This is a genomic window from Bradyrhizobium sp. S3.7.6 (assembly GCF_054061875.1).
This window is the reverse complement of sequence record NZ_JBSSEQ010000001.1, coordinates 618,371-674,360: the sequence shown is the minus strand read 5'-3', so window position 1 is coordinate 674,360 and position 55,990 is coordinate 618,371. Positions and strand designations below refer to the sequence as shown.

Annotated in this window: 52 protein-coding genes, 1 tRNA gene and 3 pseudogenes (2 of these 56 cut by a window edge); 24 read left to right on the top strand and 32 right to left on the bottom strand. The window is 63.8% G+C overall.

The annotated features are described in order from the left end of the window. From ACVJ5M_RS03195 to ACVJ5M_RS03175, 5 genes are all read right to left on the bottom strand, one after another. A protein-coding gene (locus tag ACVJ5M_RS03195; RefSeq protein WP_063980107.1) for an MATE family efflux transporter crosses the window boundary here: on the bottom strand, positions 1-876 show its 5' portion. Its footprint begins 519 nt before the window's first position; only the first 876 of its 1,395 coding nucleotides appear in the window; it begins with the start codon at positions 874-876; its stop codon lies off the left edge, out of view. A 228-nt stretch (positions 877-1,104) separates the two neighbouring features. Continuing rightward, positions 1,105-2,400, bottom strand: coding sequence for a UDP-N-acetylglucosamine 1-carboxyvinyltransferase (gene murA / locus ACVJ5M_RS03190; protein WP_014491005.1), 1,296 nt, complete (start codon positions 2,398-2,400; stop codon positions 1,105-1,107). A gap of 354 nt (positions 2,401-2,754) precedes the next feature. Further along, on the bottom strand, positions 2,755-3,222 hold the full coding sequence (locus ACVJ5M_RS03185) for a hypothetical protein (protein WP_063980106.1): 468 nt from the start codon (positions 3,220-3,222) through the stop codon (positions 2,755-2,757). A 627-nt stretch (positions 3,223-3,849) separates the two neighbouring features. Next, positions 3,850-4,278, bottom strand: a complete 429-nt coding sequence (locus tag ACVJ5M_RS03180) for a hypothetical protein (RefSeq protein WP_199877118.1) — start codon at positions 4,276-4,278, stop codon at positions 3,850-3,852. 161 nt (positions 4,279-4,439) lie between these two features. Next, positions 4,440-4,934 carry a hypothetical protein gene (locus ACVJ5M_RS03175; protein WP_187387846.1) on the bottom strand — a complete coding sequence of 165 codons (495 nt, stop codon included), beginning with the start codon at positions 4,932-4,934 and terminating at the stop codon, positions 4,440-4,442. Positions 4,935-5,456: 522 nt separating this feature from the next. Between ACVJ5M_RS03175 and ACVJ5M_RS03170 the strand changes: the two genes are divergently transcribed. Beyond that, the gene (locus ACVJ5M_RS03170; RefSeq protein ID WP_063980104.1) at positions 5,457-6,071 is read left to right on the top strand and encodes a MarC family protein; all 615 of its coding nucleotides are present in this window, start codon (positions 5,457-5,459) and stop codon (positions 6,069-6,071) included. A 213-nt stretch (positions 6,072-6,284) separates the two neighbouring features. On the opposite strand, the gene gyrB is transcribed toward ACVJ5M_RS03170, so the two are convergent. The 10 genes and pseudogenes from gyrB to rpsT form a co-directional block, all read right to left on the bottom strand. Further along, entirely contained in the window at positions 6,285-8,720 is a 2,436-nt protein-coding gene (gene gyrB / locus ACVJ5M_RS03165) for a DNA topoisomerase (ATP-hydrolyzing) subunit B (RefSeq protein ID WP_354099472.1), read from the bottom strand. A 282-nt stretch (positions 8,721-9,002) separates the two neighbouring features. After that, on the bottom strand, positions 9,003-9,746 hold the full coding sequence (locus tag ACVJ5M_RS03160) for a hypothetical protein (protein ID WP_063980102.1): 744 nt from the start codon (positions 9,744-9,746) through the stop codon (positions 9,003-9,005). Between the two features lie 139 nt (positions 9,747-9,885). Beyond that, positions 9,886-10,071, bottom strand: a pseudogene (locus tag ACVJ5M_RS03155) (hypothetical protein); the annotation flags it as partial. Between the two features lie 164 nt (positions 10,072-10,235). After that, positions 10,236-12,675, bottom strand: a pseudogene (locus ACVJ5M_RS03150) (arylsulfatase). 245 nt (positions 12,676-12,920) lie between these two features. Beyond that, entirely contained in the window at positions 12,921-15,104 is a 2,184-nt protein-coding gene (locus ACVJ5M_RS03145; protein ID WP_063980100.1) for a hypothetical protein, read from the bottom strand. 106 nt (positions 15,105-15,210) lie between these two features. After that, the gene (locus ACVJ5M_RS03140; protein WP_063985953.1) at positions 15,211-15,954 is read right to left on the bottom strand and encodes a hypothetical protein; all 744 of its coding nucleotides are present in this window, start codon (positions 15,952-15,954) and stop codon (positions 15,211-15,213) included. Positions 15,955-16,074: 120 nt separating this feature from the next. Continuing rightward, entirely contained in the window at positions 16,075-17,211 is a 1,137-nt protein-coding gene (gene recF, locus ACVJ5M_RS03135; RefSeq protein WP_063980099.1) for a DNA replication/repair protein RecF, read from the bottom strand. A gap of 109 nt (positions 17,212-17,320) precedes the next feature. After that, on the bottom strand, positions 17,321-18,439 hold the full coding sequence (gene dnaN / locus ACVJ5M_RS03130; RefSeq protein ID WP_014491013.1) for a DNA polymerase III subunit beta: 1,119 nt from the start codon (positions 18,437-18,439) through the stop codon (positions 17,321-17,323). Between the two features lie 280 nt (positions 18,440-18,719). Continuing rightward, complete coding sequence (dnaA, locus tag ACVJ5M_RS03125; RefSeq protein WP_063980098.1) at positions 18,720-20,132, bottom strand: chromosomal replication initiator protein DnaA; 1,413 nt, start codon at positions 20,130-20,132, stop codon at positions 18,720-18,722. Between the two features lie 1,245 nt (positions 20,133-21,377). Next, on the bottom strand, positions 21,378-21,644 hold the full coding sequence (gene rpsT / locus ACVJ5M_RS03120) for a 30S ribosomal protein S20 (protein WP_028151115.1): 267 nt from the start codon (positions 21,642-21,644) through the stop codon (positions 21,378-21,380). 398 nt (positions 21,645-22,042) lie between these two features. Between rpsT and ACVJ5M_RS03115 the strand changes: the two genes are divergently transcribed. The 3 genes from ACVJ5M_RS03115 (at position 22,043) to ACVJ5M_RS03105 (ending at position 24,086) form a co-directional block, all read left to right on the top strand. Further along, the gene (locus ACVJ5M_RS03115) at positions 22,043-22,360 is read left to right on the top strand and encodes a hypothetical protein (RefSeq protein WP_007616084.1); all 318 of its coding nucleotides are present in this window, start codon (positions 22,043-22,045) and stop codon (positions 22,358-22,360) included. Positions 22,361-22,528: 168 nt separating this feature from the next. After that, entirely contained in the window at positions 22,529-23,185 is a 657-nt protein-coding gene (gene msrA, locus ACVJ5M_RS03110) for a peptide-methionine (S)-S-oxide reductase MsrA (protein ID WP_283017881.1), read from the top strand. A gap of 154 nt (positions 23,186-23,339) precedes the next feature. Next, positions 23,340-24,086: a polysaccharide biosynthesis/export family protein gene (locus ACVJ5M_RS03105; RefSeq protein ID WP_028151117.1), complete on the top strand. Its 747-nt coding sequence runs from the start codon at positions 23,340-23,342 to the stop codon at positions 24,084-24,086. A gap of 1 nt (position 24,087) precedes the next feature. On the opposite strand, the gene ACVJ5M_RS03100 is transcribed toward ACVJ5M_RS03105, so the two are convergent. The 4 genes from ACVJ5M_RS03100 to ACVJ5M_RS03085 form a co-directional block, all read right to left on the bottom strand. Beyond that, the gene (locus ACVJ5M_RS03100) at positions 24,088-24,567 is read right to left on the bottom strand and encodes a hypothetical protein (protein ID WP_063980096.1); all 480 of its coding nucleotides are present in this window, start codon (positions 24,565-24,567) and stop codon (positions 24,088-24,090) included. Between the two features lie 246 nt (positions 24,568-24,813). Beyond that, positions 24,814-25,485, bottom strand: coding sequence for a dienelactone hydrolase family protein (locus tag ACVJ5M_RS03095; RefSeq protein ID WP_063980095.1), 672 nt, complete (start codon positions 25,483-25,485; stop codon positions 24,814-24,816). 170 nt (positions 25,486-25,655) lie between these two features. Further along, positions 25,656-25,991, bottom strand: a complete 336-nt coding sequence (locus ACVJ5M_RS03090) for a hypothetical protein (RefSeq protein ID WP_028151120.1) — start codon at positions 25,989-25,991, stop codon at positions 25,656-25,658. A 22-nt stretch (positions 25,992-26,013) separates the two neighbouring features. After that, positions 26,014-26,778, bottom strand: coding sequence for an alpha/beta fold hydrolase (locus ACVJ5M_RS03085; RefSeq protein WP_063980094.1), 765 nt, complete (start codon positions 26,776-26,778; stop codon positions 26,014-26,016). A gap of 488 nt (positions 26,779-27,266) precedes the next feature. On the opposite strand from ACVJ5M_RS03085, the gene ACVJ5M_RS03080 reads away from it, so the two are divergent. The 3 genes from ACVJ5M_RS03080 (at position 27,267) to ACVJ5M_RS03070 (ending at position 31,544) form a co-directional block, all read left to right on the top strand. Then, a complete protein-coding gene (locus tag ACVJ5M_RS03080; protein ID WP_014491023.1) occupies positions 27,267-27,758 on the top strand; it encodes a (2Fe-2S)-binding protein in 492 nt (163 codons plus the stop codon). Next, positions 27,755-30,037 (top strand): xanthine dehydrogenase family protein molybdopterin-binding subunit, encoded by a 2,283-nt coding sequence (locus ACVJ5M_RS03075; RefSeq protein ID WP_063980093.1) that lies wholly within the window; start codon positions 27,755-27,757, stop codon positions 30,035-30,037. Before ACVJ5M_RS03080 ends, ACVJ5M_RS03075 begins: the two co-directional genes overlap by 4 nt. Before the next feature lie 412 nt (positions 30,038-30,449). Next, positions 30,450-31,544, top strand: coding sequence for an HD-GYP domain-containing protein (locus ACVJ5M_RS03070; RefSeq protein ID WP_063980092.1), 1,095 nt, complete (start codon positions 30,450-30,452; stop codon positions 31,542-31,544). Positions 31,545-31,647: 103 nt separating this feature from the next. Here ACVJ5M_RS03070 and ACVJ5M_RS03065 read toward each other — a convergent pair whose 3' ends face one another. Beyond that, the gene (locus ACVJ5M_RS03065) at positions 31,648-33,228 is read right to left on the bottom strand and encodes an AMP-binding protein (protein WP_354099471.1); all 1,581 of its coding nucleotides are present in this window, start codon (positions 33,226-33,228) and stop codon (positions 31,648-31,650) included. Positions 33,229-33,413: 185 nt separating this feature from the next. Next, positions 33,414-33,824 (bottom strand): VOC family protein, encoded by a 411-nt coding sequence (locus ACVJ5M_RS03060; RefSeq protein WP_063980090.1) that lies wholly within the window; start codon positions 33,822-33,824, stop codon positions 33,414-33,416. Positions 33,825-33,951: 127 nt separating this feature from the next. Here ACVJ5M_RS03060 and ACVJ5M_RS03055 point away from each other — a divergent pair, with 127 nt between their 5' ends. The 6 genes and pseudogenes from ACVJ5M_RS03055 to ACVJ5M_RS03030 all read left to right on the top strand — a co-directional run bounded on the left by ACVJ5M_RS03055 (position 33,952) and on the right by ACVJ5M_RS03030 (position 37,456). Continuing rightward, positions 33,952-34,926, top strand: coding sequence for a Bug family tripartite tricarboxylate transporter substrate binding protein (locus tag ACVJ5M_RS03055; protein ID WP_063980089.1), 975 nt, complete (start codon positions 33,952-33,954; stop codon positions 34,924-34,926). Between the two features lie 149 nt (positions 34,927-35,075). Next, complete coding sequence (locus ACVJ5M_RS03050; protein WP_063980088.1) at positions 35,076-35,354, top strand: DUF3551 domain-containing protein; 279 nt, start codon at positions 35,076-35,078, stop codon at positions 35,352-35,354. Between the two features lie 85 nt (positions 35,355-35,439). Continuing rightward, entirely contained in the window at positions 35,440-35,733 is a 294-nt protein-coding gene (locus ACVJ5M_RS03045; protein WP_321576601.1) for a DUF3551 domain-containing protein, read from the top strand. 100 nt (positions 35,734-35,833) lie between these two features. Continuing rightward, positions 35,834-36,310, top strand: coding sequence for an ArsR/SmtB family transcription factor (locus ACVJ5M_RS03040; protein WP_063980086.1), 477 nt, complete (start codon positions 35,834-35,836; stop codon positions 36,308-36,310). 11 nt (positions 36,311-36,321) lie between these two features. Next, positions 36,322-36,654, top strand: a pseudogene (locus ACVJ5M_RS03035) (SRPBCC family protein); the annotation flags it as partial. Between the two features lie 16 nt (positions 36,655-36,670). Continuing rightward, positions 36,671-37,456: a DUF899 domain-containing protein gene (locus ACVJ5M_RS03030; protein WP_456679256.1), complete on the top strand. Its 786-nt coding sequence runs from the start codon at positions 36,671-36,673 to the stop codon at positions 37,454-37,456. Between the two features lie 103 nt (positions 37,457-37,559). Here the strand turns inward: ACVJ5M_RS03030 and ACVJ5M_RS03025 are convergent, their stop codons facing one another. Continuing rightward, entirely contained in the window at positions 37,560-38,804 is a 1,245-nt protein-coding gene (locus tag ACVJ5M_RS03025) for a S1C family serine protease (protein WP_063980083.1), read from the bottom strand. 204 nt (positions 38,805-39,008) lie between these two features. Here ACVJ5M_RS03025 and ACVJ5M_RS03020 point away from each other — a divergent pair, with 204 nt between their 5' ends. From ACVJ5M_RS03020 to ACVJ5M_RS03000, 5 genes are all read left to right on the top strand, one after another. Then, positions 39,009-39,626: a hypothetical protein gene (locus ACVJ5M_RS03020; protein ID WP_028155350.1), complete on the top strand. Its 618-nt coding sequence runs from the start codon at positions 39,009-39,011 to the stop codon at positions 39,624-39,626. After that, positions 39,613-39,987 (top strand): winged helix-turn-helix domain-containing protein, encoded by a 375-nt coding sequence (locus ACVJ5M_RS03015; protein WP_063985952.1) that lies wholly within the window; start codon positions 39,613-39,615, stop codon positions 39,985-39,987. The genes ACVJ5M_RS03020 and ACVJ5M_RS03015 overlap by 14 nt, the downstream gene beginning before the upstream one ends. A 27-nt stretch (positions 39,988-40,014) precedes the next feature. Continuing rightward, positions 40,015-40,755 carry a di-trans,poly-cis-decaprenylcistransferase gene (locus tag ACVJ5M_RS03010; protein WP_063980082.1) on the top strand — a complete coding sequence of 247 codons (741 nt, stop codon included), beginning with the start codon at positions 40,015-40,017 and terminating at the stop codon, positions 40,753-40,755. A gap of 121 nt (positions 40,756-40,876) precedes the next feature. Continuing rightward, entirely contained in the window at positions 40,877-41,413 is a 537-nt protein-coding gene (locus ACVJ5M_RS03005) for a GNAT family N-acetyltransferase (protein ID WP_063980081.1), read from the top strand. A 76-nt stretch (positions 41,414-41,489) separates the two neighbouring features. Beyond that, the gene (locus tag ACVJ5M_RS03000) at positions 41,490-41,978 is read left to right on the top strand and encodes a Crp/Fnr family transcriptional regulator (RefSeq protein ID WP_063980080.1); all 489 of its coding nucleotides are present in this window, start codon (positions 41,490-41,492) and stop codon (positions 41,976-41,978) included. Here ACVJ5M_RS03000 and ACVJ5M_RS02995 read toward each other — a convergent pair. Next, positions 41,917-42,744, bottom strand: coding sequence for a metallophosphoesterase family protein (locus ACVJ5M_RS02995; protein ID WP_063980079.1), 828 nt, complete (start codon positions 42,742-42,744; stop codon positions 41,917-41,919). The two genes, ACVJ5M_RS03000 and ACVJ5M_RS02995, sit on opposite strands and share 62 nt — an antisense overlap. A 213-nt stretch (positions 42,745-42,957) precedes the next feature. On the opposite strand from ACVJ5M_RS02995, the gene ACVJ5M_RS02990 reads away from it, so the two are divergent. The 3 genes from ACVJ5M_RS02990 to ACVJ5M_RS02980 all read left to right on the top strand — a co-directional run bounded on the left by ACVJ5M_RS02990 (position 42,958) and on the right by ACVJ5M_RS02980 (position 44,465). Then, a complete protein-coding gene (locus ACVJ5M_RS02990; protein WP_063980078.1) occupies positions 42,958-43,647 on the top strand; it encodes a DNA-3-methyladenine glycosylase I in 690 nt (229 codons plus the stop codon). A 25-nt stretch (positions 43,648-43,672) separates the two neighbouring features. After that, entirely contained in the window at positions 43,673-43,966 is a 294-nt protein-coding gene (locus tag ACVJ5M_RS02985; RefSeq protein ID WP_028151136.1) for a DUF1330 domain-containing protein, read from the top strand. Positions 43,967-44,171: 205 nt separating this feature from the next. Next, a complete protein-coding gene (locus ACVJ5M_RS02980; RefSeq protein WP_063980077.1) occupies positions 44,172-44,465 on the top strand; it encodes a hypothetical protein in 294 nt (97 codons plus the stop codon). A gap of 123 nt (positions 44,466-44,588) precedes the next feature. Here the strand turns inward: ACVJ5M_RS02980 and dinB are convergent, their stop codons facing one another. Next, on the bottom strand, positions 44,589-45,689 hold the full coding sequence (dinB, locus tag ACVJ5M_RS02975; RefSeq protein WP_063980076.1) for a DNA polymerase IV: 1,101 nt from the start codon (positions 45,687-45,689) through the stop codon (positions 44,589-44,591). Between the two features lie 43 nt (positions 45,690-45,732). On the opposite strand from dinB, the gene ACVJ5M_RS02970 reads away from it, so the two are divergent. Together ACVJ5M_RS02970 and ACVJ5M_RS02965 are read left to right on the top strand one after the other, a co-directional pair. Beyond that, positions 45,733-46,176 (top strand): TspO/MBR family protein, encoded by a 444-nt coding sequence (locus tag ACVJ5M_RS02970; protein ID WP_084794905.1) that lies wholly within the window; start codon positions 45,733-45,735, stop codon positions 46,174-46,176. A gap of 94 nt (positions 46,177-46,270) precedes the next feature. Next, positions 46,271-46,480, top strand: coding sequence for a hypothetical protein (locus tag ACVJ5M_RS02965; RefSeq protein ID WP_014491045.1), 210 nt, complete (start codon positions 46,271-46,273; stop codon positions 46,478-46,480). A gap of 25 nt (positions 46,481-46,505) precedes the next feature. Here the strand turns inward: ACVJ5M_RS02965 and ACVJ5M_RS02960 are convergent, their stop codons facing one another. The 5 genes from ACVJ5M_RS02960 to ACVJ5M_RS02940 all read right to left on the bottom strand — a co-directional run bounded on the left by ACVJ5M_RS02960 (position 46,506) and on the right by ACVJ5M_RS02940 (position 50,867). Continuing rightward, positions 46,506-47,438, bottom strand: coding sequence for a ferritin-like domain-containing protein (locus tag ACVJ5M_RS02960; protein WP_063980075.1), 933 nt, complete (start codon positions 47,436-47,438; stop codon positions 46,506-46,508). A gap of 448 nt (positions 47,439-47,886) precedes the next feature. Further along, positions 47,887-47,963: transfer RNA gene (locus tag ACVJ5M_RS02955), tRNA-Arg, on the bottom strand. A 103-nt stretch (positions 47,964-48,066) separates the two neighbouring features. Then, on the bottom strand, positions 48,067-48,786 hold the full coding sequence (locus tag ACVJ5M_RS02950) for a metallophosphoesterase family protein (RefSeq protein WP_063980074.1): 720 nt from the start codon (positions 48,784-48,786) through the stop codon (positions 48,067-48,069). Positions 48,787-48,811: 25 nt separating this feature from the next. After that, the gene (locus ACVJ5M_RS02945) at positions 48,812-49,723 is read right to left on the bottom strand and encodes a hypothetical protein (RefSeq protein WP_283017878.1); all 912 of its coding nucleotides are present in this window, start codon (positions 49,721-49,723) and stop codon (positions 48,812-48,814) included. 1 nt (position 49,724) lies between these two features. Continuing rightward, a complete protein-coding gene (locus ACVJ5M_RS02940) occupies positions 49,725-50,867 on the bottom strand; it encodes an MBL fold metallo-hydrolase (RefSeq protein WP_231145446.1) in 1,143 nt (380 codons plus the stop codon). On the opposite strand from ACVJ5M_RS02940, the gene ACVJ5M_RS02935 reads away from it, so the two are divergent. Next, positions 50,760-51,209 carry a hypothetical protein gene (locus tag ACVJ5M_RS02935; protein ID WP_231145501.1) on the top strand — a complete coding sequence of 150 codons (450 nt, stop codon included), beginning with the start codon at positions 50,760-50,762 and terminating at the stop codon, positions 51,207-51,209. The two genes, ACVJ5M_RS02940 and ACVJ5M_RS02935, sit on opposite strands and share 108 nt — an antisense overlap. A gap of 35 nt (positions 51,210-51,244) precedes the next feature. On the opposite strand, the gene ACVJ5M_RS02930 is transcribed toward ACVJ5M_RS02935, so the two are convergent. The 3 genes from ACVJ5M_RS02930 to ACVJ5M_RS02920 all read right to left on the bottom strand — a co-directional run. Then, the gene (locus ACVJ5M_RS02930) at positions 51,245-52,306 is read right to left on the bottom strand and encodes a sensor domain-containing diguanylate cyclase (protein ID WP_063980070.1); all 1,062 of its coding nucleotides are present in this window, start codon (positions 52,304-52,306) and stop codon (positions 51,245-51,247) included. 1 nt (position 52,307) lies between these two features. Further along, on the bottom strand, positions 52,308-55,421 hold the full coding sequence (locus ACVJ5M_RS02925; protein ID WP_063980069.1) for a bifunctional diguanylate cyclase/phosphodiesterase: 3,114 nt from the start codon (positions 55,419-55,421) through the stop codon (positions 52,308-52,310). 174 nt (positions 55,422-55,595) lie between these two features. Continuing rightward, a protein-coding gene (locus ACVJ5M_RS02920; protein ID WP_456679255.1) for a branched-chain amino acid ABC transporter permease crosses the window boundary here: on the bottom strand, positions 55,596-55,990 show its final stretch. 691 nt of this gene lie beyond the right edge of the window; only the last 395 of its 1,086 coding nucleotides appear in the window; the start codon falls outside the window, past its right edge; it ends in the stop codon at positions 55,596-55,598.

Sequence of the window (55,990 nt, the reverse complement as noted above, 5' to 3'; positions counted from 1 at the left end):
CGCGATCTGGTGCGCGGCAAGCGCCGTGGTCGAGATCAATCCCATCAGCAGCGCGGCGGACGAGAACAGACCATATTCCAGCAGCAGGGAAAACGAGATCGGCGCACCGACCGCGATGAGCTGGCGCATCAGGGGCCAGTCGATCCGCCACAGATGGGCGAGCGGGCGGTAGTCCGCGAATGGCTTTCGCCATGCGGCGATGGCGAGCACGGCGAGGAAGGTGCCGAGATTGACGAGCGTGGTCGCGAGCCCCGCGCCGAACAGGCCGAGCTCCGGCAGGCCGAACAGGCCGTGGATCAGGCAATAGACCAGCGCCGCGTTGGCGGGGATCGCTGCAACGGTGATCCACAGCGGCGGCTGCGGCCGGTTCACCGCGCTCATCATGCTGCGCAACGCGATGAAGCCGAGCGCCGGCGCGATGCCCCAGGCCAGCCCGTTCAGATAGCGCTGCGCGAGCGCGGCCGATTGCGGCGCCTGTCCGAGCGCCAGCAGGATGCGCTCGCCATAGAGCGGCGAGGCCATCATCGGCAGCGAGATCAGGAGTGCGATCCACAGGCCGGCGCGCAGGGAGCGGCGGATGCGCTTGACGTCGCCGGCGCCGAACGCCTGCGCGGCCAGCGGCGACACCGCGGCCATCAATCCGAGCCCGAAGGTGAAACTGACGAAATAGACGGTGTGCGCCAGCGCGGCGGCCGCGACCGCATCCTCGCCGAGCCGCCCGATCAGCGCGAGATCGGTCGTGATCATCGCGATCTGCCCGAGCTGCGTCAGCATCATCGGCACGGCCAGCCGCAGCGTCTCGACGAACTCTTCGGCGAGATGGTTTTGCGGCACGCCGGCTTGCGGCTGCGGACGAGGCTGGACGGTGTCGAGCATGGCGGTTGCAATAGCACAGCCGCACGTCGAAAACATGGCCCAGCTCTCGTGTCCCGGACGCGCGAAGCGCGAGCCGGGACCCGGGAGCCAAGGGCGCGGCTCTCAGGAACCGTAGGGTGGGCAAAGGCGCGCTTGCGCCGTGCCCACCATCAGTCCAACGCGGCAACAGAAGCGGTGGGCACGCTACGCTTTGCCCACCCTACGATACTGTGGCGCGGAGAGAACTTCTCAGCCCTTCCTTTCAGGCACGCGCCTGATCTTGGCGCCGAGCGCGTTCAGGCGTTCGTCGATGCGCTCGTAGCCGCGCTCGATCTGGTCGGCGTTGTTGATCGTGGAGGTGCCCTCGGCGCAGACCGCGGCGAGCAGCATCGCCATGCCGGCGCGGATGTCGGGCGAGATCATCGATGCGCCACGCAGGCGGCTGGGGCCGGCGATGATGGCGCGATGCGGATCACAGAGAACAATTCGCGCGCCCATGGCGATCAGCTTGTCGACGAAGAACATCCGCGATTCGAACATCTTCTCGAACATCAGGATCACGCCGTCGCATTGCGTGGCAGTGACGATCGCGATCGACATCAGATCGGCCGGGAAGGCCGGCCAGGGCTGATCTTCCAGCTTCGGCACGTGGCCGCCGAAATCGTCCTGGATCTTCAGCGTCTGGTTCGAGGGCACGATGAGATCATCACCCTCGATGCGGCAGACGATGCCGAGCCGCTCGAACCCCATGCGGATCGAGCGCAGATGCTCGACGCCGGCGCGCACGATGCGAAGCGGGGAGCGCGTGACGGCCGCAAGCCCGATCAGCGAGCCGACTTCGATATGGTCGGGCTGGATCCGGTAGGTCGTGGCGCCCAGCGTCGCCGGTCCATGCACGATCATGGTGTTGGTGCCGATGCCCTCGATTCGCGCGCCGAGCGCGACCAGGAAATTGGCGAGGTCCTGCACATGCGGCTCGGAGGCCGCGTTGCGCAAATGGGTGACGCCGTCGGCGGCGACCGCCGCGACCAGCGCGTTTTCGGTTGCGGTGACGCTCGGCTCGTCCAGAAACACGTCAGCACCGGCAAGCTTTGCCGCGCGGAATTCGAGCCGGTCGGTGGCGGTGACCTTGGCGCCCAGTTGTTCGAGCGCGAGCACATGGGTGTCCAGGCGGCGGCGGCCGATGACGTCGCCGCCGGGCGGCGGCAGCATCACTTCGCCGCAGCGGGCGAGCAGGGGGCCTGCGAGCAGGATCGAGGCGCGGATACGGACGCAGAGCTCGGGGTCGAGGTCGGCGGCGCGGATGCTCTTGGCGTGGATGTGCAGCGTATTGCGGGCGGTCCATTCCGCCGCCGCGCCGACCGAGCGGATCAGCTCGACCAGCGTCTCGGTGTCGCGGATCCGCGGCACGTTCTCCAGCGTCACCGGATGCTCGGTGAGCAGGGCGGCGGCGATGATCGGCAGCGCCGAATTCTTGTTGCCGGACGGCTCGATCGAGCCCGAGAGCCGGTGACCGCCCTCGACAATGTACTGGATGGGCGCCACGGGGTTCTCGCTGTCCTGTTGGGTGGGGTGTTTCGGGCGGAAACTACAGAGAATTGAGCGCGGGAGCAATTGTGCTCGCTGCGGTTAGAGCCAGCCTGTTAGCCCCGAAGAGGCTGCTAGCCCCTCATGGTGAGGAGCGCGGAACGCGCGTCTCGAACCATGAAGGCCCGGACATCTCGCTTGCGACCATCCTTCGAGACGCCCGCTTCGCGGGCTCCTCTGTCCCGTGCTGAGGAGCGGGCTTCAATGCCCCAGGATGAGCCGGTCTCCCGTCCGCCACCGCGCGAGCCATTCTATCCCGCCCGGCGACCTTGAAGTTACAAGGATGAGGATCGGAGCTTGCGGCAAGCGGCCCTAGAACAGGCCGATGTTGTTCGCCACCACATAAAGGACGACGATCAGCATCAGGACGCCCATGGCGAGGAACGATATCTCGATGGCGATGGCGCCGCTGCCGAGCGCGGCCGCGACGCCCGCCAGAAGCCTCTCCTCGCGAAACACGAGCGCGAGCACGGAGAACAGGATGGCGAGCAGGCCGAGCGAGATCGCGCCGATCGAGGATGCCTCCCTCAGCTGGCTTCCCGTCGACTTCTCGCGTGGCGGCGCCTGATACTCGACGCCCTTGACCCGCGCGATCATGCGATCCTTCAGGCGGTGGCCGGTGTCGACAATCACTTTGTCGGCCGGCGGCGGCGGGTAGATCGCGGGTATGACCCAATGCGGCAACACGGCCGCGATCAGCGCCAGCACACCGACGATGCTACCGATCACGCCGAGACGGCGAGAGGGGAGGACAGGGCTGGCAGTTGCGGAACTGGTCATGGCCGCGACGTTTCCCGGCCAGAACGGGCCGATGGGTTCACGCCATTTCGTCGTGATGGCCGCTGGTCGGGTTCATCGGCGGTGTTTCCACAGCGTCATGGCCGAGCATAGCCGTCCAAAGGACGGCGTCGCTTCCGCTCGCCTGTCCCGGCCATCCACGCCTTTGCCCCGATGCACGAAGAACGTGCCCTGGGACAATCCCGGGCATGACGCCCCTTCGTGAATGTGTCTCCACACAAATAACTTTGACACAGTCGCCCGAAATTTCGCAATAGAATCAAGGGTCACTCGACGTGCCGTAAAATAATTCTCTGACTCAAATAACTCAACAGCCTGACTCTAGGAACGCGCTCCAACGCCTAACTCTGACTCTACCGCGTCGGGCGCCGCTTCTGGTTGTATCGACGCCTTTGCAAGGCGGCGCACTGGAACGTCCCGCACTCGGCGGACGCGGGAGGGTATACTTAGGTGGCCATCGAAGGCGTCATTGGCCAAGAAGTTAACGGTCTATCGAGAGTTTGAAGGCCTGCAGGTGCGGACGCCATCAGGTGTTGACCGATGATTAAACGTCATGAGCTCGCTCGATCTAAGCGAACCACGTCGAGCTTCATCAGAATGGCAATTGCGTCATGATTTATCGCGAGCGAATACGACATCGAACCTCTGTTTGGCGACCACCTGATCAAAGACGCCGTTCAGCCGGTCGTTGGCCGCGTCATAATTGAGCGTGTAGGTCGAGCCGTTGTAACCGGCGGCGCGCAACTCGAAGAGCAATTTGAGCGCGTTACCGTCCCTGCTCGCGACCGCGACATGAAAAGGCAATGGTCTCGGATTTGCGTAGCTCGCGTCGAGTTTGCCGTCCGCGTCAACAGCTCGGATGGTGATCACGTAACCTCCCTGGAGACGTACCCAGCGGCCGAGTAGCCTGTCAAATGCCGGTTCAGCTGACGACTGCCTTGCGGCCGTCGTTGCGGATGGCTGCTGAGAAGGCTGCTGCGCCAATGCCGGATTCACGATCAGGGAGAGGCAGAGCATCACAAATGGAATGGGATTCATATTGGTTCGATCCGCTTGGTTGCTTCTTCGTCGATCCCGCCCCATGAACCTTGCTTCCTGCCATGAAGCGCTCAGGCCGCTTTATTTGTAAAGCCCCGGCAGTGGCTCAGATCAGTCGCGCTCCGCTACTAAATCGGGTGACATATTGTAAGGTAAACTTATTATTGCTGCAGAGCATTTTCTACAGTCATTGCGATCCATGCAGAACTCGATAGACCCTGCTTGCGTGCGGTGGCATTGAGCGCGTCGACGACATCCGGCGCAAGTGGAACGTTGACAATGACGTCCAGCCCGCTTTCCAAGCTGTAGACCAACTGCGTGATTTGCCCAGCGAAGCGCCGAACCTTTGCAGCTTTTTCTGCATCAGTCTGCGAGCTTTCTTGAGCGACGATCAGGCAGTAAGCGCCGACAAGATGACTTACAATCTGACTCTTTGCCATACCGTCCCGACGTAGAGTATCGATAGTCGAGTTGAGCCGGCCGAGACTTCCCATCGCGTCAGCGTCGGGAAGAAGGGCCTTCATTCTTTCAAGCTTTGAGGGATCGCTGCTGGTAAAATTGAAAGGACAGTTGAGTTTTTCGATAGCGGCGGAGGGCTCTGGCGAGAGCATGATTCCCAATAGCATGAGGCTTCGCGGCAGTGACATCTTAGTCATGGGATGCTCCGTCATTTGTGAGCCAGACGGAGAGACTGCTACGCTGATCAAGTTAGAGCAATATGCCTGAACCGCGGGACACTCTAACGAAAATTGTCAGGGAGACTGACGCTTGGTGTAGGTGATCACGTGCCACGTCGTTCCTCGAGGACGACCACGGCGGACCTGTAGCGGGTGATGGCGCGTCGCAGCGTTGCAGCCCACTGAAACCGCCTTCGCGAGATTTTCGGGTCGTTCGATTTTCAGCTTTGCAATAAGGTCGCCAAATGAGCCGAGCGCCAAATCGCTCGGCTTGCGAATCAATGACGGATAACTGTCGACGGAGATGTTGGAAAAGTTATTGACACTCTGTGACATCGCACCAAGCTAGCCGTCGTTCTCGACCCGAATGCCAAAGCGATGTTTTCGATCCGACATTCAGCCCGTTTACCGATTTCGCACTGCCAGAGGCTAGGACGCGCGTCAGAATAATCACGCACCCGGCGATTGAGCAAATGCCCCTAGAATTTGTGAGTCGATCGCGTGACAGACCTTCACCAAATTCTGCAAGCGATTGTAACCATTTTGGCCGTTATCAATCCCGTAGTGTGCGGTTCGCTCTTTCTGAGCCTGACGCCGAATCTGACCGCGCCGGAACGACGACGCGAGGCGGCCAAGGTCGCCCTCAACATTCTGATCATATTGATGGGCTCTGCGTTGGTCGGACTCAAGGTTTTAAGCATCTTCGGGATTTCGCTTGACGTGTTCAGGGTCGTCGGCGGAATGATCATCGCGTATATGGGATTCGATATGCTGCGTGGCAGCCATACGGTTGCTCAGGCGCCGCCCGACAATAGCGACGCGGACGTTCAGGGCTCACTTGTACCACTTTTAATGTTTGCAGCCGGTCCCGGAACTATTACGGCCGTGGTCACGTTGGCAGCTGTTCATACGCCCGATGGTTTGCCGGTGACGGCAATCATCGCCGCTGTCGCTGGAGCAGGCGTAACATTTGTGGCGTTGACCCTCGCTGTTCGGCTTGGGCCTCGTCTAGGCCGAGGCACGCAAGCGACAGTCACACGCTTCATGGGGCTCATCGTAGCGTCCATGGGAATGCAATTCGTGCTGGTCGGCCTAAAGGCGTTTCTTGAGACTTAGGGTCACAATCATCGCGTAGCGAACAATCGGCCAATGAGGTGGCGCTCGAGGGCATCCTTCCCGCGGAAAGCTTTCGCTTGTTCGAGCCGTTTTACACCACAAAGGAAAATGGTCTCGGTCTCGGGATGTCAATCTGTTCGACGATAATTGAGGCGCATGGAACGTCATGCCCAGGACAAGCCCGGGCATGACGATCACCCAAAGCCACGAGCCTCAGATATCGATCGTCGCGCTCAGCGAATGTTCCTGGATGAAGTCGCGGCGCGGCTCGACCACGTCGCCCATCAGCTTGGTGAAGATGTCGTCGGCCTCGTCGACTTCCTTGACCTTCACCTGCAGCAGCGAGCGCGCATCGATGTCCAGCGTCGTTTCCCAGAGCTGCTCCGGGTTCATCTCGCCCAGACCTTTGTAACGCTGCAGCGTGATGCCCTTGCGGCCGGCGTCGGTGACCGCTTCGAACAGGTCGACCGGGCCGTAGACCATGTGCTCGATGTCCTTGCGCCGCAGCTTGCCAGGGCGGGCATAAACGTCCTGGAGCTTCACGGTGTATTCGTCGAGCTTGCGGGCTTCGACCGAGCCCAGGAAGGCGGCGTCGATGACGGCGGCTTCCTTGACGCCGCGCACGGTGCGTTCGAACTGGAAGCCCTGGCCTTCCACGTACTGGCCGACCCAGCCGCGCTCGACCTCCTCGGCCTGGTTGTCCAGCCGTCCCGCGATGTATTGTGCCGCTGCGGCGGCTTTCTCGGGATCGCCGTAGATCGCCTTGTTGAGCACGCCGGTGATGGCGGCCTGCTCGATCACCTTGCGATTGTAGCGGCTGTGCAGATTGCGCAGGACGCTGCGGACGGTGCGGGCGTCGTCGACCAGCGAGCGCAAATCGCGGCCGGTGCGATCACCGCCGACGCCGGGAATGAAGACGCAGTCGTCGAGGCCTGTGTCGATCAGATAATCCTCGAGCGCCCGCTCGTCCTTCAGATATTGCTCGGACTTGCCGCGGCTGACCTTATAGAGCGGCGGCTGGGCGATATAGAGGTAACCGCCGTCGATGATGTCGCGCATCTGACGGTAGAAGAAGGTCAGCAGCAGCGTGCGGATGTGGGCGCCGTCGACGTCGGCGTCCGTCATCACGATGATCTTGTGATAGCGCAGCTTCTCGATCGAGAATTCGTCGCTGATGCCGGTGCCGAGCGCGGTGATCAGCGTGCCGATCTGCTCGCTTCCCAGCATCTTGTCGGGGCGGACGCGCTCGACGTTGAGGATCTTGCCGCGCAGCGGCAGCACCGCCTGGAATTCGCGGTTGCGGCCCTGCTTGGCGCTGCCGCCTGCCGAGTCGCCCTCGACGATGAAGAGTTCGGACTTGGCCGGATCCTTTTCCTGGCAGTCGGCGAGCTTGCCGGGCAGCGAGGAGACCGAGAGCGGGCTCTTGCGCGTCAGCTCACGCGCTTTTCGCGCGGCTTCACGCGCGGCGGCGGCCTGGATCACCTTGCCGACGATCATCTTGGCTTCGCTAGGGTGCTCCTCGAACCAGGCCTGGAGCGCCTCGTTGAGGACGTTCTCGACCACGGGACGCACTTCCGAGGACACCAGCTTGTCCTTGGTCTGCGACGAGAATTTCGGATCGGGCACCTTCACCGAGAGAACGGCGGTGAGACCTTCACGGCAGTCGTCGCCGGTCAGCGCGATCTTTTCCTTCTTCGCATTGGCCTCGGCATAGCCGTTGACCTGGCGTGTCAGCGCGCCGCGGAAACCGGCCAGATGGGTGCCGCCGTCACGCTGCGGGATGTTGTTGGTGAAGCACAGCACGTTCTCATGGTAGCTGTCGTTCCACCACAGTGCCGCCTCGACGCCGATGCCGTTGGCCTCCGCGCGCACCATGATCGGCGCCGGCACGATCGCCTTCTTGTTGCGGTCGAGATATTTGACGAACTCCTCGACGCCGCCGGAATAGTGCATCTCCTCGCGCTTCTCGACCGCATGGCGCATGTCTGAGAGCGCGATGTTGACGCCGGAATTGAGGAAGGCGAGCTCGCGCAGGCGGTGCTCCAGCGTCGCGAAATCATATTCGATGTTCTTGAAGGTTTCCGTCGAGGCCTGGAACGTCACCTCGGTGCCGCGCTTGCCCGGCGCGTCGCCGACCACCACCAGCGGTGCGACCGCATCGCCATGGGCGAACTCGATGTAGTGCTCCTTGTTGTCGCGCCAGATGCGCAAGCCGAGCTTGCTCGACAGCGCGTTGACGACGGAGACGCCGACGCCGTGCAGGCCGCCGGAGACCTTGTAGGAATTCTGGTCGAACTTTCCACCGGCATGGAGCTGGGTCATGATGACCTCGGCCGCGGAGATGCCTTCGCCCTTGTGGATGTCGACGGGAATGCCGCGGCCGTCGTCGCGCACCGTGACGGAATTGTCGGCATTGAGCACGACGTCGACGCGCGTAGCGTGGCCCGCGAGCGCCTCGTCGATCGCGTTGTCGACGACCTCGTAGACCATGTGGTGCAGGCCCGAGCCGTCGTCGGTGTCGCCGATATACATGCCCGGGCGCTTGCGGACGGCGTCGAGACCCTTGAGCACGCGGATCGATTCCGCCCCGTAATCGCTTAAATTTGAGGGCTCGTTTTCGGCAGGCGTCTGCCGAGCAGGTTCTGTCATGAGAGGCCTTCGAGATGTCGCCCGAATCAGCGGCGCAAAAGGCGCTGATTTGCAGGCTATTTGTGCCATGAAAGACCGCTTGCGCCTAGCGCAAAGTATCTTCCGGCAACCCTTTGACGAAATAGGGATTTTTTGCCGGTTTTCAAGGCTCCTGGAGGCCGATTCTGGGGCTTGCGAAAAGGGCGATTCGAGGCCCTGTTTTTAGCTCTTGAAGGCGTGGATTTTGCGGGGCGGAGAAGCGCGTTCCCAGGCGCCGTGGCGCCCCGGAACAGGCCACCAGGTTCAGTAGATCTGATCCGGCCTCTTGTCGTCGTCGCCCAAGCTGAGGGACCAGGCCTCGCCTGAGGCCACGGTGATGGTATCGGTGCGCACCGGATAGCCCGACACGACCAGCTTGTAGGAATATTTGCCGGGCGGCAGATCCAGCGTTTGTGGGTGATTGACGCCGCCCGCGATCTTGATGGTCTGATCGTTGATCGTGAGCGAAGCCGTGTCCGGCGCGAGATAGCCGAATATCAGCCGCGCTTGTCCTGCTATCGGCAGGAAATTGGCCTTCGCCGCGGCCTCCGTATTCCGCTGCACCAGGCTGACAATGGTCTCGTCCTGCGCGCGGCCAAGCTTCAGGGTGGCCGGCCCCTTGGGTGAGGCGAAGGCGAGCTGCACATGATCGGCGGCAACCACAGTGCTTTCAGGCCTTTCCTCCCAGCCACGCTTTGCGAGCTCCCTGCGGTAGAAGGCGAGCACATCGCTGAGCTGGGCCTGCACATGGGCTTCGAGTCCGACCCGCAGCGGGATTTCGATGCCGGTCATATGGGTGGTGTTGGAGCTGGAGAAGTTGTGTTGCTTCGGCACCGGCATCTCGGCGTTTGGATCCGCCGGTGTGAGTGCGGCCGAAGTTTGCGGTGACGGGTGCGGCAGCCATCCGCCGGCGCCTGCGGCGACCAGGCCGCCCGCGAGAAGAGCGAGGCCGCACGCGAACAGCCGCCATCGTGCCGGGACCTTCGTTCTGCGCCTCACCGTCGTCATGCCACTCTCCAGGGATGTCGCGCGTTGTAGTCTTCGCGCGATGCAGCGGCTGCGACACAGTCGCCGCCGCCTCCGGACGACTAGTCGCCCCACCAACTGGACAGGTTCAACCTGGCCGTTACAGGCACAGGCGGCGGGATCAATACATCTGAAGCGGCAGCACGTCGTCGCTTGGCCCCACCAGGAGGCCCCAGGCGTCGCCGGCGGCAACGGTCAGGGTTTCGTTGCGAGCGGGCTGCCCGGGCAGGCGCAGCGCGTACTGATACTTGCCGGGCGGTAGATCCAACATCGGGCCTTTCGGCGATTGCGGGCCGCCGGCGCCGGCAACGCATCCAGCGCGCCAAATGAAGAATCCACTGCCGGCACTCCCTTCTATACGCGATGATATTTCGCGCGGGCTTTCGAAGCGGATCCCGCCGAACGATTTCTTAGCGAAGAAGGATGAGTCGTGGCGTTGGGGCCGACATGAATCGCCACGACTTGTCGCGCTCAGTCCCTCGCTCTTTCGAGCGCGTGTCGAATGACCTTTTGCTCATCCTCCGTCATCTGCGTCGCGCCAAGCTTGAAGGTCAGCTTGTCGATCTTGCCGGTGAAACGGAAGGGCAGCTTATAGCTGTCGTCCACCGTCGTGCGGGTGTCGCTGCCGATGTCAAACGTTTCGTCGATGGCCATAAGAAACGGAATCGTGTGCGGGATCGTCTTTGCGGCCACCAGCTTGCCATCGGCCGTCAGTACACCGGTGCCACCCTTACCCGGGCCGGGTCCGTTGTACTTGAAGTCGAATACAATGGTGTGCTTGCCCGGCTTGAGCGCATCGGTAAACAAGTCGCGACCGCCAATGCCGCCTTCCCAGCGGTACCGTTCTAGATCGAGCAGGTTATAGACGAAGACAGGCTTGCCTTTGAGCAGGTAGAGGGCGTATCCGCCAAAGCGACCGCCTAGAGTTGCGATCATTCCTTCCGCGCCGCCCTTAGGAACGGTAACCTCGGCCGTGATCGTGTAATCCTTATTGAGAAGGCTCGGAGCGTTAGCGTCAGGGATGCCAGCGTTCTCACCAGAATATGTGAAAACGGTTCGTCCGGCGGTCGCGCTTGGGCGCGGTGTCACAATGCGGGGCAGGACCGAGTTGTCCAGCGGAAAGACCTGGTATTTCGCCGCCTCCGACAGGAACAACGCTTGCAACTCCTTGAGCTTGTCGGGATTCCTGGCTGCGAGGTCATTGGCCTGCGAGTAATCCTCGGCGATGTTGTAAAGCTCCCACTTGTATTCATTGATCCCCGGCAGCTTGGCGGTGCCCAGAAGCCAGGGAGGCGCAGGCGGCGTCGTACATGCATACCAACCATCGTGATAGATGCCGCGGTTCGCGAACATCTCGAAATACTGCGTGTCGCGCTTTGACGGCGCGTTGGCGTTAGCCTGGTCGAACGTATAGGCCATGCTGACGCCCTCGATGGGCCTTTGCTTGATGCCATTGACGGTGTCGGGAGCCTGAATGCCTGTGGCTTCCAGAATCGTCGGCACGATGTCGATCATGTGATGGAATTGGCTGCGGATGCCGCCGACGTCCTTGATGTGGCCGGGCCATGAGATGGCCATGCCTTGCCGGGTGCCGCCGAAGTGCGATGCCACCTGCTTGGTCCACTTGAACGGGGTGTCGAAGGCCCACGACCACGCCACCGACATATGCGGGTAGGTCTTGTCGGAGCCCCAATCCTCGTAGTGCAGCATCAGCTCGGTTTCGGGCAGTTTCAGAATGCCGTTGTAGGCGGTCATCTGGTTCGGCGTGCCCTCGAGGGTTCCTTCGGCGCTGGTGCCATTGTCGCCGCTGATGTAGATGATCAGGGTGTTGTCGAGTTTGCCCATGTCCTCGACCGCCTGGATGACGCGGCCGATTTCGTAGTCGGTATACGCCGCATAGCCGGCAAACACCTCGGCTTCGCGCGCGTACAATTTCTTCTGGATGAACGAGAGCGAGTCCCACTTCGGCAGCGTATCCGGCCAGGCGGTGAGCTGGGTGTTCGCCGGGATCACCCCGAGTTTCTTCTGGTTGGCGAAGATCTGCTCGCGCAGCTTCTCCCAACCCATGTCGAACTTGCCCTTGAACTTCTCGCTCTCATTCCTTCTTCGGCTGATGCGGCGAATGGGTGCCGCCGGGCACGTAGTAGACGAAGAACGGCTTCTCGGGCGCCGCCGCGTTCAGTCCGTTCATGTAGTTGATGGCGTCATCCGCCATGTCGGTGATGAGGTTGTAGCCGGTCTTGCCGACCCATGGAAAAACCTGGCTCGTGTTGCGGAAAAGGTAAGGCGTCCACTGGTCGGTCTCGCCGCCCATGAACCCATAAAAATACTGAAATCCCATGCCGATTGGCCATTGGTCGAACGGCCCGGCTGAGCTGTACAGATAGGTCGGGGTGTTGTGGTTCTTGCCGAACCATGAGGTGGCAAATCCGTTATCCCGCAGAATGGTCCCGATCGTCGCACTTTCCTGGCCAATGACGGAATCGTAGCCCGGATAGCCGGTGGACATTTCACCGATCACGCCAAACCCGACCGAGTGGTGGTTGCGGCCGGTGATCAGCGCTGCCCGCGTCGGCGAGCAGAGCGCTGTCGAGTGAAACTGCGTGTAACGCAGGCCCGCCTTGGCGATGCGATCCATGTTCGGGGTCGGGATCACCCCACCGAAGGTGCCGGTCACGCCATAACCCTGGTCGTCGGTCATGATCAGCAGCACGTTCGGCGCGCCTTTGGGCGGCACAACGGACGGTGGCCAGTATGGCTTGGAGTCCGTGGCATCTTCCTTGATCACGCCTTCGAACTTCGGAGGCTCAGGCGGAAGCTGCTTGCCATCGATGGTTGTCGTGGCGCTCGGCGAACCCGGCGTGCCGGTGGTTTGCTGCGCGAGGCTGGTCGTCTCCAGCGCGCACAGCATAAAAGCGACGGTCAGTGCAGTGCCGCAAAGCAGCAAGTTGCGGTGGTTTAGTAAGCGGCTTTCTGGCTTTGAGCTATCGTCAACGTGACGGGTACGCGTCATTGCAAGCTCCCTCTTGGAGACGTCAGAACCTTGTTGACGCCTATTCGGGAGGCAACGCCGCAACGCTCTGTTGATTTAGATCAACTTTCCGCCCACGGGTCCGAAACGCCGGCTGCGCGTGGGCGCACCTGCTTCGTCGCACCTCAATACATCTGCAGCGGAAGCACGTCGCCGCTTGGCCCCACCAAGAGGCCCCAGGCGTCGCCGGCGGCTACGGTCAGGGTCTCGTTGCGAGTGGGCTGCCCGGGCAGGCGCAGCGCGTACTGGTACTTGCCGGGCGGCAGATCGAGCATCGGGCCTTTCGGCGATTGCGGGCCGCCGGCGCCGGCCGCGATCTTGATGGTCTGCTTGTTGATCGTCAGCGACGCCTCCTTCGGCCCGATATTGCCGAGCATCAGCCTCGCCTGTCCCGCCTTGGGCATGATGTCGGCCTTGGCCGCTGCCTGCGGATTCCGCTGCACCAGGCTGACCGTTGTCTCCTCCCTGGCGCGGCCGAGCTTCAGCATGGCCGGCCCCTCCGGCGAGGTGAACGCCAGCTCCGCCCGCTCGGCGGTAACAGTCGCGCCGTCAGTCTTTTCCTGCCAGCCGCGCTTGGTGAGCTCTGCGCGATAGAAGGCGAGGACATCTGAGAGCTCAGCCGGAATGCTGGCTTCAAGCTCCTTGCGGAACGACTGGTCGCTGCCGGGGAATTTCGTCGAGCTGATCCCGCTCGAGCTGCGCTGCGTCGGCACCGGCAGGGCGGAATCGGGATCGGGCTTCAGCGGCTCGGTCGATTTGGCCTGCATGGCCTTGGATTCTGTCGGTTTGGATTGTGCCGATTTGGTCTCGACCGGCTTCGCCGCGGCCACGACCAGGCCGGAGCCGGTGGCGCTGACATTCACTTTCGGGCCCATCTGCATCACGGTCATCGAGATCGACTTGCCGCCCTTGGAGAACTCCATCACCGCCATGTTGGGCTGGTTGATGACGGAGGGCTGCTCCTTCCAGCCCGCGTTCTTCAGCGATGCGCGGTAGAAGGTGCCGAGCGCCTTCACGCTCGAATTGGAGGAGAATTCGAGCCGACCGTCGCCGCCTTCGAATATCACGCCCTCGGCGGTCTCGGGCAGCGGCACCGGTGTCTTGCTGTCGGCGAGCGCATTGAGCGGCGCATCGGAGAGTCCGGCGGCCTGCACCTTGCGCCGCGCCTCGTCGGCGGCGATCATCTTCTGTGCGGCTGCTGCGGCATCGCTGAAGAACTTGTCGTCGGCCTCCTTCTTCGCCTTGGCGCGGGCGGCAAGCGCGGAGTCCTTCACCTGCACGTTCAGGCTGATCATGGTGAAATCATATTTGCGGCCAAGCCGCAGCACGCCGGTCTCCTCGGCGTTGGAGACTTTGATTGCGACTTCGTCGCCGGGCGCGAGCGGCGCGCTGCCATCTTCCTGCCAGCCGCGCGCGGCGAGCTCGCGGTGATAGAAGGCGAGCACGGCGGGCAGCTCGGCCATCGCGGCGGCCGACATCTCGCGCTTGTTGGAGCTTGCGCTGCCGAGGCCCCTGGCCGTCTTGGTCGGGGTTGGCCGCGGCAGGCCGGCCAGATCGCCATCGGCCTTGAGCTCGCTGGGCAGCGCGAAGGGCGCGACGCGGATATCGATATTGGTGCGGCCGTCGTCGCGGCGTGTCAGCGTCAGCATCACCGGCTTCTGCTGGTAGAAGCCGGTGTCCTTGCTGTCAGGGTGCGCGTAGAAGGCGCGCAGGCCGTTGGGAACGGTTTCATCCAGGCTGGTCGTCCAGCGCGCGGCGGTTTCCGGCGTGAGTTTCTGCCAGCCGATCGCGGCCATCTGGCTGGCGTAGAAATCCGACGTCGCATCGAGCGCGCTGGGCGCGATGCAGCCGAGATAGGGCCGGGTCCCATCGAACATGATGTCGCTCGCGCCGTCCGGAAACGGCACGTTCCCGTAGATCCGGTCGGTCGTGTAGTAGACCACGGATTGATCGGGCCGGCCGAGGGCCTGCGTGAAGTGAACCGAAAGGCCCTGCCGTCCCTTCTTGAAGTTCAGATTGGTGCTCTTCTCCTCCAGCGGCCTCACATAGAGCACCCAGCCGTCGGCGCTGAGGAGTTTCTTCACCGCCGGCGATGTCACGGCTTCCGGCGTCGGCATGCGGTATTCGACGCGGTAGGGATCGGGGCGCGAGGTGTCTTCCACCGCGCCCTCGAGCTGCGGCAGCGCATGGACGTCGACGATGCCTCCGTCGGCGGCGGCCGCGGTCGAGCAGCTCGCCATCAGGACAAGGCCGCAGGCAAGCAGCTGCCATCGTGCCGGGACTGGCGTCCCGCGCGGGATCATCGACATCGTCACGTCTCCAGGATATCGCGCACGGCTCAGGCGTGCGCATTTGCAGGCTGCGACACCGTCGGCGCGGCCTCAGACGAGAAGTCGCGGCAGAAACCCGGGAGGTTCAATACAGCAGGAGCGGCGACCATGCCTCTCCGTCGCGCCCGACCGTAAGCTCCCAGGTATCGCCGGCAGCGAAGTTGAGGATGTTCGTCGTGGCTGGATGGCCCGGCACGCTCACCTCGTAGGAATATCTGCCGGGCTGCAGATCCAGCGAAACCGCGTAGGCGCCGGCGGCGTGCTTGATGGTCCGGTCGTTGATCGTGAGCGAGGCTTCCGTTTCGCTGATATTGGAGAACACCAGCTTCGCCTGGCCGGGCTCGGGCATCACGTTCGCATTGGCCGCGACAGATGCGTTCTTCTGCACGAGATTGACGGCGGTGCTGGCGTCTTTGCGGTCGAGCGCCAGCATGCCAGGTCCGAGCGGGGAGGCGAAGGCGAGCTTGACGTGATCGGCGGAGACCACCGCGCCATCGCGCTGCTCCTGCCAGCCGAGCTTGCTGAGTTCGGTGCGGTAGAAGGCGAGGACGTCGCCGAGCTCGGCGGGCACGGTGGCCTCCAGCCTTGTGCGGAGTGGCGTTTCAATGCCCTTGACGACGGTGGTGTGCGTTCCTCGGTAGCTGTAACGGGTCGGCGCGGGCAGCTTGGCAGCGGGGTCCGGCGTGAGTGCCGACGCGAACAGCGGCGACAGATGCGGCACCCAGGCGCTGGCGCTTGCTGCGAGCATGCAGACCGCAAGCAAGAGGAGGCCGCACGCAAAGGCCAGCCATTGAGCCGGGACTCGCGCCCCGGTCCTTACCGTCCGCATCTCATTCTCCAGGGTTTTCGCGCGTGACGTCATTTGCGCGCTGGCGACGGCCGTGACAGGCATCGCCACGGCCTCAAAAGGCTAGTCGCGATTGCAAACGGCCGGGTTCAACGGCGCGGTCTAGCGCCGGGCGGAGACACGTCCGCTCTCGACGTCAAAGACGTCGCCGCCTGCGCCAATGTCGGCAAAGGCGGCGGGGTCGGCGCCGGTCAGCCACACCTGCGCGCCGAGCTTGCGCAGCTCCTCGAACAGCGCCGCGCGCCGGTTCGGATCGAGATGCGCGACGACCTCGTCGAGCAACAGCAGCGGCACGATGGCGGTCATCTCAGCGACCAGGCTCGCATGCGCCAGCACGAGGCCAATCAGCAGCGCCTTCTGCTCGCCGGTCGAGGCATCGCGCGCCGGCATGCTTTTCGGCGCATAGATCACCTGGAGATCGGTGAGGTGCGGGCCGTCGGTGGTGCGGCCGGCGATGGCGTCGCGCGGGCGGTTGTCGCGCAGGATCTGGCGGTAGCGGTCCTCGACCGACGTCGCGGTCTCCGTGAGCAGCGCATTCTCCATCCAGCCGTCCAGCGCGATTTGCGCGGACGGAAAGGCGGATTCCTGCGCGCGGGCGTTGAGCATGCCGGTGAGGCGCGCTGCGGTCTGGCCGCGCGTTGCGGCGACCGCGACCGCAAGCTCCGCGGTCTCGCGCTCGATCGCATCACACCAATGGTCGTCGTAATTGCGCGTCTCGAGCAGGCGGTTGCGCGAGCGCAGGGAGCGTTCGAGCGCGGAGATGCGGCTGGAATGCTCGCTGTCGATCGCCAGCACCAGGCGGTCGAAGAAGCGCCGCCGCTCGGAGGCCGCGCCCATGAACAGCCCGTCCATCGCCGGCGTCAGCCACACCATGCGGATATGGTCGCCGAAGGCGGTGGCCGAATTGACCGGCTCGCGGTCAATGCGGCAGCGCCGGCTGACTGTGGCGTCCGCGCGCGGCGCGTCGATGCCGGTGCCGAGCGTGGCGAGCCCCAGCGCGCCCTCGACCTGCGCCGACACCGCCCAGGAGCCGTCGCCCTGGTTGTCGGCAACATCTTCCAGCGTGGCGCGCCGCAAGCCGCGGCCCGGCGACAGGAACGAGATCGCCTCGATGCAATTGGTCTTGCCGGCCCCGTTCGGCCCGACCAGCGCCACCATGTCAGCCGCCGTCTCGAGCCCCGCCGCCCGATAATTGCGAAAATGCGTCAGCGTCAGGCGTTGAATGCGGGAGGGGGTCATATCACTCTGTCATTGCCGGGCACCCACGTTCTCAGGCTCCCAAGACGTGGATGGCCGGGACAAGCCCGGCCATGACGTATGTAGGCAATGCGAAGGAGGCCGGTAGGCCTCACACCCGCATCGGCATCAGCACGTAGAGCGCGCTCTTGTCGTCCTTGTCCTGCACCAGGGTCGGCGAGCCGGGGTCGGCGAGCTTCAGCGTGGCGACGTCGCCTTCGATCTGGGCGGCGATGTCGAGGAGGTAGCGCGAGTTGAAGCCGATATCGAGGGCGTCGGAGGCGTATTCGACTTCGAGCTCTTCGGTCGCGCTGCCGGAATCAGGGTTGGTGACCGATAGCACCAGCTTGCCCGGCGACAGCGAGAGCTTCACGGCCCGGCCGCGCTCGCTGGAGATGGTGGAGACGCGGTCGACCGCGTTCTCGAAATCCTTCTTGTCGACGACGAGTTCCTTGTCGTTGCCCTGCGGGATCACGCGGCCATAGTCGGGGAAGGTGCCGTCGATCAGCTTCGAGGTCAGCACCACATTGCCGATCGTGAAGCGGATCTTGGCCTGCGACAGCTCGATCGTGACTTCGGCCTCGTTGTCCTCGATCAGGCGCTGCACCTCGCCGACGGTTTTCCGCGGCACGATCACGCCGGGCATGCCGTCGGCGCCCTTGGGCTGGACCAGGTCGAGCTGGGCGAGCCGGTGGCCGTCGGTGGCAACGCCGCGCAGGGTGGCGGCCGTGGCCGTGCCCGCGGCGTGCAGATAGATGCCGTTGAGATAATAGCGCGTCTCTTCGGTCGAGATCGCGAACTGGGTGCGGTCGATCAGCCGCTTGACGTCCTTGGCGGCGAGCGAGAACGAGTGCGACATGTCGCCGGCGGCGAGATCCGGGAAATCATTCTCCGGCAGGGTCTGCAGCGTGAAGCGCGAGCGGCCGGCGCGGATCGCCAGCACGGCGCGGTCGCCGTCGGCCTCCAGCACGATCTGCGAGCCATCGGGCAGCTTGCGCACGATGTCGTAGAACATGTGCGCCGGCACGGTGGTGGAGCCCGCGGTCGCGGTTTCGGCCGGGAGCGTCTCGGTCACCTCGAGGTCGAGGTCGGTCGCCTTCAGCGACAATTTCGCGTTCTCGGCGCGGACCAGCACGTTGCCGAGGATCGGAATGGTGTTGCGGCGCTCGACCACGCGGTGGACATGACCCAGCGATTTCAGGAGTTGCGCGCGTTCGACCGTAACCTTCATTGCACTACTCGCCCGATCCCCAAGGAAACACAACGTTGGAAAAGCCGGGCGGCGGGACGCGCGCCACGGCATCGAAGACCCCGAAAAGCCGGATCATCCAGCCGATATGACCAAAGCCGTCAGGGTCGCGCAAGGTGGCGCGGAAAGCCATCCGTTTCAAGGGATTGCGGGGTGGTTCCCCACGATTTACAGCCCAAAAGGAGGGCGGCCGTCCCGGCAAACGAACACCGCCGCCCAGGCATGGCCGGGGCGGCGGGAGAATGGCAGGAGCCTTAGGCGTTTATTCCTGAAGCTGGCGCTTCAGCGACTCGACTTCCTCGGACAGCGCCGTGTCCTTGTTGACCAGCGCCTCGATCTTGCGCACGGCGTGCAGCACCGTGGTGTGGTCGCGCCCGCCGAAGCGGCGGCCGATCTCGGGCAGCGAGCGCAGGGTCAGCGTCTTGGCGAGATACATCGCCACCTGGCGCGGACGGACCACGTTGGCGGTGCGGCGCGAGGACAGGAGGTCGGAACGGCTGACATTATACTGCCGCGCCACCACGCGCTGGATGTCCTCGATCTTGATCCGCTTCGGCTCCTGCGGCCGGACCAGATCGCGCACCTCGCGCTCGGCCATCTCCAGCGTCACCGGCTGGTTGTTCAGCTTCGAATGCGCGAGAAGCCGGTTGATCGCGCCTTCGAGGTCGCGGCCGTTATGGGTGATGGTGCGCGCCAGATAGAGCAGCACCTCCTCCGGCACGTCGAAGGTGGCGTGATGGGCGCGGGCCGCCGCGACGCGCGACTTCAAGATGCCATGCCGCAGTTCTTCGCCGAGCGAGCCCATCTCGACCACGAGGCCGCCGGCGAGGCGCGAGCGCACGCGATCGTCGAGGCTTTCGAGGTCGGACGGCGGACGGTCGGCCGCGATCACGACCTGGCGGCCGGCATCGATCAGCGCGTTCAGCGTGTGACAGAACTCGGCCTGGGTCGACTTGCCCTGCAGGAACTGGAGGTCGTCGATTACGAGCACGTCGATGCCGCGCAGCGCTTCCTTGAAGGCGAGCGCCGTCTGCGTCTTCAGCGCGGCGACGAAGCCGTACATGAATTTTTCGGCCGTGAGATACAGCACCTTGCGCTCGTTGCCGGAATTGCCGGCCCAGGTCACGGCCTGGAGCAGATGCGTCTTGCCGAGGCCAACGCCGGCATGGATGTAGAGCGGATTGAACATGACGGGATCGCCGCGACGCCCTTCGGCGACCTGACGAGCCGCCGCATGCGCCAGCGTGTTGGAGCGGCCGACGACGAAGCTTGCAAAGGTCAGGCGCGGATCGAGCGGCGAGCCGCCGAGCGCGTCGTGGTTTGCGGAGACCGGCGCAGTCGCCGTCGAGCGCAGTTCCGGCGCGGGCGCGCGGCGTGTTTCGACCGGCGCAGGCGTCTCCTTCTGCTGCACGACCGGGCGCACCGCGGAGCGAACGGTGAGATCGATGCGATGAACTTCCGGCGCCTCGGCCTGCCAGCACGACAGTACGCGCTCGGCATAATGCGCCTGAATCCAGCTCTTCAGGAAGCGCGTCGGCACCGAGAGCCGCACGCTCTCCTCCTGCACGCCTTCCAGATCCATACGGGCGAACCAGCTCGTATAGACGTCTTCGCCTACGTTCGAGCGCAGCCGGCTCTTCACGCGTGACCAGCGATCCTGTTCCGATGTGTTCATCGTCAAAAAACTTCTATTGAGAGATAAAGTTGCGTTGTGAGTGCCATGAAGGGGTCCCGCCAGGATCCTTCAAAGGGCACGACCTCGAGCGATTCCATCGTCGGACACAGCTCCGCCGTTCGGCGCGAACGCCGCGGGTCGGACTAGCGATGTCAGAGATGGAGGGGTCGCGAGGTCAGCGCGTACTCGGCGCTCCGTCACACGCGGGAGGCTGGAGGTTGGGCTGATCTAAACCGGCATCGTTGGAGTAGGTGGCTTGTTTCAATACCGCGTTGAGTCCGTAAGACATGATACCCTCCCCGTCCTGCCGTGACTGCTCACGGCAAGGTCCTGCGTGTCCTGAAGACAACTGCGACTGAAGTCGCCGATGTCCCGCCCGTCTGCACTGTTCGTCCGCTCGGCTACGCCATCACGTGTGTCGCGGTAGTTTCATGACATCTCTCGTTTGCGTCTGGCGCGAGCGGGATCGAAGATCCCACTTGGAGACATTCAGACAAAGAGCTACCGTTCCCATATTGCTATGGGTTTTGAACCGACAATCGCTTGTTGAAGCGTCGCCTACGTGCACACCGCCGCCGATTTGCACGCTCGCCCCGTTTCTAAAACCGCGCTGGTCTTGAGATCGTGGGCGCTGCGGACGACTTAAGGAATACACTATGCGGAAAGACTCGCAACGAAATTGATTCACACTTGAGGCGACTAAAAACTTGACCAGCGTTAACGGCGCGCGGGAGTTGTGCACAGGCTTGCGAGCAAGAGTTTGAATCCGTGCACAGATTCGAAGGCGCCGCGCGTCATGTGACAAATCTCCGCCACCGCCAAAAATTTTTTACAAAAGCGTCACGCGCACGCCTTGCGGGCAATTTTTCCAAATGCTTGTCGGCGCTATGTCGATAAGTGATTATTGAGACACCGCTTTTTGAGTCTCGTTTCGCAGGGTAACTCCATCGCGAGCCGGTTCCGGGAAAACTACGGTGTGCAGAACTCTCGCGCGCGCGGATTCAACTTAAGCCCGCCCCGCAGGGGTTTTTCGCAGCGCAGTGAAAGTTTCCGCTGTTGCAAAAACATCCGCCAGTGAAATTACGGGCGCAGCGCAGCGAAGACGACACGAGTCTTCCAACGGAAGAGTGGTCGCCCAACGACCGCAAGCGTGAATTGTGACAGGCAACAAAAAGCCCGGCGCGAGCCGGGCTGATTGACGAGCGCGATGTCGATCCGATCAGTCGATCGGATGACTCGACGAGCTTACTTCGCGAGCTTGGCGATCTGCGCGGTGAGCCGGGAGACTTTGCGGCTCGCGTTGTTCTTGTGAACGATGTTGCGCTGCGCGGCCTGCATCAGCGCGGGCTCGGCGCTCGCCATCGCCTTCAGCGCGGCGGCGCGGTCGCCGGTGGCGATGGCTTCTTCGACGGTACGCACGGCACCGCGCATCTGGGTGCGGCGCGACTTGTTGACGGCAGTGCGGCGGGCGATCTTGCGCGTCGCTTTCTTGGCGGAAGTGGTATTGGCCATGGTCTCAATATCCTTTGCGGTACCGGTCGCGTCTTGGTCGGGTAGCGCCGGCTGCTTGACCGCTTAATCGACGCTCGGATTTAGGGTGTTCGGTTGCTGGGCTGTTCCCGGAACATGAGCGACGGCCTTGCGGTCGTCTCTGAGGCTCCAAGCCTTTAAAGCTCATGGAGCCTGCAACTGCTCAAAGAACAGCGGCGGCAGGATTGCGCCCACCGCCAGTTGGCGCCCTTATAGAGGGGGTCTGCGGCACCGTCAACGCTTTCCGGGGCTGGAAAACAGGCCCTGAGAGCTCCAGCGCGCGCCGTAACGCCCTGAAGAGGTTGAATTTCTGCCGTCGCCCGGCTATTGGCTGGCGGCATTGCAGAGGTCGTCCGATCGGACGACCATATAGGTGAGGCATGATCCGCGGCTTTTTCCGACTGATTGGGCTGTTGCTGCTGGCCGGCGGGTTCATCTTCATGGTCTATGACGGCGCCCGCTGGGTGGCCGACCAGACCCTGCGGTTCACCCGGTTCGGCCAGTTCTGGAACGACATCAACCAGGCCAGCCAGACGGCGTTCCGCACCTGGGTCGAGGCCAAGGCGCCCTGGCTCTGGACCTCGGTGATCCGCCTCGTGCTGGATCAGCCGGTGTTCGCCGTGCTCGGCATTTTGGGCATCCTGCTGATGATCCTGTTCCGCCCGCGGAAGCCGCTGATCGGTTATTCCCGGGATTGATCTTTCAATTCCCGCCGAGACTGAACCTCGCGTTGACGGCAGCCGTAACAGGGCTGCCCCCTCCTGCGTAGATACCTATATTCCCACCTTGATCGCGAGCGCGCCGCCTGAGCCCTTGGCTTGTTGCATTGGCTCAAGCGACGGACAGCTCGTCTCGGAGAGCCAATCATGCTGTTCATGCGCAAGACCACCGCATTGCCGAGCGCCACGGAAGCGCTGCCGGGCCGTGCGCAAGCCATTCCCACCGCGACCACCCATTTCGTCAACGGCGCGAAGTTGCAGCCGCCTTATCCCGCGGGCCTCGAGCAGGCCGTGTTTGGGCTCGGCTGCTTCTGGGGCGCCGAGCGCAAATTCTGGCAGCTAGGCGACGGTGTCTACGCGACCGCTGTCGGCTATGCAGGCGGCCACACGCCGAACCCGACCTATGAGGAGACCTGTTCGGGACGCACCGGCCACACCGAAGTGGTGCTGGTCGTGTTCGATCCGAAGAAGATCTCTTACGAGAAACTCCTGAAGACGTTCTGGGAGAGCCACAACCCGACGCAGGGCATGCGCCAGGGCAACGATGTCGGCACGCAGTACCGAAGCGCGATCGACACTTATTCAGATGCGCAGAAGAAAGCGGCCGATGAATCGAAGGCGCTCTATCAGAAGGCGCTTGCTGCAAAAGGTCTCGGCGCCATCACGACCGAGATCGCGCCCGCCGGCGCGTTCTATTTCGCCGAGGACTACCATCAGCAATATCTGGCGAAGAACCCCGCCGGCTATTGCGGCCTCGGCGGCACCGGCGTGTCCTGCCCGATCGGCGTGGGCGTGAGTGCGTAAGTTCGCCACGAACAACTCGTCATGCCCGGGACAAGCCCGGCATGACGGAGTGTGCGGTGTCATCGCATCCGCATTGCCGCGCTGCCCCCCTCAACGCTTTGTTAACCATAACCGGTGCATGACTGGACCGTCTCGTTTCGAGGGATTAGGTCCGGTGCCGGTTGCACGCGCGTTTCGATGGTCGATCTTGACAGCCTCCTTGGCAGCGTCCGCCGCGCTTGCCCTCGGCGGCTGCATGCAGACCGCCGGTCCCGTCGCGGTCATGCAGCCCCGTGCCGATCTCGACTCCATGGCCTATGGTCAGCCCTATGGCGCACCACAGCCGGTCGTCGTCGCCGACGGTGGCGGCGCCATCGGCGCGCTGCGCAATTCCTTTGCCTCGTCGCCTGCACCCATGCCGGTCGGCTACGCCGCGCCGATGGCGGCGCCGGTGCGCTACGACTCCTCCTATCATCTCGATGCCGGCGACAGGCTGCGCGTCGTGGTCTACGGCCAGGAAGGCCTCACCAACAGCTATGCCATCGATGCCGGCGGTTCGATCACCATGCCGCTGATCGGTGGAGTGCCGGCCCGCGGCCGCACCCCGGCGGGTCTCGCCGGTGAAATCGCCGCGCGCCTCCGCAACGGTTACATCCGCGAGCCCTCGGTCGCGGTCGAGATCGAAGCCTACCGCCCGTTCTTCATCCTCGGCGAAGTCACCGCACCCGGCCAGTATCCTTACGTGCCGAACATGACGGTCGAAAGCGCGGTCGCGATCGCCGGCGGCTTCTCGCCCCGCGCCAAGCGCGACGTGGTCACCGTGACGCACACCGAAGCCGGCGGCGCGATGCGCGCCATCGTCCCGCTCGGCACTCCCTTGAGCCCCGGCGACACCGTGTTCGTCGGTGAGCGCTGGTTCTAGCTCACCGCCTGAAATCCAGCCGTCCGTTCGGAAAGCATCCGTCGATGCGCGTGCCATCGACCACGAGCCCGACCCATGGCCGCGTGATCGCAGGCGTGGTCAGGTTGATGTACTTTCCGACTAGGCGCGCGCCCTCGCGCGCAGCATCGATCAGGCCGTGCCGGCGGCCATGGTCCCAGTCGAAACGCAGATAGATCCGGCTTCCCGCGACGCGGACTTCGGCGCGCCCCTCTTTCCATCTGTCCGGCGTATCGCCTGCAATGGTCGGATCGGCGCCACCATTCCATCTGCTAGCCCAGATGCCTTCGAGCGGATCGGAGAGGGCGGCAATGGATGTCCATGCCGCCGCGTTGATGTCGGCCGCATCGCCGGCCAGCGTCGCGGTCGCCGCGTAGTCCATGACTTCAGAATCGTCCGGGCCCGGGACGTCCATGGTTCCGAACGGATTGCGGATGACGAGGTGCGTGATGGCTTGCTGCATGGCGATCTCCCGGCGCGAGTTGGTTTGATCGGCCAGCTCTATCGCCGGGTGCCGTGATGCAGCCACCCGATTCCTGCTCTGAGGCCAGACGCACACACTCGCTCTGTCATTCCGGGGCGCGACGAAGTCGCGAGCTATAATGCGCAATTGCGCATCTGAGAATCCATAACCCCAGTTCGTGGTTATGGATTCCGGGCCTGCGCCTTGCGGCGCATCCCGGAATGACAGCGGAGAGAGCCGCGCGCGCTATTTCAAATGCTTCGCGAAAAATTCCATCGAGCGCGGCCAGGCGACATCCGAGCTCGCCTTGTCGTAGCTCGGCCGCTCGTCGCAATGGAAGCCGTGCTGGGCGCCTGGATAGATGAAGACCGCCACATCCGGCCGCTTCGCCTTGACGGTCTCGACGTCGGTCAGGGGAATGCCGGCATCCTTCTCGCCGAAATGCAGTTGCGTCGGCGCCTTCGGTTTCTCGTCGGCAAAGCGCACCACGGCGCCGCCGTAATAGCCGATCGCGGCCTTCAGGCCCGACAGCCGCGTCGCCGCGACAAAGGCAACGCTGCCGCCCAGGCAAAAGCCGATGATGCCGACCGGCCCGACGCTCTTCACCGCGTCGATCGCGGCCTGCGTGTCGCGCAGCATCGCGTCCCAGTCGGGACTGGCGACGAACTTGCGCGCCTCGGCGATCTCGTCGGGCGTGTAGCCCGACTGGAAGTTCGGCGAGGTCCGGTCGAAGATCGACGGCGCGATCGCGACATAGCCTTCCCTGGCGATACGGTCGCAGACCGAGCGGATGTGGTGATTGACCCCAAAGATCTCCTGGATCACCACCACCGCGCCCTTCGGGGCGCCTGAGGGATTGGCGCGATAGGCGCCGAGCTGGAAATTGTCGGAAGCCGTCAGCTTGATGTCTTGTCCCACGCGGGTTGTCCTTCTTGGTTACTACGAACTCTAATCTCTCCCCTCATCCTGAGGAGCGCGTCAGCGCGTCTCGAAGGATGGAGGCCGAGAAGCAGCAGCGTGGCCTTCATCCTTCGAGACGCTTGCTCCGCAAGCTCCTCAGGATGAGGGGAGGCGGCTGTGCGTCGCTCTCACTCCCACATCCAGTTCTCGCCGTAGTCTTCCTTCCATCCCGCCAGCCGTCCGTGACGGAACTGCAGGAACAGGCGATGGCGGTAGGGGATCAGTCCGCTGCCGCCGAGGTTGCGAAGCGCGAGATAGATCTCGTTGCCGGGCCGCCCGCGCACATATTGCAGAGGCTGCCCCAGTGCCCGCGCGGTCTGCTCGGCATCCATGCCGAAGGCGAGCGGCGTGTTGTTCGACAAGGTCGCAACGAAGGGCCGGCGCGGCGGCGTGCCGCCGAACGGTTCTGCCTGCGCAGACATCGATAGCAGCACCGCGCTCGCAGCCAGTATCGCTTGCTTCATTGCCAGTGTCCTTCCGACCGTCCTATCCCGGCAAGTTCTTCAGGAAAGGCGTCACCGCGTCAATAAAAGCCTTGGGCTGATCGATGTTGACGGCGTGACCAGCGGCGGGGATCACGACCTTTTGTGCGCCGGGGATCTTTGTGGCCATGTAGTCGGACGCCGCAAGGAACGGCGCGTCGTCGGCGCCGACCACGACGAGGCTGGGCACCTTGATGTCGGGGAGCAGCTCGATCACGCGGGCATCGCGCTGGGTCAGCATGCCGCGTGCGGCGAGCGCCAATCCCCTGGCGTTGCGATGGCTCGCGGTGGCGCGCTCGCGTGTCGCCGACTTCAGCATGTCGAGACCTTCATGGTCGAGCTTGTCGGCGGTCGCTAGCGCCCGTGCATTCCAGGCCTCGCGCGCGTCGTCCTTCTTGAAGCCGGGGCCGGTGTCGATGATCAGCAGGGCACGGGCGCGTTGCGGGTAAGCGCGATAGAACGCGAGCGACATGTAGCCGCCGAGCGAGAGCCCGCCGATGATGGCGCGCTCGGCGCCGACTGCATCGAGGATCGCGGCCATGTCGCCGACGGTGCGCGCTTCGCTATAGGCATGGGGATCGTCGGGATAGTCGGACTGGCCGTGGCCGCGCATGTCCCACAGGACGAGCTTGTGGTCCCTCGCGAGCGCGTCGACCTGGCCATGCCACATCGCCGAGGTCGAGGAATAGCCGTGAGTGAGCAGCAGCGGCGGACCCGCGCCGTGAACCTCGTAGTAGATCCCGACGCCGTCCCGATCGATTTTTGGCATTGCTTCCGCCCTTGTCGTTCTATCTAGCCACGATGACGGTGCACCCTCGCCCCTTGTGGGAGAGGGTGGCTCGCCGCGTAAGCGGCGAGACGGGTGAGGGGTATCTCTCCGCACCGAAACTGCCCATCGAGTTCGCGGACAGATACCCCTCATCCGGCGCTTCGCGCCACCTTCTCCCACAAGGGGAGAAGGTGCATCCGCGTCGGCGGTTACATTCTAGCCGGTCAAGTTACCTGGAAGAAACTGCCTGAACGCGATGGCACGCATGCCTGATGCATTCTCTGTTGCGTCCAGTCGCTGCATCGGGTGCCGTTGTCGCAACGCACAACACTGAGCTGCCGCGATAGTTTCGATCGATTCCAAATTGCATTTGCCTCTGGCTGCGAACCCGATCATTCTTACGATCAAGGTGGGCGCCAGCCCGGTGGGCGTCCACTGTTCAAGTTGCCGCCGTAAGCGGCTTCATGCACCGGCAGGGGAAGACGCCTATGCCAACTCTCACCATCAACGGGCGGAGTCTGTCCGTGGATGCGGCGAACGACACGCCGCTCCTCTGGGCGATCCGCGAGCAATTGCAGATGACCGGCACCAAGTTCGGCTGCGGTGCCGGGCTGTGCGGTGCCTGTACCGTGCACGTCAACGGCGAAGCCGTGCGCTCGTGCCAGACTATGGTCGGCGATGTCGCCGGCAAGAAGATCACCACCATCGAAGGCCTTTCCGCCAAGGGTGATCATCCGCTGCAGAAGGCGTGGATCGCCGAGCAGGTGCCGCAATGCGGCTACTGCCAGTCCGGGCAGATCATGCAGGCGGCCTCGCTGCTGGCCAAGAATGCCAATCCGACCAAGGAGGAGGTCGTGGCGCATATGGACGGCAATCTCTGCCGTTGCATGACCTATTCGCGGATCCAGAAGGCGATCATGCGCGCCGCTACCGAGATGCGCACCGCATCCGTCTCCGGCAACGAACGGAGGCCCACATGAATAAGCACGTGAACACCATCACGCCCGAGACATCAGATCTCAGCCGCCGCTCCTTCCTGGTCGGCACGGCCGCGACCGGCCTCGTGCTCGGCTACGCCGGCGTGCCCGGCATCGGTGGGGCGCTCGCTGCGCCTTCGAACTTCGAGCCGAGCGTCTGGTATGCGATCGCGCCCGATGGCCTGGTCACCGTGACCTGCGGCAAGGCCGACATGGGCCAGCACATCGCCTCCACCATGGCGCAGATCGTCTGCGAGGAATTGGGCGCGAAGTGGAGCGACATGCGCGTCGCGCTTGCCTCCAACGATCCGAAGTTCAACGACCCCGTGCTCGGGGCACAGATCACCGGCGGCAGCTGGTCGACCATGATGAACTTCGACGCGATGAGCCGTGCCGGCGCAGCCGGACGGACGGCATTGACCGAAGGCGCGGCCGCCGCGATGGGCGTGCCGGCGTCAGAGCTCGTGGTGCGCGATTCCGTGATCTCGCATCCGAAGTCGAAGAAGCAGGTGTCATTCGCCGATGTCGTGAAGAGCGGCAAGGCGACCAAGACCTTCACGCCGGACGAGCTGAAGGCGATCAAGCTGAAGACGCCGGACCAGTACACCATGATCGGCGTGTCGGTGCCGCAGCTCGACATTCCCTCCAAGACCAACGGCACGGCCAAGTACGGCATCGACGTGATGCTGCCGGGCATGGCCTATGGCGCGGTGGTGACGCCGCCGGTGCGCTTCGGCGCCACGGTGAAGTCGGTCGACGACTCGGCTGCCAAGAAAGTGCCGGGCTTCATCAAGGCCGTCACCCTCGACGACAAGACCGGCACGACAACCGGCTGGGTCGTCGCGGTCGCCAGCACCTACGCCAACGCCAAGAAGGCCGCTGCGGCGCTGAAGATCGCCTATGACGGCGGTCCGAACGCGAAGGTCTCGAGCGAGTCGCTGCTCGACGAGGCCAAGCGGCTTCAGAAGTTAGAGGATTCCGGCCAGTTCTTCGTCAAGGACGGCGATCCCAACGCGGCGTTCGGCTCGGCCGCAAAGGTGCTGGAGGCGGAGTACACCACCAGCATCAACATCCACGCGCCGATGGAGCCGATGAACGCCACGGCGGAGTTCAAGGGCGACATCCTGCACATCTATTCCGGCAATCAGTTCGCGACGCGCTCCGGCGCGATTGCGGCAGGCGCCGCCGGGATCGATCCGAAGTTCGTGGTGATGCACCAGATGTGGCTCGGCGGCGGTTTTGGCCGCAGGCTCGATGCCGACATGATGGTGCCGGCGGTGCAGGCGGCGAAGGCCATCGGCAAGCCGGTGAAGGTGATCTATACGCGCGAGAACGACATGACGATGGATTTCTCGCGTCCGCTCACCTACCAGAAGGTCAAGGCCGGCGTGGACGGCGATGGCAAGCTCGTCGCGCTCAGCCACGACGTCGTCTCGGCCTGGCCGACCGCGCGCTGGGGCATCCCTGACTTCCTGACGCCCTCGGTCGACAAGAAGGGCCCGCTCGATTCCTTCACGGTGAACGGGGCCGACTTCTTCTACACCGTGCCCAACCATTATGTGCGCGCGATCAAGAACGAGCTCGCGCACAATGCGACGCCGTCCGGGCAGCTTCGCTCGGTGGCGCCCGGCTGGACGTTCTGGGCGGTCGAAAGCATGATCGACGAGATCGCGGCTGCGACCGGCAAGGACCCGGCGCAATTCCGCATCGCGCTGCTCGACGGCAAGGGCAAGAACGACGGCGGCGCGCAGCGGCTGCGCAACACGTTGCTCGCCGCGATGGGGCTGTCCGGCTACGGTACCAAGCAATTGCCGAAAGGCGAGGGCATGGGCGTGGCCTGCGTCTCCTCGCAGGAGCGCGCGACCGCGAGCTGGACGGCGTGCGTCGCCCATGTCGCGGTGGCGCCGTCGGGCGAGGTGACCGTGAAGAAGCTCACGGTCGCAACCGACGTCGGCACGCAGGTGCATCCCGACAACATCCGTGCCCAGGTCGAGGGCGCGGCGCTGTGGGGTCTGTCGCTGGCGATGTACGAGAAGGCGACGCTCAAGGACGGTGGCATCGAGCAGACCAATTTCGACAGCTACACGCCCTTGCGCATGAGCCAGATGCCCGAGGTCGCCGTCGCCGTGATCGCCAACGGCGAAAAGGCCACCGGCGTCGGCGAGCCCGCGGTGACGGTCATCGCTCCGGCAATCGGCAACGCCATCTTCAACGCCTCAGGCGCCCGCATCCGGGCCCTGCCGATCACGGCCGAGGCCGTCAAGGGGGCGATGAAGGCGTAAGGCGAGGCGTAATTGCCAAGTAAGCTGATCCGCCGGAGGGCAACTTCCGGCGGATTTGTTTTGGTAGGCGTCTCCACAATCTCGCTGTCATGCCGCGCGAAAGCGGGGCATCCAGTACGCCGCGGCCTCTCAGCTCCGGCCGCGCCGCCTCGGCGTACTGGGTCGCCCGGTCAAGCCGGGCGACGACAGCGGAGAGTGGGCGAGAGCGCCCCAAATTCCCCTTTCCCATCAAGGCCCGTTCTACTGTGCATGGGGTTGTTTTCGCCGTTTTCGACTGGAACCGCGCCGGGACCCAAAATCCCTAAAATTGCGCGCAATTCCGCAGGGTTCCGTTGAGCACGCCTCTTAAGGGCCGGAGAACCTGATCCGGCTTAGGCTGACGTCAAATCCAGTCCCGTGCTCTGGGGAAGCCATGAACGCGCCAGCCAAATCCGCCGCAAAACGCCGGCTCTTGCTCGCTTCCGACCGGAGCGACGAGAGCACCGAGCTTGCCAGCATCCTGAAGGCCGTGGGCGACGTTTCGACGGTGACGACGCAGGACATTCCCGAGCAGCCGTCGCGCGATCTGTCCGGTCTCGTGGTCGACATCAATCTGCGCTCGCCCGAGAGCGTGCAGCGGGTGCGCAACAAGCTGCGCGGCGATGCCTATCGCACGATGCCGCGGCTGTTCGTGCTCGCCGATGCCCTGCATCACGGCACCATGCAGGCCTGGGCACTGGGCGCCACCGACACGATCTCGCGGCCGCTTCAGCCCGATGCAATTCTTCAGCGCATCCGCGCCGCGTTCCCCGACACCGCCACCTATGACGCGACCGATCGCGGCAAGACGCTCAACCGCGGCGTCGAGGCGGCGCATGCGGTGCTGGCGAAGATGTTCGAGAAGCTGCCGCTCGGCGTGCCCCTGACCTTCGACGACGTCATCGCCGCCGAGAGCAAGATCCTGAAGGCGATCAAGCATTCATCGCTGCGCGAATGGCTCACCACCGTCGGCTGCCATCATGTCGGCAGCTATCGCCACTGCCTGTTCGTCACCGGCTTCGCCGTCGCCTTCGCGCAGCATCTCGGCATGCGCGAGGACGACCAGCGTCGCCTGACCCGCGCCGCGCTGTTGCACGACGTCGGCAAGGCCTTCGTTCCCTCCGTGCTGCTCGACAAGCCGGGCAAGCTCACCGACGAGGAGATGGCCGAGGTCCGCCAGCATCCGCGCCGCGGCTATGACGCGCTCGCGGAGCAAGGCGGCTTCCCGCCGGAGATGCTCGACGTCGTGCTGCATCACCACGAATTCCTCGACGGCTCTGGCTATCCGAACGGCCTGTCGTCGAACCAGATCAGCGACATCGTGCGGGTCACGACGATCGTCGATATCTACGCGGCGCTGGTGGAGAAGCGCGCCTACCGCATGCCCTTCACCCACTCGCGCGCCTTCACGATGATGGAAGGCATGGGCGGCAAGCTGGATCAGCAACTGCTGCAGGCGTTCCGGCCGGTGGCGCTGGGATCGTTTTGATTCCGGTCTCGTAGGGTGGGTTAGCGCAGCGTAACCCACCACTTCTGTCTCCGCGGATACCAAAGAGGTGGGTTACGCCTTCGGCTAACCCACCCTACAAAACTCACCCCACCATCTTCCGCAACTCCGCCTTCGCCACCTTCTCCAGCGTCGAGCGCGGCATGTCGTCGACGAGCCTGATCTCGCGCGGCACCTTGAAATCCGCGAGTCCCGCGCCGCAGGCCGCCATCACGCGATCATGCAGATCGGGCGCCGCGCCCGCGACGCCGCCGTGCGGGATGATGAAGACAACAGGCACCTCGTCCAGCATCGGGTGCTTCTTCGCCACCACCGCGGCTTCGCGCACGCCTGCTACCACCGCGATCACCTGCTCGATCTCGGAGGCCGCGACGTTCTCGCCGCCAACCTTCAGCATGTCCTTGGCGCGGTCGCCGAACCTGATGAAGCCGTTCTCCAGCCGCTCGACGCGGTCGCCGGTGAGGAAGAAGCCGTGCTCGTCGAAGCTTTCGCGCGTCGCCTTTTCATTGTGCAGATATTCGGCGAACAGCGACAGCCCGACGATGCCCTTGATCGAGAGATTTCCGGTGTCGCCGACCTCGGTCGGCCGTCCGTCATCGTCGGTGATGCGGATCTGATATTCGGGCGCGGCGCGCCCGATCGTCATCGGGATGTTGGGCTGGTCGACCTCGCCGACGATGCCGTGGGTGATGGTCGCGGTCATGCCCCACCAGCCGATCATCTTGACGCCAAACGCAGCAAACGCCGGCGGCTCGTTGATGGCGGTGCCCCACAGGCGGAATTTGTGGTCTTTCGGGATCTCCTGCTCGAGCAGGGCCTTCATGCAGAACGGAATCGTCGAGGTCCAGGTCGAGCCATGCTCGCGCGCGACGCCCCAGAAGCGGCTTGCGGAAAAGCGCGGCTGGATCACGCAGGTGGCGCCGACCCACAGCGTTGCCAGCATCGAATAGGCCAGCGCATTGGTGTGGAACAGCGGCAGATAGGTCTGGTGCACGTCGTTCGCATGAAGGTCCTCATGCGCGGCGTTGATCTTGGCGCCCCACAGCGCGTTGGCGTGGGTCCACAGCACCGCCTTCGGGCGCGATGTCGTGCCCGACGTGTACTGCACGCTGCACGGCGCGAGCGGGTCGGTCGCGCGCCTGGGACGGTCGGCGCTGTCGGCGAACAGTGAATCGAAACTGTCGCCGCGCGAGACCGCTTGCGCGGGCGCCGCACCCGCATCGTGCGAGGTCACCGCCAGCCAGCGGATGTTGCGGCAGTTCTGCGCGACGATCTCGGCATAGGCCGGCTGCGTGATCGCAGCGACCGCGCCGCAATGATCGGCGAAATATTCCATCTCCGCCGGAGCCGAGCGGGTGTTGGTGGTCACCGCGATGGCGCCGAGTTCGACGCAGGCGAACCAGGCCAGCAGCGCCTCGATGCAATTGTCCAGATGAATGAGCACATATTCGCCCGGCTTGACGCCGCGCTTCACCAGCCCCGCCGCGAGCGCGCCGACGCGCTCGTGAAACTCGCCGTAGCTCCAGCGCCGCGCCGGCGCGTCGAACGGCGCCCAGATCAGGAACGCATGATCGCGGCGCACCGCGGCGCGCATCTTCAGCAGACAGGGTACGTCGAGCCCGTCGAACGGTCCTACGAGTCTGGATTCGGTGTATTGAGGTGGCATGGCTCCTCCCGTGCAGCCTGCATCTTGATGGCGGCTGCCTTTCGATTATTGCGTCTTCCTGCCATTGGATGACGCAGGGAGCAAATCGGGGGGCGCGAAAGATGGGCGCGGCGTACTCCGTGGTGCGCGCACGCTCTCTCCTCCGTCATGGCCGGGCTTGACCCGGCCATCCACGCCTTGGCGCGCTAGTCCTCGTACGACGAAATCTCAATCAGGCTGCCATCCGGATCCCTGCAATAGACCGAGCGCAGCGTGCCGCGGGCACCCTGCTTGGGAACCGGGCCTTCCTCGATCGCGACGCCATGTGCCTTCAAATGCGCCACGACTTCGTCGGGCGATGCAGACGTGAGGAAGCACAGATCCTCGCTGCCGGCGGTCTGATGGTCCGCGGTGAACCACTCCACCTTGTCGGCATCGCGCGGCCGGACGTTGATCTTTTGGTTACCGAATTGCAACGAAGTCCGCGGCGCTTTGCCGCCACCGGGGTCGAACACCTTGACTTCCATGCCGAGAATCTTGCGGTACCACTCGGAGGTCACTGCCACGTCGGCGACGTTGATTACGAGATGATCGAGGGCTTCGACCTTGACCGGCATGCCTTAATCCTTTCGTCGTGATGCGCCCGGCGCACTTTCCGCCTGCAGCAAGCTTTGTTAGAACCGCGTCGACGCCACTTTGAAGCCATCTGGCTTTCAAGAACAACACGTTGGGAGAATCCTTGAGATGATCACTCGCCGTACCGCGCTGGGCCTGCTCGCCGCCAGTCCGCTTGCAGCAACCCCGCTGTCGAAGGCCTTTGCCGCCGACTATCCGGCCCGGCCCGTGAAATGGGTGGTCGGCTATCCGCCGGGCGGAGCCACCGACATCCTGGCGCGGCTCATCGGTCAGCGGCTGTCGGAACGGCTCGGCCAGCAATTCGTGATCGAGAACAAGCCCGGCGCCGGCAACAATATCGGCACCGAATCGGTCGTCAATGCCGAGCCCGACGGCTACACGCTGCAACTGGTCAATCCGGCCAACTTCATCAACGCTTCGCTCTACACCAACCTCAAATTCAACTTCGTGCGCGACATCGCGCCGGTGGCCTCGTTCCAGCGGGTGCCGAACGTGATGACCGTCAACAAGGACGTTCCGGCCAAGAACGTCGCCGAGTTCATCGAATATGTGAAGGCCAATCCCGGCAAGGTGAACATGGCTTCGTCCGGCAACGGCACCTCGGTGCATCTGTCCGGCGAGATGTTCATGGCGCTGACCGGCTGCAAGATGCAGCACGTGCCCTATCGCGGCGCGGCGCCGGCGATCACCGACATGCTCGGCGGCCAGGTGCAGGTGATCTTCGACAACATGCCCTCGATCATCCAGCACATCCGCTCCGGCTCGCTTCGCGCGATCGGCGTCACCACCACGGAGCGCTCGCCGCAGCTGCCCGACGTACAGGCTATCGCCGAGACCGTGAAGGACTACGAGGCCAGCGCGCTGTTCGGCATGGGCGCGCCGAAGAACACACCCAAGGAGATCATCGCCAAGCTCAACAATGAGATCAATACGCTCATGAAGGAGCCCGACATGACCAAGCGACTGGTCGAACTCGGCGGCGAGCCGCGGGTGCAGACGCCGGAGGCGTTCGGCGAGGAGATCAAGGCCGAGACCGAGAAGTGGAAGAAGGTCGTCGAGTTCGCCGGCCTGAAGGTCGAGTAGCGATCTTGTGATCCCTGAGATTGGAGCCCTGCCGCCTGGCAGGGCTTTTTTCTTGCGTACTTCGTTCCGTTGATCTGGAATAAAACGGCGCGGCGAAACCTGATGATACATGGCGCGTATCTCGCCCTGTGAAGAGAGGAGTCTGGATCATGCGCAAGACGCAATTGGCGCTGCTGACGCTGGGCGCGACGGTCTTTGCCGGCTTCGTCACCGTCACGCCCGCGGCGGCCCGCGACTACCCCTGGTGCGCCCAGGGCGGCGAGTATGACTATCCCGGCGAATGTGCCTACAGCACCTATGAGCAATGCCAGGCCAGCGTCTCCGGCCGCTTGCTGTACTGCGGGCCCAATCCAATGGTGGCCTATGGCCAGGCGCCGCAGCCGCAACCTCGGCCGCACCGTCGCGCGCGGCCCGTTGCACCGTACTAGCCGCGCGCGCATTGCGCAGCCGCGTATTTTGCGCGATCGCTCCGGAATAAACCGGCTCCGCGAGCCTTTCACTCTGTGAGGTCGGATGTCGCGCGGCGAACATGGGAGGTCGGTCATGGGCAAGGCGCAATTTGTGCTGGGCACCATAGTCCTTGTGTGGCTCGCTGGCGGGAGCCCGGCGCGCGCGGACTATGATTACGCGTGGTGCATTCAGAACTCGGAATACGGCTATCCCGGCGACTGCTCCTATCAGACCCGCGAGCAGTGTCAGATGAGCGCGTCGGGCCGCAAGGGCTATTGCGCGCAAAATCCTGCCCAGGTGGCCGTACGGCCTCCGCTTCAGCCGTCACTACGCGGTCGGTACGTTCGTCCGTACTAGTCGCGCCTCACACTGAGCACTGCCTGATCACGCAGTCGTGCAGATCCGGACGCGCGGGTTCCTGCTTGACGCCTTCTCGTTCACGTCTATACTAAACCAAATGGTTAAGTATAGAGACGAGACGCTCGACCGGACCTTTGCGGCGCTGTCCGATCCGACGCGGCGTGCCCTTCTCGCGCGGCTCGGCGAGCGGGACGGCCTGTCGGTGAGCGAGCTGGCCGCGCCGTTTCCGGTCTCGCTGCCGGCGATCATGAAGCATCTCGACGTGCTCACGGATGCGGGCCTGATCGTGCGGGAGAAGACCGGACGCACGGTGTCCTGCCGGCTCACCGCGCAGCCGATGGAGCAGGCGATGAACTGGCTCAATCGCTACGCGCAGTTCTGGTCCGAGAAGTTCGACCGCCTCGCCACCTTCGTGGAGGACAAGACATGGCCAACGCAGCCGTCAACGCCGATCCCCGCACAGCCGAACGTCCAAGCGAGCGTCCAAACGAACGTCCAAGCCTCACGCTCACGCGCCGGCTCCGCGCACGGCCGGAGAAAGTCTACGCCGCCTGGACGCAAGCCGCGCAGCTAGTCCAGTGGTTCGGGCCGCCGAACATGAAGCCGGCGACGCTGGACGCCGAGCTCGATGTCCGTACCGGTGGCCGTTACCGCATCAGCTTCACTGGTGACGACGGCGAATATTTCGAGGCCGGCGGCATCTATCGCGAGGTCGTGCCGAACGAGCGGCTGGTGTTCACCTGGGCCTGGCATTCGACGCCGGAGCGCGAATCGCTGGTGACGATCACGCTGAAGCCCGATAGCGCCGGCACGCTGATGATCTTCCATCACGCCCAGTTCTTCGACGAAACCGCACGCGACAATCACCAGCGCGGCTGGAGTTCGTTCCTCGACAAGCTCGACGCCTTCGTCGCCTGACACCATGGAGGATACCGTGCAGCAACATCAGATCGTCTCGCGCGAGCAATGGATCGCGGCCCGCAAGGCCCACCTGGCACATGAGAAGGAGCTCAGCCAGGCCCGTGAGCGCCTCGCCGAGCAGCGCCGCGCGCTGCCCTGGGTGAAGGTCGACAAGAACTATGTGTTCGACGGACCGAACGGCAAGGTGACGCTCGGCGATCTCTTCGGGGGGCGCCCGCAGCTCGTGGTGCAGCATGTGATGTTTGCACCCGACTGGGAGGCCGCATGCAAGAGCTGCTCGTTCTGGGCCGACGGTCTCGATCGCATGGTGCCGCACCTCGCCGCGCGCGACACCTCCACGGTTGCGATCTCGCTGGCACCTAGCGCCAAGCTAGAGGCCTTCAAGAAGCGGATGGGCTGGACCTTCGACTGGGTCTCGTCAGGAAGCAACGACTTCAACTACGACTACGAGGTCTCGTTCACGCGCGAGCAGATCGACAAGGGCGTGCCCAAATATAATTTCGGCACCACGCCGTTCTACGGTCCGGAGCTGCCCGGTATCAGCGTGTTCTACCGCAACGAGGCCGGCGAGATCTTCCATACCTATTCATGCTTCGCGCGCGGTCTCGACATGATGAACGCGGCCTATCAGTATCTCGACCTCACCCCGCTCGGTCGTCACGAGGGCGGCCTGCCCTATCCGATGGACTGGGTCCGCCTGCGCGCGACCAGTACGAGCCGCAGGCGAAGGGAGCGTGCTGCCACGGGTGAGGGGGCGGGTGCGCTGTGCCCACACCAACGGTGTCATCGCCCGGCTTGACCGGGCGATCCAGTACTCCGAGACGGTCGTGTCGAATCTAGAAGCCGCGGCGTACTGGATGCCCCGCCTTCGCGGGGCATGACAGCGGAGGCTGAAGCGCAGTCTACCGCTTCGCGTCGGCCTGCTCCGTGCCGTTGCACGAGATCAGCATCGTGTACGGCCGCGCGTTGCCGGCGATGTCGGTGGTCTTGAGCTCGCCCTTCGGTTCGGCGGTCTGGTAGGGCACCACGGAATTGTCGAGGAAGTCGCGCAGCATGCCGGTCTTGATGGCGAAGTTGATGTTCTCCGGAATGTTGCCGGTCGCAGCGACGATGCGCAGTGCGGGGATCTTTGCGGTGACCACGCCCACGATCTGACCGGTGGTGTCGAACAGCGGGCCGCCGCTATTGCCGGGCTGCACCGGCGCGCTGATTTGCAGGAAACGCGTGTCGTTGCGCATGCCGCTGAGCGAGCTCGCGATACCGGTCGTCACGGTGAAGTCCGACGTGAGCAAGCCATGGAAGGGAAAGCCGATTACGATGACGGAATCGCCGGAGCGGATCGAGCGATCGCGGATCCGCGCAAAGTCCTTGAATGTCGTCATCGACGGCGCCTGCAACAAAGCGAGATCGTTGTTGACGTCGCTCGACACGACGCGCAGCACCATCGCGGCCTCACCGGTGAGGTTGCCCTTGATGTCGCCGACACAGCCGTCGATCACATGGTTGTTGGTGACGACGTGGCCGTTCGCGCTGACCACGAAGCCGGTGCCGGTCTTGGCTCTGGCAACTTTGCCGCCGGCCGGCGGCGCCTGCTTGTCCGGCGCAGGCTGCGGCTTGGCGGCGATCTTGGTGAAGTCGCCGGCCTTGTCGAGCCCGTCGGCTTTTACCTTGGTCACGCAATTGGCCAATGCAGCGATCACCGGCCCGGTCGAGGTCAGATCGAAATTCAGAACGGCGCGGCCGGCCGTCGCCACCATCAGGCTCGCCTTCTGAAACGTACGCACAACATTGACCGGCATGATGGCCGTGAGCATGTTGGGCTGGTACGCCGTGGCGAACAGCCTGGCTTGCTCCTGCCCGTCAAAGGTCACGTCGATCGCGGCGTTCTCGCCCTTGTTGAAGCGGTAGCTGGGACTCGCAAAGGCGAGCGACCATGTGCCGGCGGCATTTTGGCTCACGACGAGGATGACGCCGTTCGCATAAGGCGTCGTCGCGGCGCAATGCGAGAAGGCGCCCGTCTCGTCATTGCTGAAGGCGCCGCCGATCCAGTTGCCGACATTGACGCTGCCGAATGGTCCTTTCGCATGCGCGATGCCGGCGACGCTCGCCTGCAACAGAGACGCGACGACAAATGACTTAAGCCACATACTTCCTTCCCCCCGGAATGCTTTTGAAGCCATCTTATCCGGCCGAGGTCGTGCGGCGCAACCGACAGTTGTTTGTGCGGATCGAACCATCCGGCTGCGACTTCCGGGCTTGCCTTTACTTTGCGGTGCTATATACTTTGCGATACAAAGTGACGGGACGGGCGGTCCCGGTTAATTGGGCGGAGCGGGGTTTTGGCGTTGCCAATGCGCGATCTCGACAAGGCACTGGCCGACATCGTGGCGATCCGCAACCAGATTGCGGCGGGCACGGCGTTCCGCGGCTACGGCCCGGCGACGATCGCTGCGACGGGCGCCGTCGCGCTTCTCACCGCAATCCTCCAATTCTGGCTGCTCGGCGATCCCACCAGCGAGCCGGTCGGCTTCTTCTTCGGCTGGTTCATGGCCGCGGTGCTCTCCGTCCTGATGATCGGCATCGAGATGCGCGCACGCTCGCGCCGTCATCATTCCGGCCTGGCCGATGCCATGATCCATCAGGCGGTCGAGCAGTTCCTGCCCGCGGGCGTCGCCGGCGTGCTGCTCGCGGTGGTGATGTGGAAGTTCGCGAGCGAGACGCTGTGGCTGTTGCCCGGCCTGTGGCAGATTCTGGTGTCGCTCGGCATTTTCGCTTCCGTCCGCTCGCTGCCGCGCACCGTCGCGCTCGCCGGCGCCTGGTATTTTATTTCCGGCTTCGCGGTCGTGGTGCTCGCGAGCCGGACTCACACGCTATCGCCGTGGACCATGGGGCTGCCCTTCGTGATCGGGCAGTCGGTGATGGCGGGCATTCTGTATTTCGCGTCCGGAGACCATGATGTCGAAGACTGACAGCGCACCCTTCTCCTATGAAGGGCTCGACCGCGTCATCCATGAGAAGGCGAGGCTCGGGCTTCTGACCTCGCTGATGGCGCATCCGAAGGGTCTGGCGTTCGCCGACCTCAAGCAGCTCTGCGGCCTCACCGACGGCAATCTCAGCCGGCATCTCGCCGTGCTCCAGGAGGCCGGCCTCGTCGAGGTGACCAAAGGCTATGAGGGCAACCGCCCGCACACGACCTGCCGCCTGACCAAGGCGGGCCGCCGCCGCTTCCTCGACTATCTCGCCGTGCTCGAGCGGCTGGTGCGCGACGCCGCCAAGGCCGCCGGCCGCGACGCGCCGCCGCTCGGCCGTCTCGGTATCATCTCGACCTGATCCCCCTTTTTGACCGGAGACTTTGCAATGCAAAGCGACATGACCTCTCGCAACGAGAAGCTTCACGTCGGCATCATCATGGACGGCAACGGCCGGTGGGCGACGCGCCGCGGCCTGTCGCGCCTGCGCGGCCACGAGGCCGGCGTGGAGGCGATCCGCCGCATCGTCGAGGCCGCACCCAAGCAGGGCATCGGGACGCTGACACTTTACGCCTTCTCCACCGACAATTGGCGACGGCCGAAAACCGAAGTCGCCGCGCTGATGACGCTGCTGCGCTTCTATCTCGCCAACGAGGTGCAGAGCCTCGCCAGGAACGGCGTGCGCCTCACCGTGATCGGCCGCCGCGACCGTCTGCCCGACGGCATCGCCAATGCGATCGCGCGCGCGGAAGACGCCACCGCGCACGGCAGCGCGCTTCACTTGCGCATTGCGGTCGACTATTCCGCGCGCGACGCGATCCTCAACGCCGCAGCGAAGGCGGCGGCATTGACGAGCCTCACCCGCGAAGCCTTCTCGCAGCTCGTTACCGGCGAAGCCGGCCTTCGCGACGTCGATCTCATCATCCGCACCTCCGGCGAGAAGCGGCTGTCGGACTTCCTGCTCTGGGAAGGCGCCTATGCCGAGCTGCACTTCACCGAGCGGATGTGGCCCGAATTCGACGCGGGCGATCTCTCCGCGGCTCTGGCGTCCTTCCACGGCCGCGAGCGCCGCTTCGGCGGCCTCCAGGCGATCATGCCCGACGAGGTGCCGTCACTCTCCCGTGTGTGATGCACGGCACGGGACAACGAGCTGTTCGTTTTCAGCCGCATGATTGGCAGTGGTGTCCAAGCCGCGGAAGCGCGGCCTCGGTTAGGTGTGCGAGCCACGCAACCTGCCGAGAGCATCACGCATGTCACTGTTGTTTCCGGGAGCCGTCGTCGAGCCGGTCGAACTGGCCGAAGCGAAGGGCATGGTCTGCATCAGGACCGCCAGCGTATCCGATGTCGAGAACCTGTCGGTTTATTTCACCGGCCTGTCCACGACGTCGCGCAACAAGCGCTTCATGGGCGCGCGTACCGACTTCGCCCTGGTCGCTGCCGAATGCGTGGCGAAGACGGGCCGTCCCGGTCATTTCACCCTGCTCGCCGAAGTCAGGCAGGACGGGCAGCACGCCATCATCGGCGAAGCGAACTACGCCTATGATGCGGCTGCACGGCATGGCGAGTTTGCCATCTCGGTCGCCGATGCGTTCCAGCGCCTGGGCCTCGGCTTGCAGATGATGACGGCGATGGAGACGCGGGCGACCGATCTTGGCCACGAGATGATCGCCGCGGAGACGGCGCGGACAAATACCGAGATGCGTGGTCTGGCGAAGAAGGCGGGCTTCCGGGATACCGGTCTCGGAGACTGGCAGTCGGTTCACCTCGCAAAGCGCCTGTCGCGGTAGCCGTCCGCGCGTTGCCGCCTGGCACGGATCGTGCTCTAGTATCGCCTGGATTTCCCTAGCGATGGGAGCTTCGGCGATGCGCGCAGTTCTGGATCATTGCACCGGCGGAACGGAGCGGCAGGTCATGGCCGGCACGTCGGTCGTTACCGAGGGCGGCACCAGCAGCGGCCATCTTTACGTGCTCGTCGAGGGCAGGCTCGAGGTGCTCAAGAGCGACACGGTGGTCGCGACCATCACCGAGCCCGGCGCCGTGTTCGGCGAGATGTCCGTGCTGCTCGGGCTGCCGCACACCGCGACGGTGCGGGCCAGCTCGGATTCCGTCATCTATGAGTTCGAGGACGCGGCGTCATTCCTCATCCAGCGGCCCGAGGTCGCGCTGCTGCTCGCGCGCACGCTGGCGCAGCGGCTCAACGTCGCCAACACTTATCTCGCCGATCTCAAGCGGCAATATGCTGGCCACGGCACGCATCTCGCCATGGTCGGCGAGGTGCTCCAGAGCATGATCAACCTGCCGCCGCTCGAGGTGTCGCCAGGCTCGGATCGGCAATCCGATCCAAGGATGTGAGCCAGTCCGGCGGCTCCTCGATGGTGTTTGCGGGCCGCTTCAGCGGTGCGCCGAGGTCGATCCACTGCGCTTCGCCCGCTGCCAGCCAGAACGCCTTGTCCGCAGCGAGATCCAGCACGATATGCGTCGGCGGCCGTCCCGGTTGCAGGCCGGCGTTGAACACCCAGGTCTGGCCGAGCCGGTCGAACCACGAGCCGTCGGCGACGAAGGGCGACTGGTGCACATGGCCCGAGATCACCATCGACGGCTGATACTGCATGATCCATTGCACCAGATCGACGTCGCCGAAGAAACGCTTGCCGCCCCAGCTGGTCGGTGAATTCGCCGGCGGCGCATGATGCGCCCAGATCCAGTGCTGCGGGCGGCTTTCGGCGGCGTCGCGCAGCTGTTCGACGATGCGCTGCTTGACCAGCGGGCCGTCCCACCACGGGCACACCGTGAACAGCGTGTCGCCGATGGTGAGGTTGCCGCCGTCGCAAGTGATCCCGAGCTCCCGCACCTCGGAGATCCAGCGCGAGATCTTTTCGCCCTCCGCATTGCGCTCGTCGAGGTCGTGATTGCCGGAGCAGAGGATCACGCGGGTCTGCGCCGCGAGCAACGCGAGGTATTTCTTCACCACCACGATCTGCGCGCGAAAATCCACCACCGAGCCGATGTCGAGCGCATCGCCGGCGAAGATCACGAGGTCGAACTGCGGTGCCGCGCTGACCAGCCAGTCGAGCTGCGGCAGCGAGTAGTGCAAATCGGCCACGACCAGGCAGCGCATTGAAAATCCGTGGGCGGGTTTGAAAAGGTCTGGGAATTCCAAAACGTTAATTACAAAGCAAGAAGCAGACCAGAATGGCTGCCTCTCTTCGTCAAGCCAATGGCCGGCAGCATGCTGCGGCGCATTGGCGTGCGCAAGTGACCGGGCGCCGCAGGGCTGGACCGTGTCATCGAATTCTGATGTCGTGGCGCATCCTCAAACGCCCGTATCCGCATGACCTCCTTCAAGACCATTCGTGCCCGCGCCGAGAAACGCAAGGGCGGCCCCAAGGCGCTGGACAAGCTGATGCCCGAAAAGCCCGACCTGAAGGGGCTCGCCAAGCTCGGCGACGATCGCATCCTCGCCGAGATGACCAGGCGGGTGTTTTGCGCGGGCTTTGCCTGGAGCGTGATCGATTCGAAATGGGACGGCTTTGAAGCGGCGTTTTTGCATTTCCAGCCGGCCAAGCTCACCTTCCAGCCGGAGGACTATTGGGAGGGCCTCGTGCGCGACGCGCGCATCGTGCGCAACGGCGCCAAGATCATGTCGGTGCGCGACAACGCCAGCTTCGTCCAGGAGATCGCAAAAGAGCACGGCAGCTTCGGCAAGTTTCTGGCGAAATGGCCGCCATCCAACGAGGTCGGCCTGCTCGATCTCCTGACGAAGCGCGGCAGCCGGCTCGGCGGCAACACCGGGCAGATGCTGCTGCGCTTCGTCGGCTGGGATGGTTTTGTCACCTCCAGGGATGTCGTCGCCTGCCTGCGCGATGCCGGCCTCGACATCGCCGAAGAGGTCAAATCAAAGGGCGATCTCGCAAAAGTGCAGGCACAGTTCAACGCCTGGGCCGAGGAGACCGGTCTGCCATACACATATCTGTCACGCATCTGCGCGCTCTCGGTTGGCGAGAACCGAGGCGAGCACTAAGTCACGAGAAACCAGGAGAATAAAAATGGCAAAAGCCTATTGGGTTGCCACCTACCGCGCGATCAAGAGCCCCGACGCCATGGCGGCCTACGCCAAGCTGTCGCGTCCGGCCATCGAGGCCGCCGGTGGACGCGTGCTCGCGCGCGGGATGCCGGTTGCGGCCTACGAGCACGGCCTGATGGAACGCGTCGTTCTCATCGAGTTCGATAGCGTCGAGCGCGCCAGGGCGGCGTATGAAAGTCCCGCCTACAAGGCCGCTCACGACCTGCTCGGAGACGGCGCCGACCGCGACATCCGGATCGTCGAAGCCGCCGAATAGCGGCATCGACAGGCGGATCGTGTGCTTCGTGTGGCGGTCCCGTGCCGTGAGCGCGGCAGATGAAACTCGCGATCACGAAATGCATTTTTCCGGAACATTCGTGCGCAACACCCGTTCGGGAATTTGAGCCAGGCGACACAGGCGCAGGGAACGCCCGTTTTGGCTCAACTCACTGAAACCCGGCACGACAGAAACGGAGCAGCGCATGAAGCTCACATCCGAACAGGTGAAGCAGACCGTCAACCAACTCGGCGCCCAGGTGCTGCCCGACGAACATCCCGCCATGCCGCAGCTCAACAGCATGTTCGGCGAACACACCTTCTTCGTCGACGAAACGGGCCTGAAGGTGCTCGAGCCGACGCCGTCGGTCGGCGCTGAGCGCCAGACCGGCGAAGTCGTCAGCCTCGCCAACTGGAGCGATGCCGACCTCACGCGCCTGATGGCCCATGAGCCGGAGCCGACGGGTGTGATCGTCGTGTTCGAGCATGTGAGGCATTGATTGGCCCGAGCGGATCGGCCTTCATCGGTGGCGGGTCTGAAAATCCCGCCACCTTCCATGGCTGGTTTGGAGCCGCGCCGCGGACAAGGATCTCGCGTTCGCGGAGGGCCTTTCCAGCCTGGTTCAAAGACCGAAAGTCAGCTGCGGCTCCGCATCGTCGCCGTCCTGGAGGGCAGACAGCGACACCCCCAGCAGCCTGACGCGCTTGGGTAGCGGTATCTCGGCTTCGAGCAAGCCGCAGGCCAGCCGCCCCAGATCGTCCCGGCCTGCAACCGGCGCCGTGACGGACCTGCTGCGCGTGATGATCTCGAAGTCGGCGAATTTGATCTTCAGGGTGACGGTCCGGCCGCGGTTGCCGGTCGTCTCGCAATGGCGCCAGACCTTGTCGACAAGCGGCTTGAGCTCGGCGGCCAGCGCGCCGTATTCGTCGAGGTCGGTCGAGAACGTCGTCTCCGCGCCGATCGACTTGCGGATCCGGTTGGCCCGGACCGGTCGCTCGTCGACGCCGCGTGAGATCCAGTAGTAATAGGCGCCCGACTTGCCGAAATTCGCATTCATGAACTCCAGCGTCTGGTTGCGGATGTCGAGGCCGGTGAACAGGCCGAGCGCGTTCATCTTCGCGCTGGTCGCCGGGCCTATCCCGTGGAACTTGCCGACGGGCAGCGTCTCGACGAAGGCGGGTCCCATCTCCGGCGAGATCACGAACTGACCGTTGGGCTTGCGATGATCGGAGGCGAGCTTTGCAAGAAATTTGTTGTAGGAGATGCCCGCCGAAGCGTTGAGGCCGGTCTCGGCCTTGATCTTCTCACGGATCCGCAAGGCGACGTCCCGCGCCAGCGGGATGCCTTGCAAATTCTCCGTCACGTCGAGATAGGCCTCGTCGAGCGACAATGGCTCGATGATTGGCGTGTGCTCGGCAAAGATGTCGCGGATCTGCTTGGAGATCGCCTTGTAGACCTCGAAGCGCGGCCTGACGAAGATCAGGTCGGGACATTGCCGCTTCGCGGTCACCGACGGCATCGCGGAGCGAACACCGAACTTGCGGGCCTCGTAGCTCGCGGCCGCGACGACGCCGCGTTCCGCGGAGCCGCCGACGGCGACCGGCTTGCCGCGCAGCTCCGGATTGTCGCGCTGCTCCACGGACGCATAGAAGGCATCCATGTCGATATGGATGATCTTGCGGACGGGCGTGGCCTCGCCAGTCACCGTGCCGGATTCGCTCATGGAACGATGATACAATTGCCCGAAGAGAAGCGCGAGGTGATGGATGCTTCAGTTGTTGGTCTTCGTCGTCGGTGTGGTCGGCATCGGCTGGCTGATCGGCGCGACCAATCTTCCGGGAGAGTGGTATGCGGCCCTTGCCAAGCCGGGTTTCGTGCCGCCGAACTGGGCGTTCCCGGTGGCGTGGACTATCCTTTACATCATGATCGCGGTTGCGGGCTGGCGGACTTTTCGCCGTGAGCCGCCGGGTCGAGCGATGCAGGTCTGGGCCGCGCAACTGGCCCTCAATTTCGTCTGGTCTCCGGTGATGTTCACGATGCACCAGATCGGAGCCGCGCTCGTCATACTCATTTGCCTGTTCGTCGCGATCGTGACCTACATCAGTCTCGAGACGTCACGGGACAGGCTGGCCGCCGCGTTGTTCATACCTTATGCAGCCTGGGTCGCCTTTGCCGGCCTGCTCAATGCGGCCATCTGGCGCTTGAATTGAGGCGATTTGTCCAAGGTTCATCAAAGAGCAATCTCAGGCTCGTGAGTGGCGAGCCTAGGCACGCGTTCCTATATAGGAGCGCGGAGGACAGCCAATGCAATACAGCTCCGAGCTCATTCAGACCATGCGCCAGGCCCTCGAGACCGTGATGGCGAGCGTACCGGCCGATCAGTCGGTGTTCGGTCTGAAAGCCGCTGTCGCCGAATGCATTTTGAAGGCTGCCGCGCACGGTCATACTTCGTATGACGCCCTGGTGACGTCCGCCTCCGATCAGATCCAGTCGATCATCTCGATGCTGACGTGAGGGAGGCAGGCGGCAGATCCGGAGTTCATGCCGACGGAGGCGCCCATAGGAACTCAGGACGAATGCCCTGCTGGATGAGGTCCGTGCCAAGCGACTGAAGTGTGAACATGGCGCCGATGCTGGGTCTTGTACCGCTTGTCCAGCACGTTTGAAGGCCGATCAAGAGCTGCGACAGGGCCTGATTGAACGCAAGCGACGGACTCGGTGTGACGGTCGATTGCTGAAAATCGAACCAGGTCGGAAACGGGATTGGTGCTCCCGTAAAGCTCCAATGGCCAGCCGCATCCTGCACCAGCGTTTTCTCGGTGTAGATTTCCTTGAAGACATAATAGTGGGCGAATGTTGCATTGCCGGTTGGGGGTTGGTTAGGAGAGCCTTCCGTACCTTCACCTTCGGCCTTGATCAGCAGGATCGCCGCCTGCGCATCGGCGATGCTCTTGATCGGCGTTGCTTCCCCCGAATTGACCGCGAAAGCGCTGGCATTGATCGCGGGATTGACTGTGGTGAAACCCTCGGCGATCGCATCGTAGAAATCACCAATCGTCGCAGGTCCCGTTCTTGCGGCGAGCGCAACCGGTGGAAATTCCGGATACTCGATCTGCATGAAGACCTGAACTTGATCTGGCGTAAGCGGCTTCAGATCAACGGGCAATTTTTGCAGAATTTCTCCGGGCAGGACATTGGTCGGGTAGCTCGGAATGAAGGTCGCATTGGCAATGGATGGCACGCCGCCGATCGCGGTCAGCATGTTGCCTGCCAGGGCAAAGTGATACATCTCTTGCACCACAATGTCCTGAATCATACCGCCGACACCGCCCGGGTCGCTGTTGATCGACCATTGCGCGCAAAGATAAGGCGGGATGGTGGAGAACTCCAATTGCATCGCGGTCTGGAGTGCGTCTTTCAGGTCGGAAAGCGTCGTAATGCGATCCTCGACGAACTGGGCGATGGTTTTCATCTGAAGCACCCCTCCCGACTCGGTTGATTGCGAAGCCCTGTTCCTGGCGCCGCCACTGGATCGACGTCGTCAAGCAGGTTCCGTGTTGGCTCATTGCTTGCGGGACGAGCGCTCCTGGGGTGATTCAGTCCGACAATAACCGGATATCGGTCTGCGACATCACGCCTACAATCGGACCTGCCCCGATGATCGCGACCAGAAACGTGCCGCGATCGGGCTCATTTTCCGCAACCCATGAACAATAGTACAATTTAAGGGTGCAATCAATTGCGCCGTTGGTCAGAGATTTGTGACCGCTTTTCCATTCGACGTGCTTAGCCGGACGCGCGCGCGACGTTGCGAAGGCCAGATTGCGAGCCGCAACATTTGATGGATGGTGCCGTCACAGCGTCAAAAGCCGGCACACAGTCTCGGTCCGGCACACAGTCTCGGTAAAGAGTAGGGAGACTGGCGCACCCGACACGATTCGAACGTGTGACCTTTGCCTTCGGAGGGCAACGCTCTATCCAGCTGAGCTACGGGTGCTAGTCGAGGTTCATTTAGCCGATTGGCGGGGAGTGGGCAACCTCCGCTTTGCCCGTGCCCGGACGCCCGGCATCGCCCAATTCCTGGTCTTATGCTTCGCTCTTCAATCCCGGAGGGCGGCCGGTCCCGAGATCTCGCCGGAATCGGTCACGAACATCAACGGGCCCGTCTCCGAGGTGGCGAACACGGCCGCGGTGAGCGGGCCGCCAAAGCAGGCGCCGGTATCCAGATTCAACCGGTTGGCTCGCAGATCAGGTGTCCCGGACCGGACCGGCGTATGACCATGGACAACGAAAAGCCCGTGGTCGTGATCCGACGACAGGAAGGGTTCCCGGATCCACAGCAAGTCTCGCTCGGATTGTGACGCCAGCGGCACGTCCGGCCGTAGTCCAGCATGGACGAACAGCCGCCCATGCTCGATTTTCGTCAGCTGAAGCGCGCGTATCCAGTCGAGATGCTCGCTCGGCAGATCGGCGGGATCGTCGATCCCGTAGCTGTCGAGCGTCTGCTCGCCGCCGTTGCCCCACCAATTCATGAGGTCGCGGTCGGTGCGCTCCATGTCGGCCGCGCGAAGCAGCATCTCCTCATGGTTGCCCCGCAGACAGACGAAGGGGCGGTCCTGCTTCCCTTCGCTGCCGACGAGAAAATCCATCACCTCGCGGCTTTGGGGTCCCCGGTCGATATAGTCTCCGACAAGCACAAACTGCGCGCTCCGCTCGCCGCGAAGCTCCTCGCACGCGGCGAGCAGCGACGTCAGCTTGTCAAAGCAGCCGTGGATGTCGCCGATCGCGAAGGTGAGTTCTTCGTGCTCGGGAAGATGCAAAGCCAGGTTTCTCCCGCGTGCCAACTTAGATGGTGAGACCCTTTGTCGTGCCTTTGAGCCTGATCCGCTCCGGACCCACGCCCACCTTCGCGAGCGATTCAATCACTCTGTCGCTCAGCGCCTTGCCGTCCTTGTCCTTGCGATCGCGTTGAACCGCGGTGAAATCATACACGAGCAGCCCGACATTGGCGCTGCTCACGTTGAGCTTGGCCCCGTCCGCAACAGCGCGGATCGCCGCAGCCACATTGCGATGTCCGTTGCTCCATTTCGCCATGCCGGCCAGATTATTCGCAACGCATCGATAGCTGTCTTCGATCTCCGTCTTGTGAAGGTCGATCACCTTCTGATAGTCCGCGATCTGACCGACAATATCGCCGTTCTCCAGCTCAGGGTTGCTGAACGTCTTGGCCTCCCAGAACACTAGATCCACGCTGGTCGCCGTCGTTTCGAAGTTCGCCAGGTCCATGCGGGGGAGGTTCCGCTTGATGCCGGGGACGCCGGATGCGTTGATCGCAATCTCGACGTCGACGACGGAGAGATTGGACGTCGCGATCTCGTGGACGCCTTCCTTCTCCTGTCCGGAATAGGGCGATGCGGCCCTTTTGAGCTTCGCCAGCGTCTCTGCGCCTTCGTAGTCGCGCGTCAGCATTCTTGGCTCGGCGTTGCCGAAGGCGAACTTCCCCTCGACCAGCGAGACCTGATCCTTCAAGTCCGGATTCAGCAGATATTTCTCGTGCGTCGAGGCGGTCACCTTCCCGCCCTTGAATGACACTTTGAAGATGGATTGCCCCTGCCAGTAGACGTTCAGGTACTCGTCCCGAATGCCGATGATGAGTGTGGGATCGGCGAGAACGTCTTTCCACCAGCCATCCTGCTGGGCGAGTGTCTCGAGTGCCTTGCGAAAGTCGTCGCCCCGGATTCCGCGTCTGAAGCTCATCTCATACCTCCCACCATTCGCCATCGCTGCGTCGCGTGACGTTGTCAAAATATCTGGAGAAACTGTCGCCTTCGAATGTGTGAACGGGCACGAGCCTGTCCGGCTGTATTGCGTTCGCGAGCCGCTTGAGATCCAGGATGCTGGCGTGGCCCGAGGTGTGGATGATCTCGATGGGAACGCCGCGTGTCGCGAGATCCGCCTTCAGTCTGGCGCCAGGACCGTCCTTCAGATATCCGTCCCATTGCGACCAGATCGCTCTGGTGCCGGGCCAGAGATTTGCGGTCTCCACGTCGTCGGCCATCGCCGGGCGAAACAGCATCACGGTGCGATCGGCGATCTCGGTGATGCGCTCGCGGTAGATCCGTGCGGATTTGTAGGGATCCAGCAGGTCGAAGCGCTTTTTCCTTGCGATCTGCCGCCGTTGATATTCCGGCACATAGACCGACAAATTGGGCCAGCCGGCGTTCGGCAAGCGCTCGTTGCCAGTGGCCCGCAATATCTCCATCGCATAGAGGTCCAGCAGCAGCGTCCGGCCGCTGCGCTTGCAGGCGCGATAGATACTGACGATGCGATCGATGTTCTGCGCGGACGCCGAGAGGATGACGAAGCCTGGCTGCTCAAAACTCTCGGTCAGCCTCGCCTCGATGTCGTCCTCCGTCGGGAATTGCGTGTGCTCGTCGAGACGGCCGAGGCTCGACCCCTCCATCAGCATCGTGTCGATACCGCGGGGCGGATGGCTCACCAATCGCTCGAACAGACCGCCCTTGCGACCGTGCGCACGGATGTCGCCGCTGTAGAACAGACGCCGGCCGGCAGCCTGGATCAGCAGCGCATAGGCATCATAGGCCGAGTGATCGACAAGATAGGGCGTGATGCTGAACGGGCCGATCTGGAAGGTTCTGCGATCGTTCAGCTCGAATGAAACATTGGGCACGAAGGCGTTGGGCACGAAAGGAGCTGCCGCACACATGATGCGCGCGGTCGCAGCGCCCATGGCGAGGGGGACATTGGGTCTGCACAGGGGGAGCAAACCCCAATGATCGCCGTGTCCGTGCGACAGGACAACCGCACGCAGGGTTGGATCTTCGACGCGAAGCCCGGCCACAGGCGGGAGAAGATCGTCGGACGCGCCGTCGGCATCCAGCGGAAGGCCAAGGTCGAGCAGGATTCGCTCGCCCGCGGCCTCGAGCTCGATGCAGGTGCCACCAATTTGCTGCGTTCCGCGGTGGACACGTCCGCGAAACGAACCGGCTGCTTCGGTCATCAGCGGTTGGTCTTGGCGGCCGAGCCGGGTTCGGCCGTGACTCGCGACCAGGCGATGGCGTTTTTGGCGGAGGGGAGGGCACTGCGAGATGGGCGGGGAAATTTCAAAGCGAATACGGCTCCAGGCAACGACATATCTATATTCAAACGAGCGCCCGAGAAATTGCGGCTTTTCGAGAAGAAAATGTCCGTGTTGTTCCGGCGCAACATCACCTGCTGGTGAGGCCGAACGCAATAGAACCTTCGGTGGGATGAACGTCAGCCCCGGCTGGACCGGCGATTGGCGGCGACTTGAATCCCGGGCGAGCCGCGATCGGCGTGCGCGAATTCGGCAAGCAGGCGTTCGGAGCAGATGACGCGGTTGCGGCCGAGCCGTTTTGCCGCATAGAGCGCCTCGTCGGCCGCACCCAGCAGCCGGTCGGGGCTGCCGTCGGCCTCAGTGGGAATATGGCTTGCGACGCCGACGCTGAGGGTGACGTGGTCGCCGGCGTCAACAGCTCCATGAGCGATCCGCAAGGCCATGACGGCACGGCGGATCTCCTCGGCGATGGCGCAGGCGGCATCGCAATCCACGTCGGGCAGGATCAGCGCGAACTCTTCTCCGCCATAGCGGCTGGCGAGGTCGAGCGGGCGCACGGCATGGCGGCTGACGACATCAGCGACCGCGCGCAGGCATTCGTCGCCGCTCTGGTGGCCGTGCCGGTCGTTGAACAGCTTGAAATGATCGACGTCGACGAACAGCAGCGCCATCGGCTTCTGCGTCCGCTGGGCGCGGGCCCATTCGCTCATCAGCATCTGGTCGAAGGCGCGCCGGTTCGACAGGCCGGTCAGCCCGTCCTTGGTGGCGAGCTCCTTAAGCGCCATCTCGGCGCGCTTCTGATCGGTGAGGTCGCGCAGCGTCTCCACCACGGCGATCAGCTGGCCGGCCTCGTCGTGGATCGGGCCAGCGTCGATCGCGAGATAGAGCTGGCTGCCGAGCTTGGGCATCACGCACCAGTTCTCCGCGGAAAAGCCGAGCCCGTTGTGGCCGCGTGCGGCATATTCCGAATAAAACTCCGGCAGCTGCTCGGGACGGTCGAGCGCGACCAGGTCGGCGAGGCAGGGGCGCCGGGTCTCGTAGAAGGCCTGCCAGTGTTTCGTCGTGCCGATCACCTCCGCGGCGGGGACGCCGGTCAGCCGCTCGCAGGCTCTGTTCCAGATCACGACGCGGCGCTTGGGGTCGATCACGAAGGTCGGCACCACCAGATGCTGCATCAGCCGCACGGCATAGGAATCCGCGACGTCGACGCCTTTCGCTGACGTTTTCCTCGGCTTCGCCATCTCAGGCCACCGCCGCCACCGGCGCGGCATCGTTCGGACCGAACAGCTTTCGCACCTCGGCGGCCGGCTTCGGTTTGCTGAACAGATAACCCTGCATCTCCGTGCAGCCGAGCGCGCGCAGCATCTCGCGCTGCGCCTCGGTCTCGACGCCCTCGGCGACGGTGGTCATGTGGCTCGCCGCGGCGATGTTCACCACCGCCTGCACGATCACTGGCGCGCCGCTGGTCTCCGCGATGTCGGCGACGAAGCAGCGGTCGATCTTGATCTTGTCGAACGGGAAGCGCTTCAGATAGCTCAGCGAGGAATAGCCGGTGCCGAAATCGTCGAGCGCGATGCGCACGCCGATGGACCGGAGCTGGTGCAGGATCGAGAGCGCGGCCTCGTCGTCGCGGATCAGCACGGCCTCGGTGATTTCGAGCTCGAGCCGGGAGGGAGAGAGCCCGGAGGCGGCGAGTGCGCCGGCAATCCGCAGCGCCAGCGTGTCGCATTTGAGCTGCACCGGCGAGACGTTGACCGCAATCCGCACATGCGCCGGCCAGGTCGCGGCCTCGTTGCAGGCCATGCGCAGCACCCAGTCGCCGAGCTCGTTGATCAGGCCGGTATCCTCGGCAATCGGAATGAACTCCGCCGGCGACACCCAGCCGCGTTCGGGATGCCGCCAGCGCAGCAGCGCCTCGCAGCCCGACACGTCGTTGGTGCTCAGGTCGACCAGCGGCTGGTAGTGGATCTCGAAGCCGCCATTCACCAGCGCCTGGCGCAGATCCTGCTCCATGGTCAGGCGCGCCTTGGCGCTCGCATCCATCTCCGGCTCGAAGAAGCGATGGGTGCGGCGTCCTTCGGCCTTGGCGCCGTACATCGCAAGATCGGCGTGCTTGATGAGCTGGTCGAGATCGGTCCCGTCCTGCGGCGCCAGCGCGATGCCGATGCTGGCGTCGGTGGAGAGCTGATGGCCGAGGCAGTGATAGGGCTGGCGGATCGCCTCGTAGATCCGCGTCACGAACGATAGCACGTCCGCAGAGGACTGGATTCCGGTCTGGATCACGGCGAATTCGTCGCCGCCGAGCCGCGCGATCAGGTCGCTCTTCTTGAGGCAGCCGCGCAGCCGGGTCGCGATCGCCTTCAGCAGCTCGTCGCCGACGTGATGGCCGAGCGAATCGTTGATGCCCTTGAATTCGTCGACGTCGATATAGAGCAGCGCGAACTGTTCGCCGCCGGCGACCTTCGCCAGCTCGCGCTCGATCTGTTCGCGGAACAGCGTGCGGTTCGGCAGGTCGGTCAGCGCATCGTAATGCGCCATATGCGCGATCTTCTCGTGGGCGCGCCGCCGCTCGGTGACATCCTCGACGACGCTGATGAGGTAGCGCGGCTCGCCGGACTTGTCGCGAATGCCGATCCGGGTCGAGGTGATGTAGCGCGGTCCCTTGGTCTGGCTCTGCCAGGTGTGCTCGTCCTTGAACAATCCCCCGGGCGCCTGCAGCGCCTTGCTGTCGTCGTCGTTGACGATCCTGGCGGCGGCCTCCGGATACATGTCGAAAGGAGTCTTGCCGACGATGACGTCACCCGACTGGCCGAACTGCTCCTCGGCGGTCCGGTTGACCAGCAGATATTGCCGCGTCAGGGCATCCTTCACCGTGATCTGCGAGGGGATGTGATCGATGATCTCGCGCAGGAACATGTAGTTGCGGTCGCGCTCCTGCTCCAGATTGCGCCGCTCGGTGATTTCCTCGATCGTGGCGACCCATCCGCCCTGCGCCAGCGGGGTGTTGATGACCTGGAAGGCGCGGCCGTTGGGCAGTTCGTGGATCCTGCTGGAGACCTTGCCCTCGGCGACGACCCGCATCACATCGGTGCAAAACGTCTCGACGTCGCCGCCGAACGTGCCACGCTCCTTGCGATGCTGCATCGCCTCGCGGATGTGACAGCCGGGCTTGATGATGTCGTCGGACAGGCCGAACATCTCGGAGTAGCGGCGGTTGCAGGTGACGATAAATCCGGCGGCGTCGTACAGGATCAGCCCTTGCGACATGTTGTTCAGGGCGGTGTCGAGCCGGAGCCGTTCCGCTTCGATCCGCTCCTGGGCTTCCCGGTTCTGCCGGCTGATCTGGCGGATGATCAGGAAGAGGATCAATGCGATCACGATCGCCGAAAGCGTTGCCGTGGTGACCATGAAGCCGGTCTGCTGACGCCAGTCGGCCAGCGCGGCGCTCGTGGTGTTGGTCGCGACGATGACCAGCGGGAAATGCGACAGCGAGGCCCCCGAGCCGAGGCGGTCCTCGCCGTCGATCGGACCCTTGACGCGCAGCGTGTGCCGGCCGCCCTCGGCCAGCATCTTGCGCATCAGCGGCGCGTCCTTGAAATTCCTGCCGATCAGCTCTTCGACATGTGGATAGCGCGCCAGCATCTTGCCTTCGCGATCGAACAGCGAGATCGCCGTACCCTCGGCAAGCGCGACAGAAGCGAAATACTGCCGGTAGCTGTCCGGATCGATCCGCCGGACCATGGCGCCGAGGAAGGTGCTGCCGTCCGCGCCGCTCAGCCGCCGCGCGACGATCGTGGTCCATTTGCCGATGATGAAGCTGCGGACGGATTCCAGGATGACCGATTCGGCCATCGGATCGGATTTGAACGTCTGGAAATAGGCGCGCGAGGAGACGTTGATCTTGGGCAGCGGCTCGGCCCGCGACCAGTTGATCAGCTCGCCGTCGGCATCGTAGATCGCGATGTCGCCGAGATAGGAGACGGAGCTGATCTTGCTCCGCAGCATCTGATTCGTCGCGAGCCCGGACATGCGCTCGCGGAACATCGCCGGCGAGGTGATCTCCGGCAGGTTCATCTGCCCGATCAGGTCGGCGGCGACGACGTCGGAATCCTGGAATTGCTGATCGAAGTGCCGTGCGATCAGCTGCACCGTGTTTTCCAGCTCGCGCTCGCGGTTGGCCAGGGTGCGCTCGCGGAATTCGCCGACGGCCATGGCGGTCACGGCGAAGATCCCGGCGACCAGCAACACGCCGCACAGGGTCAGCCAGAGGACAGGACCACGCCGCGCCAAGGCCGCCCAGCCGTTGGTCGCGGCTGATGACATTCCGGCTGTCACCGTGGAAAAGACCTGGCGCATTCCCCCTCCCTGGAAGGACAGGAATACACCGCACAAATGGCGCAAACCTTAGGAAAGCCAGTTACCTAAGCATTAATCCGGTTGTGCAGCCGCGCCCGTATGCAGTGGGGCGGGAATCACGTCGCGGTTGTGCCGTGCCCATCACAACCGCTGCGCTGCATCATTAACCGCAGCTTAATGCGAAGCGCCCGCGCTCTTGTCGCGGCCGGCGTTGCGCAGACGTCCGACGACGCCGGTCGGGAAGAAGTAGACGCTGGCGATGAACAGCAGCCCGAGCCACAGCAGCCAGCGATCGGGATGCAGCAGCCCCGGCAGCAACGGCAGGCCGGCTTCGCTCGCCGCCTTGGAGGCGACGCCCATCAGCGATTGCAGATAGTTCTGGGCGAGGATGAAGATGGTGGCGCCGATGATCGCGCCGTAGATCGTGCCCATGCCGCCGATCACCACCATCAACAGAATGTCCAGCATGATCGAGAAGCTGAGCGAGGTGTCGGGACCGGCATAGCGCAGCCACAGCGCGTTCAAAATGCCGGCGCTGGCGGCGACCAGCGCGGCGAGGCAGTTGGCGT

What these genes read in the sequence shown, in the direction of transcription:
- ACVJ5M_RS03070 (WP_063980092.1), top strand. Translation starts at nt 30,450, where the DNA reads ATGAACGCGCCAGCCAAATCCGCCGCAAAACGCCGGCTCTTGCTCGCT.
- ACVJ5M_RS03040 (WP_063980086.1), top strand. Translation starts at nt 35,834, where the DNA reads ATGGTTAAGTATAGAGACGAGACGCTCGACCGGACCTTTGCGGCGCTG.
- dnaN (WP_014491013.1), bottom strand. Translation starts at nt 18,439, where the DNA reads ATGAAGGTTACGGTCGAACGCGCGCAACTCCTGAAATCGCTGGGTCAT.
- ACVJ5M_RS03045 (WP_321576601.1), top strand. Translation starts at nt 35,440, where the DNA reads ATGTCGCGCGGCGAACATGGGAGGTCGGTCATGGGCAAGGCGCAATTT.
- ACVJ5M_RS02935 (WP_231145501.1), top strand. Translation starts at nt 50,760, where the DNA reads ATGATCGCCGTGTCCGTGCGACAGGACAACCGCACGCAGGGTTGGATC.
- ACVJ5M_RS03115 (WP_007616084.1), top strand. Translation starts at nt 22,043, where the DNA reads ATGATCCGCGGCTTTTTCCGACTGATTGGGCTGTTGCTGCTGGCCGGC.
- ACVJ5M_RS03080 (WP_014491023.1), top strand. Translation starts at nt 27,267, where the DNA reads ATGCCAACTCTCACCATCAACGGGCGGAGTCTGTCCGTGGATGCGGCG.
- recF (WP_063980099.1), bottom strand. Translation starts at nt 17,211, where the DNA reads ATGACCCCCTCCCGCATTCAACGCCTGACGCTGACGCATTTTCGCAAT.
- gyrB (WP_354099472.1), bottom strand. Translation starts at nt 8,720, where the DNA reads ATGACAGAACCTGCTCGGCAGACGCCTGCCGAAAACGAGCCCTCAAAT.
- ACVJ5M_RS02990 (WP_063980078.1), top strand. Translation starts at nt 42,958, where the DNA reads ATGACCTCCTTCAAGACCATTCGTGCCCGCGCCGAGAAACGCAAGGGC.
- ACVJ5M_RS03145 (WP_063980100.1), bottom strand. Translation starts at nt 15,104, where the DNA reads ATGTCGATGATCCCGCGCGGGACGCCAGTCCCGGCACGATGGCAGCTG.
- ACVJ5M_RS02970 (WP_084794905.1), top strand. Translation starts at nt 45,733, where the DNA reads ATGCTTCAGTTGTTGGTCTTCGTCGTCGGTGTGGTCGGCATCGGCTGG.
- ACVJ5M_RS03055 (WP_063980089.1), top strand. Translation starts at nt 33,952, where the DNA reads ATGATCACTCGCCGTACCGCGCTGGGCCTGCTCGCCGCCAGTCCGCTT.
- ACVJ5M_RS03005 (WP_063980081.1), top strand. Translation starts at nt 40,877, where the DNA reads ATGTCACTGTTGTTTCCGGGAGCCGTCGTCGAGCCGGTCGAACTGGCC.
- ACVJ5M_RS03160 (WP_063980102.1), bottom strand. Translation starts at nt 9,746, where the DNA reads ATGACGACGGTGAGGCGCAGAACGAAGGTCCCGGCACGATGGCGGCTG.
- ACVJ5M_RS02925 (WP_063980069.1), bottom strand. Translation starts at nt 55,421, where the DNA reads ATGCGCCAGGTCTTTTCCACGGTGACAGCCGGAATGTCATCAGCCGCG.
- msrA (WP_283017881.1), top strand. Translation starts at nt 22,529, where the DNA reads ATGCTGTTCATGCGCAAGACCACCGCATTGCCGAGCGCCACGGAAGCG.
- ACVJ5M_RS03085 (WP_063980094.1), bottom strand. Translation starts at nt 26,778, where the DNA reads ATGCCAAAAATCGATCGGGACGGCGTCGGGATCTACTACGAGGTTCAC.
- ACVJ5M_RS02980 (WP_063980077.1), top strand. Translation starts at nt 44,172, where the DNA reads ATGAAGCTCACATCCGAACAGGTGAAGCAGACCGTCAACCAACTCGGC.
- ACVJ5M_RS02995 (WP_063980079.1), bottom strand. Translation starts at nt 42,744, where the DNA reads ATGCGCTGCCTGGTCGTGGCCGATTTGCACTACTCGCTGCCGCAGCTC.
- ACVJ5M_RS02930 (WP_063980070.1), bottom strand. Translation starts at nt 52,306, where the DNA reads ATGGCGAAGCCGAGGAAAACGTCAGCGAAAGGCGTCGACGTCGCGGAT.
- ACVJ5M_RS03050 (WP_063980088.1), top strand. Translation starts at nt 35,076, where the DNA reads ATGCGCAAGACGCAATTGGCGCTGCTGACGCTGGGCGCGACGGTCTTT.
- ACVJ5M_RS03015 (WP_063985952.1), top strand. Translation starts at nt 39,613, where the DNA reads ATGTCGAAGACTGACAGCGCACCCTTCTCCTATGAAGGGCTCGACCGC.
- dnaA (WP_063980098.1), bottom strand. Translation starts at nt 20,132, where the DNA reads ATGAACACATCGGAACAGGATCGCTGGTCACGCGTGAAGAGCCGGCTG.
- ACVJ5M_RS03180 (WP_199877118.1), bottom strand. Translation starts at nt 4,278, where the DNA reads ATGAATCCCATTCCATTTGTGATGCTCTGCCTCTCCCTGATCGTGAAT.
- ACVJ5M_RS03020 (WP_028155350.1), top strand. Translation starts at nt 39,009, where the DNA reads ATGCGCGATCTCGACAAGGCACTGGCCGACATCGTGGCGATCCGCAAC.
- ACVJ5M_RS03175 (WP_187387846.1), bottom strand. Translation starts at nt 4,934, where the DNA reads ATGACTAAGATGTCACTGCCGCGAAGCCTCATGCTATTGGGAATCATG.
- ACVJ5M_RS02965 (WP_014491045.1), top strand. Translation starts at nt 46,271, where the DNA reads ATGCAATACAGCTCCGAGCTCATTCAGACCATGCGCCAGGCCCTCGAG.
- ACVJ5M_RS03100 (WP_063980096.1), bottom strand. Translation starts at nt 24,567, where the DNA reads ATGCAGCAAGCCATCACGCACCTCGTCATCCGCAATCCGTTCGGAACC.
- ACVJ5M_RS03060 (WP_063980090.1), bottom strand. Translation starts at nt 33,824, where the DNA reads ATGCCGGTCAAGGTCGAAGCCCTCGATCATCTCGTAATCAACGTCGCC.
- rpsT (WP_028151115.1), bottom strand. Translation starts at nt 21,644, where the DNA reads ATGGCCAATACCACTTCCGCCAAGAAAGCGACGCGCAAGATCGCCCGC.
- ACVJ5M_RS03185 (WP_063980106.1), bottom strand. Translation starts at nt 3,222, where the DNA reads ATGACCAGTTCCGCAACTGCCAGCCCTGTCCTCCCCTCTCGCCGTCTC.
- ACVJ5M_RS02985 (WP_028151136.1), top strand. Translation starts at nt 43,673, where the DNA reads ATGGCAAAAGCCTATTGGGTTGCCACCTACCGCGCGATCAAGAGCCCC.
- ACVJ5M_RS03075 (WP_063980093.1), top strand. Translation starts at nt 27,755, where the DNA reads ATGAATAAGCACGTGAACACCATCACGCCCGAGACATCAGATCTCAGC.
- ACVJ5M_RS03090 (WP_028151120.1), bottom strand. Translation starts at nt 25,991, where the DNA reads ATGAAGCAAGCGATACTGGCTGCGAGCGCGGTGCTGCTATCGATGTCT.
- ACVJ5M_RS02960 (WP_063980075.1), bottom strand. Translation starts at nt 47,438, where the DNA reads ATGAAAACCATCGCCCAGTTCGTCGAGGATCGCATTACGACGCTTTCC.
- ACVJ5M_RS03065 (WP_354099471.1), bottom strand. Translation starts at nt 33,228, where the DNA reads ATGCCACCTCAATACACCGAATCCAGACTCGTAGGACCGTTCGACGGG.
- ACVJ5M_RS02945 (WP_283017878.1), bottom strand. Translation starts at nt 49,723, where the DNA reads ATGAGCTTCAGACGCGGAATCCGGGGCGACGACTTTCGCAAGGCACTC.
- ACVJ5M_RS03140 (WP_063985953.1), bottom strand. Translation starts at nt 15,954, where the DNA reads ATGCGGACGGTAAGGACCGGGGCGCGAGTCCCGGCTCAATGGCTGGCC.
- dinB (WP_063980076.1), bottom strand. Translation starts at nt 45,689, where the DNA reads ATGAGCGAATCCGGCACGGTGACTGGCGAGGCCACGCCCGTCCGCAAG.
- ACVJ5M_RS03025 (WP_063980083.1), bottom strand. Translation starts at nt 38,804, where the DNA reads ATGTGGCTTAAGTCATTTGTCGTCGCGTCTCTGTTGCAGGCGAGCGTC.
- ACVJ5M_RS03010 (WP_063980082.1), top strand. Translation starts at nt 40,015, where the DNA reads ATGCAAAGCGACATGACCTCTCGCAACGAGAAGCTTCACGTCGGCATC.
- ACVJ5M_RS03000 (WP_063980080.1), top strand. Translation starts at nt 41,490, where the DNA reads ATGCGCGCAGTTCTGGATCATTGCACCGGCGGAACGGAGCGGCAGGTC.